The organism is Enterobacter sp. BIDMC 26 (genome assembly GCF_000534435.1).
GTDB lineage: Bacteria > Pseudomonadota > Gammaproteobacteria > Enterobacterales > Enterobacteriaceae > Enterobacter > Enterobacter ludwigii.
Genome location: NZ_KI973182.1, coordinates 2721436 through 2766173 on the forward strand (window position 1 = coordinate 2721436; position 44738 = coordinate 2766173).

At 53.5% G+C, this 44738-nt stretch carries 44 protein-coding genes, 1 tRNA gene, 3 rRNA genes, 1 other RNA gene and 1 other annotated feature (1 of these 50 running past the window's edge); of the genes, 18 read left to right on the forward strand and 31 right to left on the reverse strand.

Translation table 11 applies throughout. The annotated features are described in order from the left end of the window. Together pssA and L462_RS10690 are read left to right on the forward strand one after the other, a co-directional pair. On the forward strand, positions 1–912 hold the 3' portion of the coding sequence (gene pssA / locus L462_RS10695) for a CDP-diacylglycerol--serine O-phosphatidyltransferase (RefSeq protein WP_032678707.1). Its footprint begins 444 nt before the window's first position; only the last 912 of its 1356 coding nucleotides appear in the window; the start codon falls outside the window, past its left edge; it ends in the stop codon at positions 910–912. Positions 913–957: 45 nt separating this feature from the next. Beyond that, positions 958–1281, forward strand: coding sequence for a YfiM family lipoprotein (locus L462_RS10690; RefSeq protein ID WP_032678708.1), 324 nt, complete (start codon positions 958–960; stop codon positions 1279–1281). Here the strand turns inward: L462_RS10690 and L462_RS10685 are convergent. The 8 genes from L462_RS10685 to rluD all read right to left on the reverse strand — a co-directional run bounded on the left by L462_RS10685 (position 1278) and on the right by rluD (position 12646). Beyond that, positions 1278–2573: an MFS transporter gene (locus tag L462_RS10685; protein WP_032678709.1), complete on the reverse strand. Its 1296-nt coding sequence runs from the start codon at positions 2571–2573 to the stop codon at positions 1278–1280. The genes L462_RS10690 and L462_RS10685 overlap by 4 nt on opposite strands. Before the next feature lie 255 nt (positions 2574–2828). Next, a 5S ribosomal RNA gene (gene rrf, locus L462_RS10680) occupies positions 2829–2944 on the reverse strand. A 63-nt stretch (positions 2945–3007) separates the two neighbouring features. Then, a 23S ribosomal RNA gene (locus tag L462_RS10675) occupies positions 3008–5914 on the reverse strand. A 192-nt stretch (positions 5915–6106) separates the two neighbouring features. Then, a tRNA-Glu gene (locus L462_RS10670) sits at positions 6107–6182 on the reverse strand. An 85-nt stretch (positions 6183–6267) separates the two neighbouring features. Next, a 16S ribosomal RNA gene (locus tag L462_RS10665) occupies positions 6268–7807 on the reverse strand. Together the 16S, 23S and 5S rRNA genes with 1 tRNA gene alongside form the textbook arrangement of a ribosomal RNA operon. A 427-nt stretch (positions 7808–8234) precedes the next feature. Further along, positions 8235–10808, reverse strand: coding sequence for an ATP-dependent chaperone ClpB (clpB, locus tag L462_RS10660; RefSeq protein WP_020883924.1), 2574 nt, complete (start codon positions 10806–10808; stop codon positions 8235–8237). A gap of 129 nt (positions 10809–10937) precedes the next feature. After that, on the reverse strand, positions 10938–11669 hold the full coding sequence (yfiH, locus tag L462_RS10655) for a purine nucleoside phosphorylase YfiH (RefSeq protein WP_032678710.1): 732 nt from the start codon (positions 11667–11669) through the stop codon (positions 10938–10940). Continuing rightward, complete coding sequence (gene rluD, locus L462_RS10650) at positions 11666–12646, reverse strand: 23S rRNA pseudouridine(1911/1915/1917) synthase RluD (protein ID WP_014171235.1); 981 nt, start codon at positions 12644–12646, stop codon at positions 11666–11668. Before rluD ends, yfiH begins: the two co-directional genes overlap by 4 nt. Positions 12647–12777: 131 nt before the next feature. Between rluD and bamD the strand changes: the two genes are divergently transcribed. The 4 genes from bamD (at position 12778) to pheA (ending at position 15543) form a co-directional block, all read left to right on the forward strand. Continuing rightward, positions 12778–13515: an outer membrane protein assembly factor BamD gene (gene bamD / locus L462_RS10645; protein ID WP_013098339.1), complete on the forward strand. Its 738-nt coding sequence runs from the start codon at positions 12778–12780 to the stop codon at positions 13513–13515. 267 nt (positions 13516–13782) lie between these two features. Further along, a complete protein-coding gene (gene raiA / locus L462_RS10640; protein ID WP_003863162.1) occupies positions 13783–14124 on the forward strand; it encodes a ribosome-associated translation inhibitor RaiA in 342 nt (113 codons plus the stop codon). A gap of 103 nt (positions 14125–14227) precedes the next feature. After that, positions 14228–14353 (forward strand) — a sequence feature (Phe leader region). After that, positions 14229–14276, forward strand: a complete 48-nt coding sequence (pheL, locus tag L462_RS25150) for a pheA operon leader peptide PheL (RefSeq protein ID WP_001386991.1) — start codon at positions 14229–14231, stop codon at positions 14274–14276. Its footprint overlaps the feature before it by 48 nt. A gap of 29 nt (positions 14354–14382) precedes the next feature. Then, complete coding sequence (gene pheA / locus L462_RS10635; protein WP_020883922.1) at positions 14383–15543, forward strand: bifunctional chorismate mutase/prephenate dehydratase; 1161 nt, start codon at positions 14383–14385, stop codon at positions 15541–15543. Here the strand turns inward: pheA and L462_RS10630 are convergent. From L462_RS10630 to aroF, 3 genes are read right to left on the reverse strand one after another with little or no spacing between them, the layout of a single operon-like run. Continuing rightward, positions 15540–16412 (reverse strand): SMP-30/gluconolactonase/LRE family protein, encoded by an 873-nt coding sequence (locus L462_RS10630; protein WP_032678711.1) that lies wholly within the window; start codon positions 16410–16412, stop codon positions 15540–15542. The two genes, pheA and L462_RS10630, sit on opposite strands and share 4 nt — an antisense overlap. A 60-nt stretch (positions 16413–16472) precedes the next feature. Next, entirely contained in the window at positions 16473–17594 is a 1122-nt protein-coding gene (gene tyrA / locus L462_RS10625; RefSeq protein WP_032678713.1) for a bifunctional chorismate mutase/prephenate dehydrogenase, read from the reverse strand. Between the two features lie 10 nt (positions 17595–17604). After that, positions 17605–18675 (reverse strand): 3-deoxy-7-phosphoheptulonate synthase AroF, encoded by a 1071-nt coding sequence (gene aroF / locus L462_RS10620; RefSeq protein WP_025203434.1) that lies wholly within the window; start codon positions 18673–18675, stop codon positions 17605–17607. A gap of 215 nt (positions 18676–18890) precedes the next feature. On the opposite strand from aroF, the gene L462_RS10615 reads away from it, so the two are divergent. The 4 genes from L462_RS10615 (at position 18891) to L462_RS10600 (ending at position 21666) form a co-directional block, all read left to right on the forward strand. Further along, positions 18891–19265: a DUF2799 domain-containing protein gene (locus tag L462_RS10615; RefSeq protein ID WP_020883919.1), complete on the forward strand. Its 375-nt coding sequence runs from the start codon at positions 18891–18893 to the stop codon at positions 19263–19265. Between the two features lie 201 nt (positions 19266–19466). Continuing rightward, positions 19467–19955 carry a regulatory sequestration protein YfiR gene (locus L462_RS10610; RefSeq protein ID WP_020883918.1) on the forward strand — a complete coding sequence of 163 codons (489 nt, stop codon included), beginning with the start codon at positions 19467–19469 and terminating at the stop codon, positions 19953–19955. After that, positions 19948–21168, forward strand: coding sequence for a diguanylate cyclase DgcN/YfiN (gene dgcN / locus L462_RS10605; protein WP_032678714.1), 1221 nt, complete (start codon positions 19948–19950; stop codon positions 21166–21168). The genes L462_RS10610 and dgcN overlap by 8 nt, the downstream gene beginning before the upstream one ends. A 12-nt stretch (positions 21169–21180) precedes the next feature. Next, on the forward strand, positions 21181–21666 hold the full coding sequence (locus L462_RS10600) for an OmpA family protein (RefSeq protein ID WP_014171244.1): 486 nt from the start codon (positions 21181–21183) through the stop codon (positions 21664–21666). A gap of 2 nt (positions 21667–21668) precedes the next feature. Here the strand turns inward: L462_RS10600 and L462_RS10595 are convergent, their stop codons facing one another. From L462_RS10595 to ffh, 7 genes are all read right to left on the reverse strand, one after another. Continuing rightward, the gene (locus L462_RS10595) at positions 21669–23039 is read right to left on the reverse strand and encodes a PepSY-associated TM helix domain-containing protein (RefSeq protein ID WP_032678715.1); all 1371 of its coding nucleotides are present in this window, start codon (positions 23037–23039) and stop codon (positions 21669–21671) included. A 37-nt stretch (positions 23040–23076) separates the two neighbouring features. Continuing rightward, a complete protein-coding gene (locus L462_RS10590) occupies positions 23077–23481 on the reverse strand; it encodes a DUF2946 domain-containing protein (protein ID WP_014171246.1) in 405 nt (134 codons plus the stop codon). A 131-nt stretch (positions 23482–23612) separates the two neighbouring features. Then, positions 23613–23960, reverse strand: coding sequence for a 50S ribosomal protein L19 (gene rplS / locus L462_RS10585; protein ID WP_002914145.1), 348 nt, complete (start codon positions 23958–23960; stop codon positions 23613–23615). A gap of 43 nt (positions 23961–24003) precedes the next feature. Next, positions 24004–24771: a tRNA (guanosine(37)-N1)-methyltransferase TrmD gene (gene trmD, locus L462_RS10580; RefSeq protein ID WP_014171247.1), complete on the reverse strand. Its 768-nt coding sequence runs from the start codon at positions 24769–24771 to the stop codon at positions 24004–24006. Between the two features lie 31 nt (positions 24772–24802). Beyond that, entirely contained in the window at positions 24803–25342 is a 540-nt protein-coding gene (gene rimM / locus L462_RS10575) for a ribosome maturation factor RimM (RefSeq protein WP_032670210.1), read from the reverse strand. 15 nt (positions 25343–25357) lie between these two features. Continuing rightward, positions 25358–25606, reverse strand: coding sequence for a 30S ribosomal protein S16 (rpsP, locus tag L462_RS10570; protein WP_014171249.1), 249 nt, complete (start codon positions 25604–25606; stop codon positions 25358–25360). 190 nt (positions 25607–25796) lie between these two features. Further along, positions 25797–27158, reverse strand: coding sequence for a signal recognition particle protein (gene ffh, locus L462_RS10565; protein WP_014171250.1), 1362 nt, complete (start codon positions 27156–27158; stop codon positions 25797–25799). Between the two features lie 166 nt (positions 27159–27324). Here ffh and L462_RS10560 point away from each other — a divergent pair, with 166 nt between their 5' ends. Continuing rightward, a complete protein-coding gene (locus tag L462_RS10560) occupies positions 27325–28116 on the forward strand; it encodes a cytochrome C assembly family protein (RefSeq protein ID WP_003863130.1) in 792 nt (263 codons plus the stop codon). An 18-nt stretch (positions 28117–28134) separates the two neighbouring features. Further along, positions 28135–29421, forward strand: a complete 1287-nt coding sequence (locus L462_RS10555) for an HlyC/CorC family transporter (protein ID WP_032670206.1) — start codon at positions 28135–28137, stop codon at positions 29419–29421. 51 nt (positions 29422–29472) lie between these two features. Here the strand turns inward: L462_RS10555 and grpE are convergent, their stop codons facing one another. Continuing rightward, positions 29473–30066 carry a nucleotide exchange factor GrpE gene (gene grpE, locus L462_RS10550; RefSeq protein WP_020883911.1) on the reverse strand — a complete coding sequence of 198 codons (594 nt, stop codon included), beginning with the start codon at positions 30064–30066 and terminating at the stop codon, positions 29473–29475. Between the two features lie 122 nt (positions 30067–30188). Between grpE and nadK the strand changes: the two genes are divergently transcribed. The 3 genes from nadK to bamE all read left to right on the forward strand — a co-directional run bounded on the left by nadK (position 30189) and on the right by bamE (position 33291). After that, positions 30189–31067 carry an NAD(+) kinase gene (gene nadK, locus L462_RS10540; RefSeq protein WP_020883909.1) on the forward strand — a complete coding sequence of 293 codons (879 nt, stop codon included), beginning with the start codon at positions 30189–30191 and terminating at the stop codon, positions 31065–31067. 85 nt (positions 31068–31152) lie between these two features. Then, positions 31153–32814 carry a DNA repair protein RecN gene (gene recN, locus L462_RS10535; protein WP_032678716.1) on the forward strand — a complete coding sequence of 554 codons (1662 nt, stop codon included), beginning with the start codon at positions 31153–31155 and terminating at the stop codon, positions 32812–32814. Between the two features lie 138 nt (positions 32815–32952). Beyond that, entirely contained in the window at positions 32953–33291 is a 339-nt protein-coding gene (gene bamE, locus L462_RS10530) for an outer membrane protein assembly factor BamE (RefSeq protein WP_014171256.1), read from the forward strand. Between the two features lie 99 nt (positions 33292–33390). Here the strand turns inward: bamE and L462_RS10525 are convergent, their stop codons facing one another. Both L462_RS10525 and L462_RS10520 read right to left on the reverse strand, forming a co-directional pair. Beyond that, positions 33391–33678 carry an RnfH family protein gene (locus L462_RS10525; protein ID WP_032678718.1) on the reverse strand — a complete coding sequence of 96 codons (288 nt, stop codon included), beginning with the start codon at positions 33676–33678 and terminating at the stop codon, positions 33391–33393. Further along, positions 33668–34105 (reverse strand): type II toxin-antitoxin system RatA family toxin, encoded by a 438-nt coding sequence (locus L462_RS10520; protein ID WP_024908332.1) that lies wholly within the window; start codon positions 34103–34105, stop codon positions 33668–33670. The genes L462_RS10525 and L462_RS10520 overlap by 11 nt, the downstream gene beginning before the upstream one ends. Positions 34106–34261: 156 nt before the next feature. Between L462_RS10520 and smpB the strand changes: the two genes are divergently transcribed. Together smpB and ssrA are read left to right on the forward strand one after the other, a co-directional pair. Then, entirely contained in the window at positions 34262–34744 is a 483-nt protein-coding gene (smpB, locus tag L462_RS10515) for an SsrA-binding protein SmpB (protein ID WP_008502505.1), read from the forward strand. A gap of 89 nt (positions 34745–34833) precedes the next feature. After that, positions 34834–35197: a transfer-messenger RNA gene (gene ssrA, locus L462_RS24445) on the forward strand. Positions 35198–35312: 115 nt separating this feature from the next. Here the strand turns inward: ssrA and L462_RS24450 are convergent. The 10 genes from L462_RS24450 to L462_RS10470 all read right to left on the reverse strand — a co-directional run bounded on the left by L462_RS24450 (position 35313) and on the right by L462_RS10470 (position 44252). Then, complete coding sequence (locus tag L462_RS24450; protein ID WP_045334934.1) at positions 35313–35531, reverse strand: ogr/Delta-like zinc finger family protein; 219 nt, start codon at positions 35529–35531, stop codon at positions 35313–35315. A 68-nt stretch (positions 35532–35599) separates the two neighbouring features. Beyond that, a complete protein-coding gene (locus tag L462_RS10505) occupies positions 35600–36700 on the reverse strand; it encodes a phage late control D family protein (protein ID WP_032665801.1) in 1101 nt (366 codons plus the stop codon). Beyond that, complete coding sequence (locus tag L462_RS10500) at positions 36697–37182, reverse strand: phage tail protein (protein WP_032610580.1); 486 nt, start codon at positions 37180–37182, stop codon at positions 36697–36699. Before L462_RS10500 ends, L462_RS10505 begins: the two co-directional genes overlap by 4 nt. Continuing rightward, a complete protein-coding gene (locus L462_RS10495) occupies positions 37182–40592 on the reverse strand; it encodes a phage tail tape measure protein (protein ID WP_032678720.1) in 3411 nt (1136 codons plus the stop codon). Before L462_RS10495 ends, L462_RS10500 begins: the two co-directional genes overlap by 1 nt. Continuing rightward, the gene (locus L462_RS0123595) at positions 40585–40704 is read right to left on the reverse strand and encodes a GpE family phage tail protein (RefSeq protein WP_007848878.1); all 120 of its coding nucleotides are present in this window, start codon (positions 40702–40704) and stop codon (positions 40585–40587) included. The genes L462_RS10495 and L462_RS0123595 overlap by 8 nt, the downstream gene beginning before the upstream one ends. A gap of 14 nt (positions 40705–40718) precedes the next feature. Beyond that, a complete protein-coding gene (locus L462_RS10490; RefSeq protein WP_014884889.1) occupies positions 40719–41021 on the reverse strand; it encodes a phage tail assembly protein in 303 nt (100 codons plus the stop codon). A 54-nt stretch (positions 41022–41075) separates the two neighbouring features. Beyond that, entirely contained in the window at positions 41076–41591 is a 516-nt protein-coding gene (locus tag L462_RS10485) for a phage major tail tube protein (RefSeq protein ID WP_007848874.1), read from the reverse strand. Between the two features lie 9 nt (positions 41592–41600). Next, positions 41601–42773 (reverse strand): phage tail sheath protein, encoded by a 1173-nt coding sequence (locus tag L462_RS10480; protein WP_007848866.1) that lies wholly within the window; start codon positions 42771–42773, stop codon positions 41601–41603. Between the two features lie 80 nt (positions 42774–42853). After that, a complete protein-coding gene (locus L462_RS10475; protein ID WP_015386375.1) occupies positions 42854–43606 on the reverse strand; it encodes a DNA-methyltransferase in 753 nt (250 codons plus the stop codon). 58 nt (positions 43607–43664) lie between these two features. Beyond that, entirely contained in the window at positions 43665–44252 is a 588-nt protein-coding gene (locus tag L462_RS10470; protein WP_017384017.1) for a recombinase family protein, read from the reverse strand. A gap of 179 nt (positions 44253–44431) precedes the next feature. Between L462_RS10470 and L462_RS0123600 the strand changes: the two genes are divergently transcribed. Beyond that, positions 44432–44713, forward strand: a complete 282-nt coding sequence (locus L462_RS0123600) for a hypothetical protein (RefSeq protein ID WP_050595748.1) — start codon at positions 44432–44434, stop codon at positions 44711–44713. Positions 44714–44738 lie beyond the last annotated feature (25 nt).

Consider the following 44738-nt stretch of genomic DNA (forward strand, 5'->3'; position numbering starts at 1 on the left):
CTGTACAGCGGCGCGAGCCTGAATGATGTTTACCTTCATCAGCTCGATAAATATCGATATGACCGTTACCATCTGGTTCGTAATCCGCAGATGGCGGATATCATGTTTAACTGGGTTGATAAGAACTTAGTACAGGGTCGCGGCGTAAATCGTCTTGACGATCCACACCGTCCTAAAAGCCCGGAAATTAAAAATGATATCCGCGCGTTCCGCCAGGAACTGCGTGATGCGGTCTACCATTTCCAGGGCGATGCCAATAACGAAGAGCTATCCGTTACACCGCTGGTGGGGTTAGGCAAATCAAGCCTGCTGAACAAAACGATTTTCCACCTGATGCCGTGTGCGGAGCAGAAACTCATCATCTGCACCCCTTACTTCAACCTTCCCGCCGTGCTGGTGCGTAATATCATTCAACTGCTGCGTAATGGTAAAAAAGTTGAAATTATCGTCGGTGACAAAACGGCTAACGACTTCTTTATTCCTGAAGATCAACCGTTCAAGATTATCGGTGCCCTCCCTTATCTCTATGAGATTAACCTGCGCCGTTTCCTGAGCCGTTTACAGTATTACGTTAACACTGACCAGCTGGTCGTGCGTCTGTGGAAAGATGAAGACAACAGTTATCATCTGAAAGGGATGTGGGTCGACGATGAATGGATGCTGCTTACGGGCAATAACCTCAACCCTCGCGCCTGGCGTCTGGATCTCGAAAATGCCATCCTGATCCATGACCCGAAACATGAGTTAGCGACCAGTCGTGAACGTGAGCTTGAGCTTATTCGCACGCATACCACTGTGGTTCAGCATTACCGTGAACTGCAGAGCATTGCCGATTACCCGGTGAAAGTCCGCAAGCTTATTCGTCGCCTGCGTCGAATCCGTATTGACAGACTTATCAGCCGTATTCTGTGATGTCCAGGCCCTGTCAGCGACAGGGCTTTTTTTTGGAGTCCGCTAATGCGTATTCTTCTCTTGGTGAGTGCTCTCTTTCTCAGTGGCTGTAGCCACATGGCTAACGATAGCTGGTCCGGGCAGGATAAAGCGCAACACTTTCTCGCCTCCGCGATACTGTCCGCTGCCGGTAATGAGTATGCACAACATCAGGGGTACAGCCGCGATCGTAGTGCGGCAATCGGCCTGATGTTCTCTGTAAGCCTTGGGGCTTCAAAAGAACTGTGGGATAGCCGCCCCGCGGGGAGCGGCTGGAGCTGGAAAGACTTTGCCTGGGACGTAGCCGGTGCCACGACCGGCTATGCCGTGTGGCAGATGGCTCGCTATTAGAGACGAATACCTTTACCCTTTCGATGCAGCATCAGGGAGACAATAAAGGCCAGTGCCCCCATCACCGTCACGTACCAGAAGAAGGTTGTTTCCGTCCCCCATGATTTAAGCGACAGCGCGACGTACTCCGCAGAGCCACCGAACAGCGCATTGGCGACCGCATAAGAAAGCCCTACCCCCAAAGCGCGTACCTGTGCAGGGAACATCTCAGCCTTCAGGATCCCACTGATCGATGTGTAAAAACTGACAATGACCATCGCCAGCATGACCAGACCAAAGGCGGCATACGGTGAGGAAACGTGCTGAAGCGCAGTTAAAATAGGAACAGTACATAACGCGGACATGCCGCCAAAGATCAGCATTGATGTGCGACGCCCTATTTTATCGGAGAGCGCGCCAATAAGTGGCTGAATCAGCATAAAGACAAACAACGCGACGGTCATGATAGCGCTGGCGACGTTGGCGTGCATGCCCGTGGTGTTCACCAGATATTTTTGCATGTAGGTGGTGAAGGTGTAAAAGCTGAGAGAACCGCCCGCGGTGAACCCGAGAACCATCAGGAAAGCTTTGCGGTTACGCCACAGCCCTTTAAACGACCCCGCCTCCTTCAGCGCCCGGACCTCTTTTTGCGAAGTTTCATCCAACTGACGACGCAACCAGAGTGCGACGACCGCCAGTACAGCACCCATCGCGAAAGGAATTCGCCATCCCCACTCATGAAGCTGGCTGTCGGTAAGGACCTGCTGCAGAATAACCACCACCAGAATGGCCAGAAGCTGGCCACCAATAAGCGTGACGTACTGGAAAGAGGCGTAAAATCCTTTCCGGCCCTCAAGGGCAATTTCACTCATGTAAGTGGCGCTGGTACCGTATTCTCCTCCAACAGAAAGTCCCTGGAACAGACGAGCCAGTAGCAAAAGAGCCGGCGCCCATGTCCCGATAGCGTCATAACCGGGAAGACAGGCGATCACCAGCGAGCCAAAGCACATCATGCAGACCGAAATCAGCATGGATGCCTTACGTCCTCGACGGTCTGCGATCCGTCCAAACAACCATCCACCAATGGGGCGCATTAAGAAGCCCGCAGCAAATACGCCAGCCGTTTGCAGAAGCTGTGTGGTGGTGTTGCCGGACGGGAAGAAGATATGTGCGAAGTAAAGTGAACAGAATGAGTAGACGTAAAAGTCGAACCATTCCACCAGGTTCCCTGAAGAGGCAGTGACGATTGCCCATACCCTTCTACGGGAATCACTGGCAGCCAGCGTCCCGTTCGATGTTATGCTTTCTGTCATTGTGATTATGCTCCTGCCATAAAAACGGCATGCTGAGTCCTGAGAACTCACGATCTTGTAAAGCAAATGTTATTATTTTGTTATAAATAACATTGAGAGTAAGATCACATTTTCTGTTAGCAAGGTAAGTTATAGGATAAAGACTAAGGGTCGTTGGCTGGTGTGGCTGTGTACAGTCTGATGCCGTCTCCGGCTGCGGGAAAAACCCAAAGCAAAAAACCCCGCACCATACGGTACGGGGTTCTTTTAATTGATGCCTGGCAGTTCCCTACTCTCACATGGGGAGACCCCACACTACCATCGGCGCTACGGCGTTTCACTTCTGAGTTCGGCATGGGGTCAGGTGGGACCACCGCGCTAAAGCCGCCAGGCAAATTCTGTAATCTGTATCAGCTGAAAATCGTCTCTCATCGCCAAAACATCTTCGGCGTTGTAAGGTTAAGCCTCACGGTTCATTAGTATCGGTTAGCTCAACGCATCGCTGCGCTTACACACCCGACCTATCAACGTCGTAGTCTTCAACGTTCCTTCAGGAGACTTAAAGTCTCAGGGAGAACTCATCTCGGGGCAAGTTTCGTGCTTAGATGCTTTCAGCACTTATCTCTTCCGCATTTAGCTACCGGGCAGTGCCATTGGCATGACAACCCGAACACCAGTGATGCGTCCACTCCGGTCCTCTCGTACTAGGAGCAGCCCCCCTCAATTCTCCAGCGCCCACGGCAGATAGGGACCGAACTGTCTCACGACGTTCTAAACCCAGCTCGCGTACCACTTTAAATGGCGAACAGCCATACCCTTGGGACCTACTTCAGCCCCAGGATGTGATGAGCCGACATCGAGGTGCCAAACACCGCCGTCGATATGAACTCTTGGGCGGTATCAGCCTGTTATCCCCGGAGTACCTTTTATCCGTTGAGCGATGGCCCTTCCATTCAGAACCACCGGATCACTATGACCTGCTTTCGCACCTGCTCGAGCCGTCACTCTCGCAGTCAAGCTAGCTTATGCCATTGCACTAACCTCCTGATGTCCGACCAGGATTAGCTAACCTTCGTGCTCCTCCGTTACTCTTTGGGAGGAGACCGCCCCAGTCAAACTACCCACCAGACACTGTTCGCAACCCGGATCACGGGTCTACGTTAGAACACCAGCCATTAAAGGGTGGTATTTCAAGGTTGGCTCCACGCAGACTGGCGTCCACGCTTCAAAGCCTCCCACCTATCCTACACATCAAGGACCAGTGTTCAGTGTCAAGCTATAGTAAAGGTTCACGGGGTCTTTCCGTCTTGCCGCGGGTACACTGCATCTTCACAGCGAGTTCAATTTCACTGAGTCTCGGGTGGAGACAGCCTGGCCATCATTACGCCATTCGTGCAGGTCGGAACTTACCCGACAAGGAATTTCGCTACCTTAGGACCGTTATAGTTACGGCCGCCGTTTACCGGGGCTTCGATCAAGAGCTTCGCGTTACCGCTAACCCCATCAATTAACCTTCCGGCACCGGGCAGGCGTCACACCGTATACGTCCACTTTCGTGTTTGCACAGTGCTGTGTTTTTAATAAACAGTTGCAGCCAGCTGGTATCTTCGACTGATTTCAGCTCCACCCGCAGGGGCTTCACCTACATATCAGCGTGCCTTCTCCCGAAGTTACGGCACCATTTTGCCTAGTTCCTTCACCCGAGTTCTCTCAAGCGCCTTGGTATTCTCTACCTGACCACCTGTGTCGGTTTGGGGTACGATTTGATGTTACCTGATGCTTAGAGGCTTTTCCTGGAAGCAGGGCATTTGTTACTTCAGCACCGTAGTGCCTCGTCATCACACCTCAGCGTTAATAAACGACCGGATTTACCTAATCGTTCCGCCTACATGCTTAAACCGGGACAACCGTCGCCCGGCTAACATAGCCTTCTCCGTCCCCCCTTCGCAGTAACACCAAGTACAGGAATATTAACCTGTTTCCCATCGACTACGCCTTTCGGCCTCGCCTTAGGGGTCGACTCACCCTGCCCCGATTAACGTTGGACAGGAACCCTTGGTCTTCCGGCGAGCGGGCTTTTCACCCGCTTTATCGTTACTTATGTCAGCATTCGCACTTCTGATACCTCCAGCACCCCTCACAGGACACCTTCAACGGCTTACAGAACGCTCCCCTACCCAACAACGCATAAGCGTCGCTGCCGCAGCTTCGGTGCATGGTTTAGCCCCGTTACATCTTCCGCGCAGGCCGACTCGACCAGTGAGCTATTACGCTTTCTTTAAATGATGGCTGCTTCTAAGCCAACATCCTGGCTGTCTGTGCCTTCCCACATCGTTTCCCACTTAACCATGACTTTGGGACCTTAGCTGGCGGTCTGGGTTGTTTCCCTCTTCACGACGGACGTTAGCACCCGCCGTGTGTCTCCCGTGATAACATTCTTCGGTATTCGTAGTTTGCATCGGGTTGGTAAGCCGGGATGGCCCCCTAGCCGAAACAGTGCTCTACCCCCGAAGATGAATTCACGAGGCGCTACCTAAATAGCTTTCGGGGAGAACCAGCTATCTCCCGGTTTGATTGGCCTTTCACCCCCAGCCACAAGTCATCCGCTAATTTTTCAACATTAGTCGGTTCGGTCCTCCAGTTAGTGTTACCCAACCTTCAACCTGCCCATGGCTAGATCACCGGGTTTCGGGTCTATACCCTGCAACTTAACGCCCAGTTAAGACTCGGTTTCCCTTCGGCTCCCCTATACGGTTAACCTTGCTACAGAATATAAGTCGCTGACCCATTATACAAAAGGTACGCAGTCACCCCATAAAAGAGGCTCCCACTGCTTGTACGTACACGGTTTCAGGTTCTTTTTCACTCCCCTCGCCGGGGTTCTTTTCGCCTTTCCCTCACGGTACTGGTTCACTATCGGTCAGTCAGGAGTATTTAGCCTTGGAGGATGGTCCCCCCATATTCAGACAGGATACCACGTGTCCCGCCCTACTCTTCGAGTTCACAGCCTGTGTGCTTTCGTGTACGGGACTGTCACCCTGTACCGTGCGACTTTCCAGACGCTTCCACTAACACACAAGCTGATTCAGACTCTGGGCTGCTCCCCGTTCGCTCGCCGCTACTGGGGGAATCTCGGTTGATTTCTTTTCCTCGGGGTACTTAGATGTTTCAGTTCCCCCGGTTCGCCTCGTTAACCTATGTATTCAGTTAACGATAGTGTGACGGATCACACTGGGTTTCCCCATTCGGACATCGCCGGGTCAAAGGTTCATATCACCTCGCCGGCGCTTTTCGCAGATTAGCACGTCCTTCATCGCCTCTGACTGCCAGGGCATCCACCGTGTACGCTTAGTCGCTTAACCTCACAACCCGAAGATGTTTCTTTCGATTCATCATCGACTTGCGAAAATTTGAGAGACTCGAACACACATAACATGTGTGTCGTTTCAATTTTCAGCTTGATCCAGATTTTTAAAGAGCAAATATCTCAAACGTCACCCGAAGATGAGTTTTGAGATATGTCGGCAGGTGACTTTCACTCACGAACCAGCAAGTGGCGTCCCCTAGGGGATTCGAACCCCTGTTACCGCCGTGAAAGGGCGGTGTCCTGGGCCTCTAGACGAAGGGGACACTGAAGTCTCAATCGCAAGACGCCTTGCTATTTACTTTTCATCAGACAATCTGTGTGAGCACTACAAAGGCAGGTTCTTTAAGGTAAGGAGGTGATCCAACCGCAGGTTCCCCTACGGTTACCTTGTTACGACTTCACCCCAGTCATGAATCACAAAGTGGTAAGCGCCCTCCCGAAGGTTAAGCTACCTACTTCTTTTGCAACCCACTCCCATGGTGTGACGGGCGGTGTGTACAAGGCCCGGGAACGTATTCACCGTAGCATTCTGATCTACGATTACTAGCGATTCCGACTTCATGGAGTCGAGTTGCAGACTCCAATCCGGACTACGACGCACTTTATGAGGTCCGCTTGCTCTCGCGAGTTCGCTTCTCTTTGTATGCGCCATTGTAGCACGTGTGTAGCCCTACTCGTAAGGGCCATGATGACTTGACGTCATCCCCACCTTCCTCCAGTTTATCACTGGCAGTCTCCTTTGAGTTCCCGGCCGGACCGCTGGCAACAAAGGATAAGGGTTGCGCTCGTTGCGGGACTTAACCCAACATTTCACAACACGAGCTGACGACAGCCATGCAGCACCTGTCTCAGAGTTCCCGAAGGCACCAAAGCATCTCTGCTAAGTTCTCTGGATGTCAAGAGTAGGTAAGGTTCTTCGCGTTGCATCGAATTAAACCACATGCTCCACCGCTTGTGCGGGCCCCCGTCAATTCATTTGAGTTTTAACCTTGCGGCCGTACTCCCCAGGCGGTCGACTTAACGCGTTAGCTCCGGAAGCCACGCCTCAAGGGCACAACCTCCAAGTCGACATCGTTTACGGCGTGGACTACCAGGGTATCTAATCCTGTTTGCTCCCCACGCTTTCGCACCTGAGCGTCAGTCTTTGTCCAGGGGGCCGCCTTCGCCACCGGTATTCCTCCAGATCTCTACGCATTTCACCGCTACACCTGGAATTCTACCCCCCTCTACAAGACTCTAGCCTGCCAGTTTCGAATGCAGTTCCCAGGTTGAGCCCGGGGATTTCACATCCGACTTGACAGACCGCCTGCGTGCGCTTTACGCCCAGTAATTCCGATTAACGCTTGCACCCTCCGTATTACCGCGGCTGCTGGCACGGAGTTAGCCGGTGCTTCTTCTGCGGGTAACGTCAATTGCTGTGGTTATTAACCACAACACCTTCCTCCCCGCTGAAAGTACTTTACAACCCGAAGGCCTTCTTCATACACGCGGCATGGCTGCATCAGGCTTGCGCCCATTGTGCAATATTCCCCACTGCTGCCTCCCGTAGGAGTCTGGACCGTGTCTCAGTTCCAGTGTGGCTGGTCATCCTCTCAGACCAGCTAGGGATCGTCGCCTAGGTGAGCCATTACCCCACCTACTAGCTAATCCCATCTGGGCACATCTGATGGCAAGAGGCCCGAAGGTCCCCCTCTTTGGTCTTGCGACGTTATGCGGTATTAGCTACCGTTTCCAGTAGTTATCCCCCTCCATCAGGCAGTTTCCCAGACATTACTCACCCGTCCGCCACTCGTCACCCGAGAGCAAGCTCTCTGTGCTACCGTTCGACTTGCATGTGTTAGGCCTGCCGCCAGCGTTCAATCTGAGCCATGATCAAACTCTTCAATTTAAGTTTGATGCTCGTGAATTAAACTTCGTAATGAATTACGTATGTTCACTCAGAGACTTGGTATTCATTTTTCGTCCGAGGACGTTAAGAATCCATGTCACTTTGAGTGCCCACACAGATTGTCTGATAAATTGTTAAAGAGCAGTGCCGCTTCGTTTTCGCTGCGGCGCGGGGTGTGCATATTACGCTTTCCCGCTTCAGAGTCAAGCATTTATTTTCGCTTATCTCTGCTGACCCGGCGGCGTGTGTGCCGTTGTTCCGTGTCAGTGGAGGCGCATTATAGGGGGTAATTCTGAAGCTGCAAGGATAAAGTGAAAATTATTTACTGACTGCTCACTTTCCAGGCAATTTGCATCCCAGACCTCAATTCTGGCCTGGTTTTTAAACAAAAACGAGCCGCAAGCGGCCCGTTTTTGCGTTTTGTGACTTACTGCACTGCCACAATTTTGTCGTCGTTGGCTTCCAGACGGATAACTTTGCCCGGAATCAGCTCCCCGGAGAGTATCTGCTGCGCCAGTGGGTTTTCGATCTGTTGCTGGATTGCGCGTTTCAGCGGACGCGCCCCATAAACCGGATCGTACCCATTTGCGCTCAAGAGCCTCAGCGCATCATCGGAGATGTGAATTTCATATCCACGCTCTTCAAGACGTTTATACAGACGCTGCAGCTGAATCTGCGCAATCGACGCAATATGTTTCTCACCCAGAGGATGGAACACTACCACTTCATCAATACGGTTAATGAACTCTGGACGGAAGCTATGGCTTACCACGCCCATCACCAGATCCTTCATATGGCCGTAGTCCAGTTCACCGAAACGTTCCTGAATCAAATCGGAACCCAGGTTCGAGGTCATGATCACTACCGTGTTACGGAAGTCGACCGTTCTCCCCTGTCCGTCAGTCAGCCGTCCATCGTCAAGAACCTGCAGCAGAATGTTGAACACATCCGGATGCGCTTTTTCCACTTCATCCAGCAGGATGACGGAATAAGGACGACGGCGCACCGCTTCTGTCAGGTAGCCACCTTCTTCATAACCCACATATCCTGGAGGCGCACCAACCAGTCGCGAAACGGAGTGTTTCTCCATAAACTCGGACATATCGATACGCACCATCGCATCATCGCTGTCAAACATGAAGTTAGCCAGCGCCTTACACAGTTCGGTTTTACCGACCCCCGTAGGCCCCAGGAACAGGAACGAACCGATCGGACGATTAGGGTCAGACAACCCTGCACGGCTACGGCGAATGGCATTAGAGACCGCTTCAACCGCCTCGTTCTGACCAATCACGCGCTGATGCAGATCCTGCTCCATGCGCAGCAGTTTGTCACGTTCGCTTTCCATCATGCGCGCAACCGGAATACCGGTCCAGCGAGCCAGCACTTCAGCGATCTCCTCATCCGTTACTTTGTTTCGTAACAGACGCATCGTTTTGCCTTCCGACTGCGTGGCGATCTCAAGCTGTTTCTCAAGCTCAGGAATTTTGCCGTACTGCAGTTCAGACATTCGCGCCAGGTCACCCACACGACGCGCTTGCTCAATGGCAATTTTCGCCTGTTCCAGTTCAGCTTTAATTGTCTGAGTACCCGAGAGTGATGCTTTCTCCGCTTTCCACTCTTCTTCCAGCTCAGAGTACTGACGCTCTTTATCGTCCAGTTCTTCGTTGAGCATATCCAGCCGTTTCTTACTGGCTTCATCAGACTCTTTCTTCAGTGCCTGCTGTTCCAGTTTGAGCTGGATGATGCGACGGTCGAGCCTGTCCAGCTCTTCCGGTTTCGAGTCAATCTGCATACGAATGCTCGAGGCCGCTTCATCAATAAGGTCGATTGCTTTATCGGGCAACTGACGGTCAGCGATATAACGATGCGAAAGCGTGGCCGCTGCAACAATCGCCGGGTCAGTAATCTGCACATGGTGGTGCAGTTCATAACGTTCTTTCAGCCCACGCAAAATCGCGATGGTATCTTCAACGCTAGGCTCAGCAACAAACACTTTCTGGAAACGACGCTCCAGCGCAGCATCTTTTTCGATGTACTGACGGTACTCATCCAGCGTGGTAGCCCCTACACAGTGAAGTTCCCCACGTGCCAGGGCTGGTTTCAGCATATTACCGGCATCCATCGCGCCGTCCGCTTTACCTGCGCCGACCATGGTGTGCAGTTCGTCAATAAACAGAATGACGTTGCCTTCCTGTTTCGCCAGGTCGTTAAGCACGCCTTTCAGACGCTCTTCGAACTCACCGCGGTATTTCGCCCCGGCCACCAGCGCACCCATGTCGAGCGCCAGTACACGACGACCTTTCAGCCCTTCCGGCACTTCACCGTTCACAATGCGCTGCGCCAGACCTTCGACGATGGCGGTTTTACCGACCCCCGGCTCACCAATCAGCACCGGGTTGTTTTTGGTACGACGCTGCAGTACCTGGATAGTACGGCGAATCTCTTCATCACGGCCGATCACCGGGTCAAGCTTGCCCTGCTCGGCACGCTCGGTCAGGTCGACCGTAAATTTTTTCAAAGCCTGACGTTGGTCTTCGGCTCCCTGATCGTTCACGCTTTCACCTCCGCGCATTTTCTCAATCGCCTGAGTCACATTGGCGGTGGTTGCGCCGGCAGATTTCAGCAGGTCGGTCAAGGTACCGCGTGATTCAAGCGCCGCCAGAACGAAAAGTTCTGACGAAATAAAGTTGTCCCCACGTTTTTGCGCCAGCTTGTCGCAAAGATTCAGCACACGCACCAGATCCTGAGACGGCTGAACGTCGCCACCGGTACCTTCTACCTGGGGTAAACGGCTCAGAGCCTGATCGATGGCGGTGCGTAACTGGCCAGCATTAATGCCGGCAGACGTTAATAACGGACGTACCGATCCCCCTTCCTGATTCAGCAAGGCGCTCATTAAATGAAGAGGTTCGATGAATTGGTTGTCGTGCCCCAGTGCAAGGGACTGGGCATCGGCGAGAGCAAGCTGGAATTTATTAGTAAGACGATCCAGACGCATAACTCCTCCCATAACAGGTCAAATTTGCTACTGGAGATTAAATGAGGTCATCCCTCAATTATTCAAGGTTAATGACCTGAATTATGTGAAAAGAAAACGGCACGTTCCGGATCGTCTTGATTCTTTAGGTTATATCAGCCAAATAAAACTTGCCATACGACCTGTCGTCTTGTCGCGGCGATAAGAGAAAAAATCACCCTTTTCGGTGAAGGTACAGCGATCGCCGCCGAAGATCTGCGTCACGCCGACATTATTCAGGCGCTGGCGGGCCAACAGGTAAATATCGGCCAGATATTTTTCACCGGCAGGAAGGAAAGCATCCGCGGCCTGCAGATCTTTCTCCATAAAGGCTTCGCGGACCTCTGGCCCCACTTCAAACGCACGAGGACCAATGGCCGGGCCGAGCCAGGCCATGATATTCGCAGGGTCATCTTTAAAGCAGGCGACGGTCTCTTCGAGCACACCTTCACACAGACCACGCCAGCCCGCATGCGCTGCTGCCACCTCGGTACCGGCACGGTTACAGAACAGAACCGGCAGGCAATCGGCAGTCATTACCGCACATACCGTTCCCGGGGTATCACTGTAAGACGCATCGGCCCGTTTAGACGCATAGGGTTCGCCCGTTAACGTCAGTACCGTTTTACCGTGTACCTGTTCCAGCCAGACCGGCTTCGACGGTAAATTCCCGGCAGCAAACAGGCGTTTGCGGTTTTCTTCAACGTGCTCCAGGTTGTCACCACAGTGTGCGCCGAGATTCAAAGATTCCCACGCGCCCTGGCTCACACCGCCGATACGGGTTGAACTGCAGGCAGCCACGCCCTCAGGCAGTGGCCACTCCGGGACAATCAGTTTGGTCATAACCAGTCCACTTGATCTTTATGTTCTTCAAAATCAACGCGCATGGCGTCAATAAGGTCGACCATATCCTGTGGGATCGGCGCGTGCCATTCCATCTGAATACCGGTGATAGGATGGTAAAGACGCAGCATCGTTGCGTGCAGCGCCTGGCGATCAAACTTACGCAGTACGCTAATGAACTCATCCGATGCGCCTTTTGGCGGACGCGGACGACCACCGTAGACCTGATCGCCCACCAGCGGATGGGTAATGTGCGCCATATGAACACGGATCTGGTGAGTACGACCGGTTTCCAGACGCAGACGCAGACGCGTATGAATGCGGAAGTGTTCCATAATGCGGTAGTGCGTTACCGCAGGCTTACCCATCGGGTGCACCGACATATGGGTACGTTTGGTTGGGTGACGGCTGATAGGTTCTTCCACCGTACCGCCAGCGGTCATATGACCAATGGCCACCGCTTCATATTCGCGGGTGATTTCACGCAGCTGCAGAGATTCCACCAGACGTGTCTGAGCTGGAACGGTCTTTGCCACCACCATCAGACCCGTGGTGTCTTTATCCAGACGGTGAACGATGCCGGCGCGTGGAACATCCACGATAGGCGGGTAATAATGGAGAAGTGCGTTAAGCACTGTGCCATCAGGGTTCCCCGCGCCCGGATGAACAACCAGGTCACGTGGCTTGTTGATCACCAGGATGTCATCATCTTCATAGACGATGTTCAGCGGGATGTCCTGCGGCTCGAAGCGGATGTCCTCTTCGATTTCAGCATTGATGGCGACGGCTTCCCCACCTAACACTTTCTCTTTTGGTTTGTCCCAGATCTTGCCGTTTACCAGCACGCGCTGGTCAAGGATCCATTCTTTTATGCGTGAACGCGAATAATCAGGGAACAATTCGGCCAAAGCCTGATCTAAGCGTTGACCGAGCTGATTTTCGGAGACTGTTGCGGTGAGTTCTACTCGTTGTGCCATAAACTGCTTCTTCGTTTAACGTTGGGTTTTACGGCTTTGCCGTTTAATATAGTGTGCTATTGTAGCTGGTCTTAATCGGGAGCAGGAACAGAGTTTCTCCCGGACAAACATTTGAGGAAAGTCAAAACGTCATGACGCGCATGAAATATCTGGTGGCAGCGGCCACGTTGAGCCTGGCTTTGGTGGGCTGCTCCGGTTCAAATGAACAGGTCCCTGACAATCCGCCGAATGAAATCTATGCGACTGCACAACAAAAGTTGCAGGACGGTAACTGGAAACAGGCGATAACGCAACTGGAAGCGTTGGATAATCGCTATCCATTTGGTCCGTATTCGCAGCAGGTACAGTTAGATCTCATCTATGCCTACTATAAAAATGCCGATCTGCCGCTGGCTCAGGCAACCATCGATCGTTTCATGCGTCTGAACCCGACTCATCCTAACATCGATTACGTCATGTACATGCGCGGTCTTACCAACATGGCGCTGGACGACAGTGCCCTGCAAGGTTTCTTCGGTGTGGATCGTTCTGACCGTGACCCGCAGCATGCGCGTGATGCTTTCAACGACTTCTCTAAACTGGTGCGCGGCTACCCGAACAGCCAGTACGTCACTGACGCGACCAAACGTCTGGTGTTCCTGAAAGATCGTCTGGCGAAATACGAATACTCCGTTGCGGAATACTATACCCGCCGTGGCGCATGGGTTGCCGTGGTTAATCGTGTAGAAGGTATGTTGCGTGATTACCCGGATACACAGGCAACGCGTGATGGCCTGAAGCTGATGGAAAATGCTTACCGTCAGATGCAGATGACCGCACAGGCTGACAAAGTGGCGAAAATCATCGCCGCGAACAGCAGCAACACCTGATATTGCCTCAAAGCAAAACGGCAGCCTTCGGGCTGCCTTTTTTTTATGCGTTCAGAGATCAGCTGAAGCGGTTTAGCCTCAACACATCCTATCAACTATGACCGCAAATCGGGCCTTCCACAAGGTAAATATCACCTCTTCCTGCCCTGCCTCACAAAAAACATTCCCTGACAAAAACCGACAAAATAACGTGATATAAATCACACATTTTGACATTAGGACAGGTATGCTGGAATCACCAAGACGGAAAGACAAGAGGTAAAATTTATGACAATGAACATTACCAGTAAACAAATGGAAATTACTCCGGCAATCCGCCAACACGTCGCAGACCGTCTCGCCAAACTGGATAAATGGCAAACACATTTGATTAACCCACATATCATCCTGTCCAAGGAGCCGCAAGGTTTCATCGCTGACGCAACTATCAATACTCCAAACGGCCATCTGGTCGCCAGCGCAAAACATGAGGATATGTACACCGCTATTAACGATTTGATCAACAAGCTGGAACGGCAGCTCAATAAAGTGCAACACAAAGGTGAAGCCCGTCGCGCCGCAACGTCGGTGAAAGACGCCAGCTTCGCGGAAGAAGTTGAAGAAGAGTAATCCTTTAAATTGAGTTTACCGCCAACGCGCCTTCGGGCGCGTTTTTTATTGACAGCGTGAAAACAGTACGGGTACTTTAACGGTATCAACGACAGGATGATTTCATGAAACACACACCGTTTTTCTTCGCATTCTTTTTTACCTTCCCCTGATTGGGAGGCGTTTCGTCGTGTGATAAAGAATGCGAAGACGAACAACAAGGCCTCCCACACCGGGAGGCCTTTTTTATTAATAACGATAAACGAGACAGGCAACACTATGACACCGGAAAACCCGTTACTGGACCTGCGAGTGAAAATCAGCGCACTGGACGAAAAATTACTGGCCCTGCTGGCAGAACGTCGCACACTCGCCATCGAAGTGGGAAAAGCCAAGCTGGACTCCCATCGGCCGGTGCGTGATATTGATCGTGAACGCGACCTGCTGGAACGCCTGATTCAGCTTGGCAAAGCGCACCACCTCGACGCCCATTACATCACCCGTTTGTTCCAGCTCATCATCGAAGACTCCGTTCTGACCCAGCAAGCGCTACTCCAGCAGCATCTGAATAAAACGAACCCGCACTCTGCACGTGTCGCCTTCCTCGGCCCTAAAGGCTCTTACTCTCACCTTGCCGCGCGCCAGTACGCAGCACGTCATTTCGAAGAGTTTATTGAAAGCGGCTGCGCAAAATTTGCTGATATTTTCAATCAGGTCGAAACCGGACAGGCGGATTACGCCGTCGTACCGATTGAAAACACCAGCTCTGGTGCCATTAACGACGTGTACGATCTTCTGCAGCACACTACGCTGTCGCTGGTTGGCGAGATGACCATCCCTATCGATCACTGCGTACTGGTCTCTGGCTCAACCGACCTGAGCCAAATCGAGACAGTGTACAGTCACCCACAACCGTTCCAGCAGTGCAGTCAATTCCTCAACCGTTATCCGAACTGGAAAATTGAGTACACCGAAAGCACTTCTGCGGCGATGGAAAAAGTGATGCAGGCAAATTCCCCGACGGTGGCCGCGCTTGGCAGCGAGGCGGGCGGAGCGCTGTATGGGCTGCAGGTACTGGAACGCAACCTGGCGAACCAGACGCAAAATATCACCCGCTTCGTGGTACTGGCCCGTAAAGCCATCAATGTCTCTGAGCAGGTTCCGGCTAAAACGACGCTGCTGATGGCGACCGGGCAGCAGGCGGGTGCGCTGGTTGAGGCCCTGCTGGTACTGCGTAACCACAACCTGATCATGACGAAGCTGGAATCGCGCCCGATTCATGGTAATCCGTGGGAAGAGATGTTTTATCTGGATATCCAGGCCAACCTGGAATCTGCATCCATGCAGAAAGCCCTGCGTGAACTGGGTGAAATCACCCGCTCAATGAAAGTGCTGGGCTGCTATCCGAGCGAAAACGTCGTGCCGGTTGACCCCGCTTAACGTTCGATAAAGCGGCTTTTCTTCATCCCTGCCACGCTGACGGGCAGGGTGAAGATGGCGCCGGAGAGCGGATACTGCGCCACTTCATCCGCATCCATATTTTCCCGCGTGGTCGTGATAAACAGGGTCTTCATATCCTCGCCGCCAAAGCAGACCATCGTCGGACAACGAACCGGCATGCGATACTCTTCCAGTTGCTCCCCCTGCGGTGAAAAGCGCGCAATACGCCCGCCATCAAACATTGCGCTCCAGTAGCAGCCTTCTTCATCCATCGCAGCACCGTCGGGTATGCCCTCCCCCTCTTTAAAGCGGCGGAATATCTCGCGTTTCCCCGGCTCACCTTGCTCATCAAGCGGCGTGCGGTAGATAACGCCATTTGGCGTATCAGAGGTGAACATCCACTGTTTGTCGGGGCTGAATGCCAGACCGTTGTGTCCGTGAATATCACACTGGATCACTTTCGGCGTCAGATCATTATCGATACGCATTAGCATGGCGCCGTTGTAATCCCCCGGCCCCCAGAAGGTTCCCGCATAGAACCGTCCATGATGATCGGTACCTCCATCATTAAAACGCGCCAGTTGCGGGTTAGAGGGGTTATCACACACCTTGCGCTGAAGCAGGCCGTGTTTGTCAGCAAGCCAGATGCCATTGCGCATCGCGACGATAAAGCCGCCACGCTCACGCAGAGCGAAACAACCTACTTCTTCATGGAAAGAGAGTACCGTGTGTTCCGCGGTGGGCAGATGATAACGGTGGATCTCCCCCTCCAGAATATCTGCCCAGTAGAGCGCATGCTCTTCGGCACTCCACGTCGGACATTCGGGCAGATGCCCGGTGTAATTCAACAGCGGCTGCGGTTCGGCCATAACAGTTCCCCAAAATGAAAAAAGCCAGCATTGCTGGCTTTTAGTATATACATCATCGCATTACTGGCGACTGTCATTTGCCTGACGCAAAAGCGTGCGGCTCTCACTCTGAAAACGTTGCGCATAATCGCCAAACCAGTGCTCGACTTTACGGAAGCTGTCGATAAACGCCTGTTTATCGCCATGCTCCAGCAAGGTGATCGCTTCACCAAACCGCTGGTAATAACGTTTGATAAGCGCCAGGTTGTTCTCAGAGGACATAATAATGTCGGCGTAAAGCTGTGGATCCTGAGCGAACAAACGCCCGACCATCGCCAGCTCCAGGCGATAGATCGGCGAAGAGAGCGCCAGCAGCTGTTCAAGCTGCACATTCTCTTCCGCCAAATGCAAACCGTAGGCAAAGGTCGCAAAGTGGCGCAGCGCCTGAATGAACGCCATGTTCTGATCGTGCTCTACCGCGCTGATCCGGTGCAACCTGGCACCCCATACCTGAATTTGTTCCAGGAACCACTGATAGGCCTCCGGCTGACGACCATCACAGTACACCACAACCTGCTTCGCCAGGCTGCCACTGTCCGGACCAAACATCGGGTGCAGGCCAAGCACCGGGCCAGTATGCGCCGCCAGCATCGCCTGCAGGGGGCCATTTTTGACCGATGCAAGGTCAACCAGGATGCAATCTTTCGGCAACGGTGGAAGCTTGCCGATGATCTGCTCCGTCACGTGGATAGGCACGCTGACGATAACCATCCCCGCATCGGCCATCAGCGCTGGCGCGTGTTCCCAGTCCTCTTTTTCCAGAATGCGAACCTGATAACCAGAAAGCGTCAGCATTTTTTCAAACAGACGCCCCATCTGGCCCGCACCACCCACAATAACCACCGGGCGCAGGGACGGACAGAGGGTTTTGAAGCCCTTATCGTTTTCGTTGGAATAGGATTCCCGCATTACGCGACGCAAGACATCTTCAATCAGATCCGGCGAGACGCCCAGCGCCTGGGCCTCTTTGCGCCGCGAGGCCAGCATGGATGCCTCACGCTCCGGGACGTAAATCGGCAGGCCGTATTTGCTTTTTACCTCACCCACTTCGGCAACCAGAGCCATACGGCGCGCCAGCAGGTCCAGCAACGCCTTATCCACTTCATCAATTTGATCGCGTAACGCGGTCAATTCAGCAACCATAACTACCCTCTTAAGCCAGACGCGTCGCCAGCTGGCCGCTTAAATCTTTATGGATCTCACGCAGCAGCGCGTCGGTGGTTTCCCAGCTGATGCAGGCATCCGTGACGGATACGCCGTGCTTCATTGCGCTGCGCGGTTGTTCAGATGACTGATTGCCTTCATGAATATTGCTCTCAATCATCAGACCGATAATAGAACGGTTGCCGTCTTTTATCTGTGCCACCACAGATTCCGCAACCGCAGGCTGACGACGGTAATCTTTATTCGAATTACCATGACTGCAATCTACCATCAGTGCCGGGCGCAGTCCCGCCTGCTCCATCTCTTTTTCACACTGTGCCACATCTGCCGGGCTGTAGTTCGGTGCTTTACCACCGCGCAGGATCACGTGACCATCCGGGTTACCCTGCGTTTGCAGAAGGCAAACCTGCCCCGCCTGGTTAATGCCAACAAAACGGTGCGGCATTGCCGCGGCACGCATGGCGTTAATTGCGGTGGCCAGGCTGCCATCGGTACCGTTTTTAAAACCAACCGGCATCGACAGACCAGACGCCATCTCGCGGTGGGTTTGTGATTCTGTGGTGCGTGCCCCAATGGCAGACCAGCTAAACAGGTCGCCCAGGTACTGCGGGCTGTTCGGATCCAGCGCTTCAGTGGCCAGCGGCAGCCCCATGCTGACCAGCTCCACCAGCAGGCGACGCGCAATTTTCAGCCCTGCTTCCACATCAAACGAGCCATCCATGTGCGGATCGTTAATCAACCCTTTCCAGCCAACGGTGGTACGTGGCTTCTCAAAATAGACGCGCATTACCAGATAGAGGCTATCGCTGACCTCCTCCGCTAATGTTTTAAATCGACGAGCGTACTCAATGGCGGCTTCAGGATCGTGAATAGAACAAGGACCACATACCACCAGCAGGCGCGGATCGCGGCCAGCGATAATGTCTGAAATGGTCTGACGCGAGTGCTCAATTTGAGCCTCCTGCGCGACGCTCAGCGGGAATTCCGCTTTCAGTTGATCCGGAGTAATCAAAATCTGTTCGTCAGTGATGTGTACGTTGTTCAGCGCGTCTTTTTGCATGATTGCGATCCTGTAAAGCTCGTTTGCGATAGTTGTTTTTCCTCGAAGAGGTGAAACAACGATACCATAACAAGTAAAGATTTCAATCCAAAATACGTACACTTTTCTTTACGAATGCCAATTTATTGCAAAAATCAGCCGCCATATCCGTAAACTTTAAATTACACCCCTTCTTTCCGTTACCAGGCTATGCTGAAGAAAAAAGGAGAATGGCTATGCGTTCAATTGCTCTGGTGCTGTTGTCGCTCATTTTATCGGGTTGCCAAATCAATCCTTATACCTTCCACCCGGACTGGACCAGCCCCAGCTGGTTTGATGCAGGTAAAGAAGACGCTATGAATGGTCTGCCGGTTAAAGATAACCAGACGCTGGCCGATAATTTTAATGATCCGCATGTTGATCGTAGTGAATATCTCCGGGGATATGCAGACGGACAGAAGAAAGTGTGTGAAGAAGGTTTTCTCCACGCCTGGGGATTAGCGGGCAAATCTTTTCCTGCCAGCTGCGATACTGCTGAAAATGCAGCAAAACTGCACGAGTCATGGCAAAAAGGCATGGATGAAAGCATGCGCTCCAGCAGACTTAATTAAGCCTCTTTTTATTCACCGGAATATAACAAAGTGTAGGATTTAGCTTAGGTCGAGGCAGGGAAAATTCTGACATAATGACGGCTTTGGTAAACAATGGTATTCTGCCTACAACTCTTAAGGACATCTATTTCCGGAGCGAAGTGGCGGATTCTGGTGAGAAATTTATCCTTGATCTCTTTTTTCCGACTCACTCTGGTGCTAATGCTGTTCCTTATGGTGGGCGCAGCGGCGGCAGGCACGTTCACCGAAACCGATAAATCGGTACGTTCGATCGTTTCAGGTATTGTGAGCTACACCCGATGGCCGTCACTTTCCGGCCAGCCAAAACTCTGTGTTTATGCTTCTTCTCACTACACGCATGCACTCACCAGCAAGGACGGGCAAAGCGAATTACCTTATACCCCCGTTATTGTGCGTAACGATCAGGAAGCCCTGTCCGCGACGTGTGATGCTATTTATTTCGGGGCGGAATCCCCCGTAAAACAACGTGAATTAATAAGTCAGTATCAGGGCAGAGCATTGCTATTAATCTCAGAGCAAAATCCGGAATGTATTATTGGCAGCGCCTTTTGCCTGATAATTGATCGCAACCATGTCCGGTTTTCCGTCAATCTGGATGCGCTGACTCGCAGTGGCGTGAGAGTCAATCCGGATGTATTAATGCTCGCACGGAATAAGCAGCATGGATAAAGATTTCACTTCAGCGCCACGTCCGACGTTTAAAAGAACACTCAGACGAATCAGCATGATAAGCGTCATCATCACGATGACATTAATATGGCTGCTCCTCTGTTTTGCCTCCGTCGTGACATTAAAGCAATACGCACAAAAGAATCTCGAATTAACCGGCGCCACCATGAGCCACAGCCTTGAAGCCTCCCTGGTGTTCAACGATTCAGTGGCAGCCAATGAAACGCTTGCTGCCCTTGGCAAACAGGGCCAGTTTGCCGTGGCTGAAGTCCTCAACGTGCACAAAAAACGCTTTGCGTACTGGTCGTGGAACCCGGCGGATAACAACGACACTCTGGGCGCACTGGTCAGCCGCTGGCTTTTCCCCGAGCCGATTTCCCAGCCTGTATTCCATAACGGCTCAACGATTGGCGAAATACGCCTTACCGCGCGTGACAGCCTGATAAGCCACTTCATCTGGATGTCGTTTGCCGTTCTCACCGGCTGTATTTTGTTTGCGACGGTGGTCGCACTGACCATTACGCAATCCTTGCATCACGGCATGGTTACAGCGCTGCAAAACATTACTGACGTCGTTCATGACGTACGCACTAACCGTAACTTCTCCCGACGGGTGAAAGACGGGCGGATTGAAGAGTTTCACCAGTTTGGCGAGGACTTCAACAGCCTTCTGGATGAAATGGAGGAGTGGCAGCTTAAACTGCAGGCGAAAAACGCCCAGCTATTACGCACCGCCATGCACGACCCGCTGACGGGTCTTGCCAACCGTGCGGCATTTCGTAACAGCATCGCGGCATTAATGAATGACCCCGCAGCAAAAACAAACTCGGCCCTGCTCTTCCTCGACGGTGATAATTTTAAGTTTATTAATGACACCTGGGGACACGCGGCAGGAGACTGTGTGCTGATTGAAGTCGCCAGAAGAATGGTCGAGTTCGGTGATAAGCGCCATCAGTCATACCGCCTTGGCGGCGACGAGTTTGCCATGGTGCTGTACGGCGTCCATTCAGAGCCTGAGGTTCAATATCTTTGTGCTGCCTTATCGCAGCAGTTTATCCGCCCGTTCGAATTGCATAACGGGCAAAAAGCATCAATGTCACTCAGTATTGGCTTTGCTCTGGCGTGGGAAAATGGTTCTGTGGAAGCATTACTGGAGAAAGCCGACCGCAATATGTACCTGGTTAAAAACCAGCGTACAAAAACGATAAATTAGAAGGGAAACGATATGTTAAAGCGATACTTCGCGCCGTTGTTATTAGCCTCAGTCGTGCTGGCAGGTTGCCAGTCACCGCCGCAAGGCAAGTTCACTCCTGAGCAGATTGCGGCGATGAAGTCTTACGGTTTTAACGAACTGAACGGCGACTGGTCTCTTGGCCTGTCAGATACCATCCTGTTTGATAAAAATGACGCCAGGCTGCGTGCGGAAAGTGAAACGCAGATCAAGACCATGGCCTCTCGCCTCGCGGCAACCGGCCTGAACCACGCGCGTATGGACGGTCACACGGACAACTACGGCGAAGAGCGCTACAACGAAGCGCTGTCATTGAAACGTGCAAATGCGGTAGCCGACGCCTGGGCGAAGGGAGCCAATATCCCGCGCAGCAACCTCACCACGCAGGGGTTAGGCAAAAAATACCCTGTTGCGAGCAACAGTACTGCAAAAGGGCGCGCTGAAAACCGCCGGGTTGCGGTGGTGATCAGCACGCCATAAGGTTATTTAACCGATGATTCTGCGAGCGACACGCCTGTTGCCGCTCGCCAGCGCAGCCAGTCGACCAGCACAAACAGGGCCAGACTCACACCCATCACCGGCATCGCCAGCCCCAGCAGGACACTCACTATCGCCGTGACGGCTCTTCCCCATCCCGATAGCGCCAGCCAGCTCTGACAGAGCGTCTGAACCGGGTTCACGACCGATTGCGCCGGACGACGCATCCACCACATCCGGTATCCCCAGACGATCAGCACGCACAGGGCAATACCGAACGCGATCAGCAACAGCTGATTGGCCAGCCCAAACAAGATCCCCATGTGGAAATCCACGCCCCAGCGGGTCAGTTTTGCCATTAACGGGAAATCTTCAAACCGGGTTCTGTCCAGAATATGCATGGAGTGCGGATCGACCGCCACCGCATCGACCTGAGTCGGCCAGCTACGATCGATTTCCGTCACGGTCCAGGCCTGTTCAGCCGTTTTCGCCGGGCGGATTTCGAGCTTGCTGGCATCTATACCCGCCGTACGGGCGGCATGCAGGACGTCATCAAAAAGCGTCGGATCCATCACCATCCCGGGCATAATCATCCCGCTATGATGCCCCCGGTGCTCAGCGTGCTCGTCCATGATGGCAGGCACACCGGAGAGCGTAGTATTGACCTGCGGCGTAAGCCAGTTCATCCGGGCACGCAGTGTATCCACGTTACCGCCCGCCCACTGAGACCACGTCAGGCCTGTCGCTGAGAACAATAACATTCCCCCCAGCAACACCCAGCCCAGTGCCACATGCACACGACGGCGGTTCTGGAAACGGTTGTTCATCCGACGTTTTGGTCGGGTGTAAAACCACAGGGCGATTCCACCCAGCGCGGCAACCCACATCCAGGAGGCGGCCAGCTCGCTATAGAGACGCCCGACATCGCCAAGCATTAACGAGGTGTGCAGATAATCGATGGTCTGGCGCAACGGTAGAATGCCACTCGTGCCGTACACCGTCATCTCGCCCCGCACCTCAAGGCTCACGGGATCCACAAAGATAGCGCGGTTCTCCGACGGGCCAAGCGCAGGGTCAGCGAACATCACGCGGGTAGTATCACCGTCAACCAGCCCCGGACGAACGGCATGCAGGCGCAGATCTGAACCCACGGCGTTTTCCGCCACGGCAATCTGCTCGGCCAGAGGCCGTGCCTCTCCCATTGAATCCGTGTGCAACGCGTGCCAGTAGAGCGCGTTTTCCAGCTGCGGTGTCGCCACATACAGCGTACCGGTCAGCGCGGCGAAGAAGATAAACGGGCCAACAAACAGCCCGACATAGAAATGGAGTCGACGCAGCAGGTTTCCCCATGCCGCGCGCGGAGTGCAGGTAGTCATACTTTTCCTTTTTAAGGCAAAAAGTTATCGATTTTTTTTAAAGGGAAAAAGCAGACTGCCGCGGCGGCGCGCGGGTATCAGGAAAGAGCCAGGGGAAAAAGTGCCAGTGGCTGACCGGCGGTTGCGGCGGTGTAACGCGACTCCTTTGCAGTACCACACTGAGCAGTACAATCAGCGCCAGCATCATGCCCGGCACATGCGCTAACAGTACACAGTAGCCACACGCTTCCGCATGGTCGACGGGCATCGAGTGCGGCATATCGCCATGGTGTTCATCCATCGACATCATGCTCATGTCATGATGCATTCCCGGCATGGCGCTCATGGGATCTTTTTGCAGCGAGATGGAGATAAGCGGCGCAACCACGATCAGCAGGATCGCAAACAGCGCGGTCAAAGCCGCTGCGCGTTTCCAGTTATGCCGATGCAGTACGTTATCCACTTTCCCTCCCGTTAAGAGGCCAGCATTGTAAATGATTTATGACGAAAGGGTTAATGCGAGAGGTGCGATGGAATAAAAAAGGGCCAGCCTTTCGGCCAGCCCTTTTTAACAGGATGTCGCTTAAGCGAATCTTAGTTCAGACGCTCTTTAATACGAGCAGACTTACCAGTACGCTCACGCAGGTAGTACAGTTTAGCTTTACGTACAGCACCACGACGTTTAACAGCAATGCTGTCAACTACCGGAGAGTGAGTCTGGAAGACACGCTCAACGCCTTCGCCGTTGGAAATTTTACGAACAGTGAATGCAGAGTGCAGACCGCGGTTACGAATAGCGATAACCACGCCCTCGAATGCCTGCAGACGTTTTTTGGAACCTTCAACAACCCATACTTTCACTTCCACGGTGTCACCTGGACGGAAGGAAGGTACGTCCTGCTTCATCTGCTCTTGTTCAAGTTGCTTAATAATGTTGCTCATAATTTAATCTCTTATCCTGGGTAAACTGATATTCGGGAGCGTATTACGCATTCCCATCATGTTCATGCTGCTGTTGCGCGTGTTCTTTTTTGAACTCGGCCAGCAACTTTGCTTGCTCTTCAGTCAGAGCCAGGTTTTCCAGAAGTTCAGGTCTTCTAAGCCAGGTTCGGCCCAGCGACTGCTTCAAACGCCAGCGACGTATCTCAGCATGGTTTCCTGACAGTAACACCGCCGGTACTTCCATCCCTTCTAACACTTCAGGACGAGTATAGTGTGGACAGTCCAGCAACCCATCAGCAAAGGAATCTTCCGTTGCCGAAGCTTCATGGCCCAGTACACCCGGAATGAACCGGGCAACGGAGTCAATCAGCGTCATCGCTGGTAACTCACCACCGCTGAGTACGTAATCGCCGATAGACCATTCTTCGTCAATCTCGGTTTGAATTACGCGCTCATCTATCCCTTCGTAGCGACCACAGACCAGAATCAATTTTTGATTCGTCGCCAGTTCGCTGACGCCCGCTTGATCAAGCTTGCGTCCCTGAGGTGACAGATAAATCACCTTCGCGCCTTCACCTGCCGCGGCTTTTGCTGTGTGAATGGCGTCCCGTAAGGGTTGCACCATCATTAACATCCCCGGTCCGCCGCCGTAAGGACGATCGTCCACGGTACGGTGCCGGTCATGCGTAAAGTCACGAGGACTCCAGCTCTGGATGTTCAGCAGGCCATTCTTTACTGCCCGGCCAGTTACCCCGTAATCGGTAATCGCGCGGAACATTTCAGGAAACAGGCTAATTATGCCAATCCACATAGCGCCGTCTTTTACCGTTTATCCGGAGAATTTAAAAACCAGGATCCCAATCTACTTCAATCGTTTGAGTAGCGAGATCGACTTTCTTGATAACCTGTCCATCGAGGAACGGAACCAACCGCTCCTTGATGCCAAATGCATCTTTCAGGTTTGCCCTAATGACGAGAACGTCATTTGACCCGGTTTCCATCATGTCGATGACTTTCCCCAGGCTATAACCTTCAGTGGTGACCACCTGGCAACCCATAAGGTCTTTCCAGTAGTAGTCGCCCTCTTCCAGCTGCGGCAACTGCGACGAATCCACGATAATTTCACAATTAGTCAGTGCATTCGCGGCATCACGATCGTCAATGCCTTTCAGCTTGATGATGATGTCCTGATTGTGGTGACGCCAGCTTTCCAGCTCGACCTCTTCCCACTTACCGGCTTTCTGGATAAACCAGGGCTGGTAATTAAAAATGCTATCAGCGTCTTCAGTGGAGGAAAACACTCTGAGCCAACCACGAATACCGTAGCAAGAACCCATTTTGCCCAATACAATCGGTTCAACAGGTGCTTTATTGCTCATCATGACCACCGTGACAGATTAAGCTGCTTTGTTTGCTGCTTTGATCAGCGTAGCAACGCGATCGGAAACAGTAGCGCCCTGGCCAACCCAGTGAGCGATACGATCCAGATCCAGACGGGTTTCTTCTTCAGAACCAGAAGCGATCGGGTTGAAGAAACCAACGCGCTCAATGAAGCGACCGTTGCGTGCATTACGGCTGTCAGTAACAACAACCTGGTAGAACGGACGCTTTTTAGCGCCGTGACGTGCTAAACGAATAGTTACCATAACATCCTCTTGTGTGAATAAAACAACCGGGCCCCATCGAGGAACGGAGCCCGGGTGTCATATTAAAAGCCCGAAAATTTTACTGATTTCTGGGGAAAATGCAATCAGCAGTTAAAACTCTGCTGCAAAACACGGCCAGGGTGCGCTTTTCGGGCACACCCCGGCATCAAAATAGCCAACAGCCAGGCGATTAACGGCCAGGGAATCCTGGCGGCATCATGCCCTTCATGCCACGCATCATCTTCGCCATGCCGCCTTTCTTCATTTTCTTCATCATGCGCTGCATGTCGTCGAACTGTTTCAGAAGGCGGTTTACGTCCTGCACCTGCATGCCGCAACCGGCTGCGATACGGCGTTTGCGGGACCCTTTGATGATGTCCGGGTTAGCACGTTCCTTGAGGGTCATCGAGTTGATGATCGCCTCCATACGCACCAGCACCTTGTCATCCATCTGCGCTTTTACGTTGTCAGGGATCTGGCCCATGCCAGGCAGTTTGCCCATCAGGCTTGCCATGCCGCCCATGTTTTTCATCTGACGCAGCTGCTCAAGGAAATCGGTCAGGTCAAAACCGTCGCCTTTTTTCAGCTTGCTGGCCAGCTTCTCAGCCTGGGCGCGGTCAACCTTGCTCTCGATATCTTCGATAAGCGACAGCACGTCGCCCATGCCGAGGATACGGGAGGCGATACGGTCCGGGTGGAACGGCTCCAGCGCTTCGGTTTTCTCACCCACACCGAGGAATTTAATCGGCTTGCCGGTGATATGACGAATCGAAAGCGCCGCACCACCGCGGGCGTCACCGTCCACTTTGGTCAGCACTACGCCGGTTAACGGCAGCGCTTCGTTAAACGCTTTCGCGGTGTTCGCCGCATCCTGACCGGTCATGGCGTCAACAACAAACAGGGTCTCTACCGGATTGATAGCGGCATGCACCTGTTTGATCTCATCCATCATCGCTTCGTCAACGTGCAGACGACCGGCGGTATCCACCAGCAGCACGTCGTAGAATTTCAGCTTCGCCTCTTTCAGCGCCGCGTTAACGATGTCGACAGGCTTCTGGGCAACGTCAGACGGGAAGAAATCCACGCTGACCTGCTGCGCCAGGGTTTCCAGCTGCTTAATCGCCGCCGGGCGATAGACGTCCGCAGAAACGACCAGCACTTTTTTCTTGTGCTTTTCTCGCAGGAATTTACCCAGCTTACCCACGCTGGTGGTTTTACCCGCACCCTGCAGGCCCGCCATCAGCACGACGGCCGGTGGCTGTGCCGCCAGGTTAAGCACCTGGTTCTCTTCGCCCATCGCCGAAACCAGTTCGTTACGGACGATTTTGACGAACTCCTGACCCGGGGTCAGGCTCTTGTTAACTTCATGACCAACCGCCTTCTCTTTAACGCGGTTGATAAAATCACGAACAACCGGCAACGCGACGTCTGCTTCCAGCAGCGCCATGCGCACTTCGCGCAGCGTTTCCTTGATGTTGTCTTCGGTAAGGCGTCCGCGGCCGCTGATGTTGCGCAGCGTGCGCGACAAACGATCGGTTAAATTATCAAACATTGTCTCTCGCCTGAGTAGAAACGTTGGGTCGCTGGCAGCGACACATACACAGAATTTTGCCGGAGTATAACATGAAGGCGGCTTTGTTGTTATGCAACGGTTGGAGCAGGCGTCACGTAACGTTATACTGCTTCTCTTTCTTATTAAGACAACTGTCGATGCCTATATGCCTGTTTTCGCACTGATCGCCCTTGTTGCCTACTCTGTCAGCCTCGCGCTGATCATTCCTGGACTGCTGCAAAAAAACAGCGGCTGGCGACGCATGGCTATTCTTTCGGCGGTGATCGCACTGATAAGCCATGCGTTCGCGCTGGAATCGCGCATTATCCCCGGCGATGGCAGCGTACAGAACCTGAGCGTGCTCAACGTCGGCTCGCTGGTCAGCCTGATGATCTGTACGGTGATGACCATTGTCGCCTCTAAAAACCGTGGCTGGCTGCTACTGCCGATTGTGTATGCCTTCGCGCTGATCAACCTGGCCCTGGCCACGTTTATGCCCAATGAGTTTATTACGCATCTGGAAGCGACGCCGGGAATGCTGGTGCATATCGGCCTGTCACTCTTCGCTTATGCAACGCTCATTATCGCCGCGCTCTATGCCATGCAGCTCGCCTGGATTGACTACCAGCTGAAAAACAAAAAGCTGGCCTTTAACCATGAGATGCCGCCGCTGATGGTGATTGAGCGTAAGATGTTCCACATCACGCAGGTCGGTGTCGTGCTGCTGACGTTAACGCTGTGCACAGGCTTGTTTTATATGAAGAACCTGTTCAGCGTAGAGAATATCGATAAAGCGGTCCTCTCCATCATCGCGTGGTTTGTCTATATTGTCCTGTTATGGGGCCATTATCATGAAGGCTGGCGCGGTCGTCGCGTGGTCTGGTTCAACGTCGCGGGCGCGGGCATTCTCACCCTTGCCTATTTTGGCAGCCGCTTCATACAGCAATTTGCTGGCTAAGTAACAAAGGAGTTCCCCCTGGAACACATCTCTACCACCACGCTGATCATTACGCTGATCGTCATGGTGGTCATCTCCGCCTATTTCTCCGGCTCGGAAACCGGCATGATGACCTTAAACCGCTACCGGTTACGTCATCGTGCTAAACAGGGTAACCGTGCCGCCCGTCGCGTCGAAAAACTGCTGCGTCAACCGGATCGTCTGATCAGTCTGGTGCTTATCGGTAACAACCTCGTCAACATTCTTGCCTCTGCGCTCGGTACTATCGTTGGGATGCGCCTGTACGGCAACGCCGGCGTCGCCATTGCCACCGGTGTGCTGACGTTTGTGGTGCTGGTGTTTGCAGAAGTGTTGCCTAAAACCATCGCCGCGCTCTACCCGGAAAAAGTGGCCTACCCCAGCAGCTTCCTGCTGGCACCGCTGCTGATCCTGATGATGCCGCTGGTCTGGTTACTGAACATGGTGACGCGTGTTCTGATGCGGATGATCGGTATCAAAGCAGACGTCACCATCAGCAGCGCGCTCAGCAAAGAAGAGCTGCGCACCATCGTGCATGAATCGCGCTCGCAGATCTCCCGGCGTAATCAGGACATGCTGCTGTCGGTACTGGATCTGGAAAAAGTCAGCGTTAACGACATCATGGTGCCGCGTAACGAGATCGTCGGCATTGATATCAATGACGACTGGAAAGCCATCGTCCGCCAGCTGACCCACTCCCCGCACGGCCGTATCGTGCTGTACCGCGACTCTCTGGACGATGCCATCAGCATGCTGCGCGTGCGCGAAGCTTATCGTCTGATGACCGAGAAAAAAGAGTTCACCAAAGAGGTGATGCTCCGCGCCGCCGACGAAATTTATTACGTGCCGGAAGGAACGCCGCTCAGCACCCAGCTGGTGAAGTTCCAGCGTAACAAGAAGAAGGTCGGCCTGGTGGTCAATGAGTACGGGGATATTCAGGGGCTGGTGACGGTTGAAGATATTCTGGAAGAGATTGTCGGGGACTTTACCACCTCAATGTCCCCTTCCCTTGCGGAAGAAGTCACCCCGCAAAACGACGGCTCGGTGCTGATCGACGGTAGCGCGAACATTCGAGAGCTCAATAAAGCCTTTAACTGGCATTTACCGGAAGATGAAGCACGCACCATAAACGGGATGATTCTGGAAGCACTGGAAGAGATCCCGGCGGCGGGCACGCGGGTGCGCATTGAGCAATACGATATTGATATCCTGGACGTGCAGGACAATATGATTAAGCAGGTGAAAGTCCTGCCGGTAAAACCGATTCGGGAAAGTATTGCTGAGTAGAGAGTAGGCCGGGTAAGGCGCAAGCCGCCACCCGGCACTACAGATGGCAAATTACGCTTTCGCTTTCGCCACGGTAACCATTGCAGCACGAATGGTACGACCGTTCAGGGTATAACCTTTCTGCATCACGCCAAGCACTTTACCGGCTTCAACGTCTTCTGATTCCACCATCGCAATCGCCTGGTGCACGTTTGGATCCAGCGGAACGTTGGTATCGCCAACCACTTCCACGCCAAACTTACGTACCACATCCAGCATGGATTTCAGCGTCAGTTCGATACCTTCGATCATCGCAGTGTTGTCCGGGTTAGCTTTATCAGCCACTTCCAGTGCGCGATCCAGGCTATCAATAACCGGCAGCAGTTCGTTGATAAATTTCTCCAGCGCAAATTTATGCGCCTTCTCAACGTCCTGCTCGGTACGACGGCGCAGGTTTTCCATTTCCGCCTTGATGCGCAGAACACTGTCGCGTTCGCGATTCTGTGCTTCTACCAGCTGAGCTTCCAGATTCGCAATTTTTTCATCGCGCGGGTCCACCTGCTCAGCAGATGCGTCCGGCTCTACAGCCTCAACATCATCGTGCTGTTCCGTGATAATTTCTTCAGGGGCTTGCCCCTCAGGCGTTTTCTGTTCTTTACTACTCATGAATTTCTCCGCGTTTTTCTGCATTCATATCGCTAACTTCGCTTATTATGGGGATCAGTTTCCGGGATTCAAGGGAACAAGACAGATTGTCATCATTCATCAGGCACAAGGACCTCCAGAAAATGAATAATCATTTCAGGTGTATTGGGATCGTCGGGCATCCGCGTCACCCTACCGCATTGACGACACATGAAATGTTGTATCGCTGGCTGTGTAGCAAAGGCTATGAAGTGATGGTCGAGCAGCAGATTGCCCAGGAGCTGCAGCTGAAGAGCGTCAAAACCGGCACGCTGGCGGAAATTGGCCAGCAGGCGGATCTCGCTGTGGTGGTCGGTGGCGACGGCAATATGCTCGGCGCGGCCCGAACGCTCGCGCGTTATGACATCAAGGTCATCGGTATCAACCGCGGCAATCTCGGCTTTCTGACCGACCTCGATCCGGACAACGCCCAGCAGCAGCTGGCCGACGTGCTGGAAGGTCATTATATCAGCGAAAAACGCTTTTTGCTGGAAGCGCAGGTGTGTCAGCAGGACTGCCAGAAGCGCATTAGCACCGCGATTAACGAAGTGGTGCTCCACCCCGGCAAAGTGGCGCACATGATTGAGTTCGAAGTCTATATCGACGAAATCTTCGCCTTCTCGCAGCGTTCTGACGGGCTGATTATCTCCACGCCGACAGGGTCGACTGCCTACTCGCTCTCTGCGGGTGGTCCGATCCTCACCCCTTCACTGGATGCCATCACCCTGGTACCGATGTTCCCGCACACGCTCTCGGCGCGTCCGCTGGTGATCAACAGCAGCAGCACCATTCGTCTGCGTTTCTCACACCGCCGTAACGATCTGGAGATCAGCTGCGACAGCCAGATTGCGCTGCCTATTCAGGAAGGTGAAGATGTTCTCATTCGTCGGTGTGATTACCACCTGAATCTTATTCACCCGAAAGATTACAGCTATTTCAATACATTAAGCTCGAAGCTTGGCTGGTCAAAAAAATTGTTCTGATTTTGCATCCAGTACTTTACTGTATATAAAACCAGTTTATACTGTATGAAAACACAGTCATGGTTTTTCATACAGGAAAACAATTATGCTGGCACAACTGACCATCAGCAACTTTGCCATAGTTCGTGAGCTTGAGATCGATTTCCACAGCGGCATGACGGCGATCACCGGGGAAACCGGTGCGGGTAAATCCATTGCCATAGATGCCCTCGGCTTGTGCCTCGGCGGCCGTGCAGAAGGTGACATGGTGCGCAGGGGCGCAAACCGTGCCGATCTCTGCGCTCGCTTCTCCCTGAAAGATACCCCTGCCGCCCTGCGCTGGCTCGAAGAGAACCAGCTGGAAGACGGACGTGAGTGTTTACTTCGTCGCGTTATCAGCAGCGATGGTCGTTCCCGCGGCTTTATCAACGGCACTGCAGTCCCGCTTTCCCAGCTTCGCGAGCTCGGCCAGTTACTCATTCAGATCCACGGCCAGCACGCGCACCAGCAACTCATTAAACCGGAGCAGCAGAAAGCGCTGCTTGATGGCTATGCAGGTGAGTACGCACTTACTCAGCTCATGGCGGAGCACTATCGCCAGTGGCATCAAAGCTGCCGTGAGCTTGCCCAGCACCAGCAGCAAAGCCAGGAACGTGCAGCCCGTGCTGAGCTTCTGGAATACCAGCTTAAAGAACTCAACGAATTTAGCCCGCAGGCGGGTGAATTTGAGCTTATCGACGAAGAGTACAAGCGCCTGGCTAACAGCGGTCACCTGCTCTCAACCAGCCAGAATGCCCTTAACATGCTGGCTGACGGTGAAGACGTGAACCTGCAGAGCCAGCTGTATAATGTTCGTCAGCTCATCATCGAGCTGGCCGGCATGGACAGCAAACTCTCTGGCGTACTGGATATGCTGGAAGAGGCCGCGATTCAGATTTCAGAAGCCAGTGACGAACTGCGCCACTACTGTGAACGTCTGGATCTCGATCCGAACCGTCTGTTTGAACTGGAGCAACGCATCTCCCGTCAGATCTCGCTGGCGCGTAAGCACCACGTTACGCCAGAAGAGCTGCCTGGCTACTATCAGTCCCTGCTTGATGAACAACAGCAGCTTGACGATCAGGCTGACTCGCTGGAAACCCTGTCACTGGCGGTGAACCTGCACCATGAACAGGCGCTGACGACGGCGAAACAGCTGCATGAGATCCGTCAACATTACGCCCAGGAACTGAGCCAGCACATCACTGACAGCATGCACACGCTGGCGATGCCGCACGGCGTGTTCACCATCGATGTCTGTTTCGAAGAGAACCATCTGACGGCGGAAGGTGCGGACCGTATTGAATTCCGCGTCACCACCAACCCGGGGCAGCCGTTGCAGCCCATCTCTAAAGTGGCTTCCGGCGGTGAACTGTCGCGTATCGCGCTGGCGATTCAGGTGATTACCGCACGTAAAATGGAAACCCCGGCGCTGATTTTCGATGAAGTAGACGTGGGGATCAGCGGCCCTACGGCGGCGGTCGTCGGCAAACTGTTGCGCCAGTTGGGTGAATCAACGCAGGTCATGTGTGTTACCCACCTGCCGCAGGTGGCCGGGTGTGGTCATCATCACTTTATCGTCAGCAAAGAAACTGACGGTGAAATGACGGAAACGCACATGAAGCCACTGGATAAACGCGCACGTCTGCAGGAGCTGGCACGCCTGCTGGGCGGCAGTGAAGTCACGCGAAATACGCTCGCGAACGCGAAAGAACTGCTGGCGGCATAAACTTTTTCGGGATCTCAGGGTCATAGAGAACAACAAAAACGCCGCCAGACCGGTTTCAAAGTGGGGCAAGGTCTATTATCATCGGCATATAACATATGAGCCGCGTTCTGCTCGGGCCCGAAAAGGAATCAAATCACTATGCGTTGTAAAATGCTGACCGCTGCCGCAGCGGTTCTTCTGATGTTGACCGCAGGCTGTTCCACTCTGGAGAAAGTGGTTTACCGTCCTGACATCAACCAGGGGAACTACCTTACCCCTAACGATGTGTCCAAAATCCGTGTGGGGATGACACAACAGCAGGTCGCTTATGCACTTGGAACCCCAATGATGTCCGATCCGTTCGGCACAAACACCTGGTTCTATGTATTCCGTCAGCAGCCGGGCCATGAAGACGCGTCCCAGCAGACCCTGACGCTGACCTTCAGCAGCGCCGGTGTGTTGACCAACATCGACAACAAGCCTGCCCTGACCAAATAATCAGGTGTCAGAGATGCAAAAAGGTGCTCAATGAGCACCTTTTTTGTTTTCCTTCATCCCCCTCGCCCCTTTGAGAACAGGCTTAAGGTGAGGAGCGAACTACTTACCCGATTTCTCCGCACGCTGGCGACGCAGCTCTTTCGGGTCGGCAATCAGCGGGCGATAAATTTCGACCCTGTCACCCTCATTCACCACATCAGCCAGTTTGACCGGACGGCTGTAAATGCCGACTTTATTTTTCGCCAGGTCGATGTCACGACGAAGCTCAAGGATGCCAGAAGCGCGAATAGCCGACTCAACGGTCGCACCTTCTTCCAGCATCACACGCTGCAGATATTGCTTCTCCGGCAGCGCATACACCACCTCGACAGCTATCTTATGCGACACTGTAAACCTCTTTGGCGCGGGTCGTGAACGCCTGAACCATATTCGAGGCCAGCTCTTTAAAGATGCGGCCAAACGCCAGCTCAATCAGTTTATTGGTAAACTCAAAGTCCAGCTGGAACTCGATGCGACAGGCATCAGCGCTGAGGGGGGTAAACTTCCAGCCACCCATCAGGGTTTTAAACGGACCATCTACCAGATGCATCAAAATACTCTGATTGCTCGTCAGCGTATTGCGGGTGGTGAACGTCTTGCTGATCCCCGCTTTGGAGACATCGACCGCCGCCGTCATCTGCGTCGGGCCAGACTCCAGCACGCGGCTCCCGGTACATCCCGGAATAAACTCTGGATAAGACTGAACGTCGTTCACTAACTGATACATTTGTTCCGCGCTGTATGGAACAAGCGCAGTACGGCTAATCTGAGGCATAGCATTTCCCATGGTCACACAACCGACAAATAATAACATTTATCACCTGTTAAAAAAACGCTAAGCCTCATCTCGTGCTAATATAGCGCGTTAGACCTCACAGGACGCAATGAGGTGACTTTTTGAAATCAGATTACCGATGGCTTTACGATACTTATGACGAAGAAAAAAGCACATAAACCAGGCTCGGCGACCATTGCGCTCAACAAGCGTGCTCGCCACGAGTATTTTATTGAAGAAGAATTCGAAGCTGGCCTTGCATTGCAGGGCTGGGAAGTAAAATCGCTGCGCGCCGGGAAAGCCAATATCGGTGATAGCTATGTGATCCTGAAAGATGGCGAAGCCTTCCTGTTCGGTGCCAACTTCACGCCGCTGACCGTCGCCTCGTCACACTACGTGTGTGACCCAACGCGTACCCGTAAGCTGCTGCTGAACAAGCGTGAACTGGAGTCCCTTTATGGGCGCATTAACCGTGAAGGCTTCACCGTGGTTGCCCTGTCGCTGTACTGGAAAAATGCCTGGTGCAAAGTGAAAGTTGGCGTCGCGAAGGGTAAAAAACAGCACGACAAACGTACCGATCTGAAAGAGCGCGAATGGCAGCTCGACAAAGCACGTATTATGAAAAACGCAGGACGTTGATTCTGCGCACTTATTGTACTATTCAATAAGTTAGCGTTCCGGGCTGGTTTCCAGGATGTAAAATCTGGTATACTCAGTTCAACACTATTGGGGCTGATTCTGGATTCGACGGGATTTGCGAAACCCAAGGTGCATGCCGAGGGGCGGTTTGCCTCGTAAAAAGCCGCAAAAAAATAGTCGCAAACGACGAAAACTACGCTTTAGCAGCTTAATAACCTGCTCTGAGCCCTCTCTCCCTAGCTTCCGCTCTTAAGACGGGGATTTAAGAGAGGTCAAACCCAAAAGAGATCGCGTGGAAGCCCTGCCTGGGGTTGAAGCGTTAAAACTAATCAGGCTAGTACGTTAGTGGCGTGTTTGTTCGCAGCTGGCGTGCGAATGTAAAGACAAACTAAGCATGTAGTACCGAGGATGTAGAAATTTCGGACGCGGGTTCAACTCCCGCCAGCTCCACCAAATAAAACAAGGGGTTACGTGAAAGCGTAGCCCCTTTTTCTATTCCAATGGCGGCAAAATGGCGACAGGCTTTTGGACTGGCGACAAAAAAACCCGCTTTGAAAGCGGGTTCTTTTTAAAAATTCATGTGCCCTTGCCCATCTTTTCCCGGATGTGGGGGCGCAGAAGAAATCACATTAGGCTTTATGATATGCCTAACAAATGTTTCGTGCGTGACAAAAGTACAACCGCAGTTGATATTTTGGCACTGGTTGTAACGTTCTTTGGTTGTTGCTGATACCTGAAAACTGCTTCTTGTATGGGCTGCCTGGCCGCACTCTGGACAATTCATCATTCCGGTTATCCCACCACTTTTGCCAAAATCACAATAATGATACATCATTATTCAATTTTGAGAACCCATTACTCCATTTCAAGATCATCAATCTTAACTTCAAGCTCCAGAGTCGTAGTGAAACCATTATCTGCACTGACACTATGCGTCAGGGTGGTAATGGTCCATTCGGCATCATCAATGGGCTGTTTAAAGCCGCTCACCTTCACCGGCATTTCGGTATACAGATCAGCCCTTCCCTCTGCGAGCTGCAGGGAGAATGTTGCTACCCCGCGCTGCAGGCGCTCCCACTGCATCTTTGCCGCTCGCTCTGCATTGCTGCGGTTTGCATAAGTTCTGTTGAGTACCAGCACGTTTTCATCCGTCCCAACCAGGTAATCTCCCTGTTTTGCTTCCGGCTCCTTTGCCGCGGTGGTTTTCTTTCGACGGCGCTTAACCTTTGCTGTCTCTTTTTTCTTTGGCTCACGGGTATGGAGCCAGCTGGCAATTACCCCCGTATAGGCATCGCGATCGGCCAGGGTAAAACGATGACCGTCACCAGCCTGGCGGGTGATGGTGATAACCGGCAGCGGCTTACCGCTTGCCGTTCTGCCCTGCCCTTGGCGGATAAACAACAAATTTCCGTCCTTAACTGAGGCTATCGCCCCATACTGCCGCGCCAGCTTCATCAGGAAACTCGCATCGCTCTCGTTGGTCTGGTCAAGATGTTCCACAGGCTTGTCCATCAGGTCCTTTCCCAGCGCCATCTTTAATTTATGCCTGCCCGCGATTTCCTTCACAACATCGCCCACCGTTGTCTGGTGCCAGGACTTTTCACGCCGCGTATTCAGGGTTTCACGGAAATCTGCACTACGCGCGCGGATTGTGAGACGGTCAGGCGCGCCGCTGTGCTCAATCTCATCGACAGTAAACCCCCCTTTCGGAAAAAGCGGCTGACCTTTCCATCCCAGCGCAAACTGAATAATGGCCCCCCGACGCGGCAGAACGATTTGCCCGTCCGAGTCGTCCAGTTCCAGATCAAGCTGGTCCGCTTCAAAGCCCCGGTTATCCGTCAGCGTCAGACTCATCAGGCGCGCATCCAGCACGGTAGTCACATCTTTACCTTCAATGGTGATGCTGAAACCGGGGGTTTTGCTGTTCAGGTTCAGGAGATCAGAGCTGAAATTCACTGCAGTAACCCCCCAACCGTATTTTTCATATTGCCTATCGCAGAGGTGGCGGAGTCCTGCAAATTACTGAGCTGATCGCTGAGGCTGCCAAACATATCAGACAGCGATTCATCCACCCTTTTCAGGCTCAGCGAAAATTCGATGCGCCGGGGCATACCGCTCTCAAAGAATTCTGTTTTTGTCTGGCTCAGACTCTCGATCACAAACATGCCGTAAATCGTCCCGCTCCCCTCAATCAAGGGCCAGGCTTTCCCCAGCTCCGCCATCTGCTCCAGCGCCAGCAAAGACAACCTGCCGCCGGTAATCTCAGGCAGCAGGACGCCGGACAGCGTAAGCGAATCGTTATCCGGCCCAAGAAACTGTGTTGTCGGGCGCCGGTTTACCCGGCTGTTGGCTGCGTGCCGCCAGCTGCGCTGATACTGCAGCTCCTGATAGGGTACGGTTCGCAGCATGAATACGTACAACCCCAGCACCATCATCATTATTCGTAACCCCCTCGATCACTGAAATTACTGCGTGTTTTTGCCCTGGCCCTGCGCTCTCGCTCATCAAGCTGCCGGGCCACCTCTCGGGCGATATCCTGCGCGCTTTGCCCTGTCTGGGCGACAATATGAATTGGCGCGCTTATCTCGTACTTAATTACCTGCGGCGGTCTTTCTGCCTTCGCCGACGGCGCCGGTTGCGTCCTGACAGGTACACTGTACGGATGAATTGGCGCGGCTTCTGCCGGGGCTGCCGCCAGGCCCATTACGCCAGCGACCACGGAAGCGAACACCTTCTGGCGCATAGCCATCGGGTCAGCCCTGTTATCCGTGATTTCCGTAATGGCCGGTGCTGGCATGACAGCCGCAGCGATATCAGCCAGCTCCGCAGCACGATCCCGACCAGGACGATTTACCGGGGCGTTAACAATCTCAGGCGGCAGCATCAACCTGCTTTCAAGCCGTTGCTCCGGGCTGGCTGTTACATCACGAACCGGGCTTACCGTTGCCGCCAGTTTCACCAGCTCAGTAGTACGATTGATTACCGGAAGATTTGCCGGACCGTTCACACTATCAGGCGGCAGAACTATCGCGCGTTCAGGATATTGTTTAGCGCTGGCCGGTTCCGTCCGGGAAGGATTGAGCGTTGCCGCCACCCTCGCCAGATCAGCAGTCCGTTTCCTGCCGGTGACATTGGCGGGCCCGTTTACGATCTCTGGGCCATTCTCACCCACGATGCCGAACTGGCCGCGCGGAATGGTACCGCCGCTGTCGTACATGCCAGCGAAACCCATCGGCGGGAATCCGCCAGGCGGCAGCACCACTTTACCGTCTGTGTTTACCGTGGCTGGTTGCTGCCGCGTGACCTGCTCAGGAAGCTTCGCTTTGGCCGCTTCCTTGCTGACAATGCCAAGTTTTTCAAGCAGCCAGGACACGCCCGATTTAAGCGAATCCAGCGGGTGCATGACCATGTTCAGCCCTGCCGCCAGCGCCTCCCCAAACTGCCGCCCCATCGACGCCGCGCTTTGCAGCTCTGCAGAGGTGGATTTAACCGGCGTCAGCAGATCAGTAAACCAGCCCCACAATGCCTGGACCTTGTCACCTATCCACTGGAAAACAGGCTGCAGTGGCTCAAACGCCGCACTGATAGGCGCAGCTGCAGCTTTGAATCCTTCAACCACTCCGCCTAAAAATGCGCTTATCGGCTGCCAGTATTTCCAGACAACCAGCGCCACGCCAGCCAGCGCCGCCACAACGAGCCCTATCGGACTAAGCAGGGCGCTCAGCAATCCAGAAATCCCGTACAGCGCAACGCGAAGGAGGGCCAGCGGGCCGGACGCCAGAAAACGCAGCACGCCACCCGCTGCGGATAATCCCCCGCGCAACGCGGCCAGCGGATTCATTACCATGCCGATAATGTTGCGAATACCAGACATTCCGCCGCGAAGGACAGCAAGCGGCGCACCGGCCAGCGCTTTCAGCGCATTGCCAGCCAGCCCGGCAGAACGGCGCAGGGAGTTAAGGGGAGACGCCAGCAATCCGGCGCTGCTGCCGGATGCAGCCAGGCCACGGCGCAACAGGGAAAGCGGCGCATTTGCCAGCCAGGACAGCGCGCTGCCGGTGCGGGTCACTGCAGACATAACGGAGGGGAGTGTTTTTACACCCAGCACGGACAGGCCAAAACGGATCACTGCCAGCGTGCCGAGCACAACGGTGATCGCAGCTGTAGCTGCAGCCACTTTCATCAGCGTGCCCGCCAGCTGCGGGTTAGCCTCAACCCATCGACGCAGTGCCCCGGTAACGCTTTTGACGTACCCCATGATATCCATCAGCGGCTGGCGCAGGGTTTCACCCAGGCTACTGAAAGCGTTCTGCGCGCCCGTTTTAACAAGCAACCACTGTGCGGAAAGTGAATCCTTATTGATATCGGATTCTTTCTGCATGGAGCCGTTAGCCTCAGTGCCTGAGGTGAGTTTCAGTTGTCGCTGCAGCTCCGGCAGGTTGTTTGCAAGCTTCGCCGCATCGTCGCCAAACTCCTTACCAAATATCATCGTCATGGCGGACAGGCGTTTATCCTGCGGCAGCTTGTTGACCTTCTCCAGCACGCGCTGAATGGTCCCCATTGCGTCCTTTGTCATCTGCTTTTCAATCTCTTCTGGATTGAGTTTCAGCAGATCCATACCTTCCATGAACCGCTTGCTCTGCATGGTCGCAATCGACAGTTCGCGCACCATCGCATTTGATGCGCTGGCGGCAATTTCAGGCGCGGCACCCAGAGACAGGAAGGTGGAACCCAGCGCGGCCGCCTTGCGGAAATCAAGCCGGTCGGCCACACCCCCCATGCGCTGCAGCACATTGATGATATCGCCGCCCTTAGACATGGCGTTATCGTCCAGGTAGTTCAGGGCATCGCCCAGCTGTTCAATATTACGGGTCGGCACTTTATACAGCTGTGCGATTTTCCCCAGCCCCTCCGCCAGCTCATCAGCGGGCAGCTCGAATGCCGTTGCGGCCTTTGCTGCAGTGGATGCAAAGGCCAGCAGGTCACGCTTCTGGTCTTCGTAAGAATCGTTCTGGTTTGTCACGCCCATGCGTGCGCCGCCTTCAACCAGCGCGGCATAGTCGATGGCGCCATTCTCCATCGGCAGCTGTTCACTGGCGGCCTTGATGGCATCCTGCATGTCGTAAAACTGTTTTGTTCGGTTGCCGTTGTCGTCCCGCAGCCCGTTAACCTGCTTTGCCACACCTTTCATCGCATCTTCCATGCTGGCATAGCTTTTAACCGCTGCCATCACCGGCGCGCCCATCGCCAGCCCGGCGGCAGTAGTTGTTGCTCCGGCGCCCGCGATACGATCCCGCACCTCAAGGCGCCGCGAATACTGATCGCGTACGGCGTTCATACGGGCCTGCTGCTCGCCCAGGCGCTTAAGGGATTTCTGCTGTCGGTCCAGCGCCTGCCGGGTTTCGTCGGCATTCTGCCGCAGCTCCCGCTGCGCACTGCTCAGCTTTTTGGTGTCCAGCCCGGCCTCATTAAGCGCAAGACGCTGACGCTGCACCGACTGACGCAGGCCGTTGTATTTGCTCTGCAGCTCGTTAACGCGGTTTTTTGCCTGCTCCAGCAGACGCGCCTGCGCCGCCGTCGGCCGGTTTGTGGCCGAGAACTGCGTGGCAAGTTTCGCCGCTTCTTCGCGTGCGGCTTTAAGACTGTTGCCGGTGACGGCCAGCTGCGCGCTTGCCTTGCGGAAACCGTCAATACGGCCCGCCTGGGCGTCCAGTTCTTTTAATCTTGCGCGGCTTTGCTGAATGGCGGTAGCCAGCTCTTTAGAACTGGCCTGCGCTGATCGGAATGGGCGGGTGAGCTTATCAACCGCATTTAGAATTACCTGCAAACGCAGGTTAGTGTCACTCATCGCTGGCCCCGCTTCTCTGAATCGCTTTATGCCGCCACTCCAGCACTTCGGTCAGCGGCATAACGTCAGTGACGGACGGCGGCCAGTGAAAAATGGTGGCGATATCAGCCACCAGGTCTTCTACCGTCAGGCTGTCGGCAAACCGGCAAGCACCGATTTCTTCAACAAAAAAGTTACCACCTCAACCGACAGCGCGGTGAGATCGGCGGGGTCCATTTCAGCCATTTCCTGAGCGGTCAGCGCGGGCGTGGAGATGCGGGGAATAATCGTCATCATCGCGCCGACGTCCATATCCATAATCGCCTGCAGACGGGTGCCACGCAGCGCGCCGGACTGCGGCTTGCGCAGCACAATTTCGGCAATTTCGGTTTTACCGCGTTTGATTGGGGTGTCCAGCTGTACGGTTTTTTCAGTCTGTTGTTCGCTCATTGTCATTTCCTGTTAATAAGGTACTGGCGCGGCTGCCCGCGCCTTTAAAGTAGATCAGAGGCCCAGGGCGTTGCGGTGTTCTTCCATCAGGTCCACGCCATCAACGATTTCAATCATGTTGATCACATCAACCTCATAGAGCACCTCGCCGTTAATGGTCAGCTTCGCGTAGCTGTTGGTGCTGCTGACTTTTGTGGTGTTGCTCTCGCCGGTTTTCCATTCGCCGGAATCGACTTCTTTATGTCGCCCGCGCACAACCAGCTCAACGGCCTGCACTTCGCCGGTATCATCACGCTGAATGGAGCCGGTGAAACGCAGCTGGATGCCGTCAACGGTGGCTTTACCCATCTGCTTGAATAACAGCAGTTCGGTGCCACCGATTGAAAATTCCGTATCCAGCGCGCCATCATCAAGCCCCAGATCAACATCAGCCGAACCGGGCATACCACCGCCGCGATACTTTTCAAACTTGCGGCCGAATTTAGGCAGGGTCAGGGACTCAACAATCCCCTGATAGTTATTCCCGTCGTTAAATAGGTTCAGGTGTTTTAACTTGCGTGGTAAAGCCATATTGTCCCCTTACGCGCTGACCTGGCTGGAGAAATCCAGCAGATACTGATCGGTGATGCGCTGGCGCAGCATCAGGTTTTCCAGAGGCGGTACCGGCGTATAGTCGTAATCGATAGTGAGCTTCCCGGCTTTCAGGGAATCTTTATCGTTTACGGACTCATCCAGCCAGCAGTCGGCGCCGATGATGTAGCCCTGAGTTTTCAGGTTGCGCAGTTTGGCGCGAATACCTTCGATAATGTCGCGGGCCAGTGACGGGTTAAGCACGCCATCCACCGCCCACATATGCGCTTCGGCGATGGTGTCAGCCAGTACCTGCGCGGTGCGGGTGTAGTTTTCAAAGGCAAACAGTGGATCGTCACTGAGGCAACGGGAACCCCAGAAGCGGAAGCCGTCTTTGCGGATCAGCGTGGTGACATCGTTCTGGTTCAGCAGCCCCGCATCGGTTGCCGGGTCCTGCAAATCCCAGAACACATCAGCAGAAATGCCGGTGACGCCATTCACGCCCACGTTGGACAGGGATTTGTGCCAGCCGGTCTGTTCGTCAATTTTGGCACGCAGGCCAAGCGCACGGGCTGAGGCATAAGCCGTTGCGTCAGCATTCAGCACGGTGTCAAAACTGATGAAATCAGGCCAGATCAGCATTCCCTCGCGCTGGCTGAAATTAGCGCGGTAGGCAATGGCCTCCTCTACCGTTTTGCAGCCGTAGGCTGACAGATAGGCGAACCCGCGCAGACTCTGCGCCACGCTCAGCAGCTCAGTGGCAACCGCCTGCGTGTCATGCCCCGGCACGCCCAGAATGCGCGGCTTAACGCCGAGCTGAGACTGCGCAGATAACAGCGCTTTCATGCCCGTTTTTTTACCGTCAGCTGTCACGCCGCCGATAATGTTGGAGGTTGTCTCCGCTTCGGTTTCACCCTGAGCCACGCGCACAACTACGGTCACGGGTTTAGCCTGGTCGGCAATTGCATCCAGCGAGCGGGCCAGCGTGCCGGACTCGCCTGCTTTACCGCTGGCGGTCAGCACGTCGGTGAGCAGGACCGGTTTATTGAGGGGGAACACGGACGCATCTGCATCATCGCCGGTACAGACCATACCGACAATTGCCGTGCTTACTGTTGAAATGGGGCGGGTGCCATCGTTGACCTCAACGACGCGCACACCGTGGTGATAATCCTGAGCCATACGGCGAACCCTCCGGTGTTTAGGTTTCGCCCTATGGTGAATTGAATGGGCCGCGCAGACAGCTACGCGGCATTGTTCCCTTAATCACACAATACGCCCGCGCGGATATCTGCGTTTTCTTTTTCCAGGCGTTCGCATGAGATATCAAAATACTGCTGGCTCATTTCAATCCCGGTAAATTTATATCCCTTCCTCAGCGCGGCAACGCCAGTTGATGCACTCCCCATAAATGGATCAAGAATATGGCCGCCAGGAGGAACGGGAGCAACCAGACTCTCCATAAGCTCAATCGGTTTGCCGGTCATATGGAGTTTTTGAGACGGAATAACCCGACGAGTCACCATACCCGGCCAGGGTCCACCATGCAGACTTTTAGGCAATGGTCCGTTACTTCCCCAAACCACGTATTCGCACTGATGACGAAAATAACCGGTATGAGGCGCACGGGTTGAAAGCGTTTTATCCCACGGAATCAGCCCCCGCCACACAAAACCGCCAGCCTGGAAAACGTCAGTAAGCGTTGGAAGCTGCCGCCAGTCAGTGAAAACCATGGCATAGCCGCCTGACTTAACCAGGCGGTTAACCTGACTCATCCACTGCGTCATCCAGAACGCCCAGGAGCGCACGTCTCTGTTATCGCCGAAAAACTCATGGTAGTTGTTATTGCCTACATACTTCCCGGAGGGTTTGGCCTGCCGATCACTGCGTGTCATGCCACCGCTGGAATAAGGCGGATCAGTAATTACTGCATCAAATTCGCCAGTGAGTTCGCGCAAAATTTCCAGGCTGTCACCACAGTAAATAGTTGCCGCCCCAATAACCGCTTTTTGCATAGCCTTGCCTCTCTTATGTGCCTGATTTCAGGTTACATAAATGAGAAAGCATGTTCATTTATACAGGAGTGTCTGAGCGTTCAGACAATGGCGCCACGGCAGACGCGGGAAATTTACGATACAGCGTTGATATACCCACATCAAAAATCAGAGCAACGCGTTTCCTGCTTTCCCCTGCATCAAGCAATCGCCCCGCCTGCGCCCATTGCTGCTCTGTCAGTTTTGGCCTCCTGCCACCGATACGCCCTTGCTGCCTTGCAGCTGCCAGTCCGGCGCGGGTACGCTCAACGATTAGCTCACGTTCCATTTCAGCCAGGGCACCCATAACATGGAAAAAGAAACGCCCCATTGGAGTTGATGTGTCAATGCTGTCTGTCAGGCTGCGGAAATTTACCCCTCTCCCGCGTAGGTCTTCAATCAGAGTAACAAGATGTCGCATGCTCCTGCCTAATCTGTCCAGCTTCCAGACTACCAGCGTGTCACCTTCTGAGAGTGTGCGCAGGACCTTTTTTAGCCCTGGCCGATCTGAGGTTTTTCCGCTCATTTTGTCCTCAAATATCAGCTCACATCCTGCGCACTCAAGCGCATTTCGTTGTAAAGCCGTGTTTTGGTCATTTGTTGACACCCTCACGTAACCGATTTGCATGATTTTTCGCCCTTAAAAAAGTGGTGAATGATGCCACCGTTTTATCGAGCATGGTCATTTCTGACTGTACTGCAGAGAATGGCCAACACGGACAATCATGACCGTGGCGGATAAAAAACCTTCGTTTGGGGGAAGCGGCTAAAAGGACTGTTGGAACCGGTGCAAATCAGATACCGGATATGACTGCATTCACATCTGATCTGCGATGGTTCAAATTACCTAGCGGCCATATTGTGCAGGTTTTTTCGGTTGATGTTTACAGCTCGGATGTAGAGGGAACGCCTGCGGTTTATCCAATAGCTTTCCCTTATTCGTTACTGGCTATATCCGCCATATGGGTAGACCCAACGCAGACAGAAGCACCGACGTACAAAATCATCGGTGGTGATCGAACGCTCGCAAAAATTAAAACATCAAAGGCAGGAAAGTACGGGACCATGATTATAGCCATCGGTAAATAACGTTCGTTTGGGAGAAGCGGCAAAA

Bases quoted from the DNA above. Each gene is read 5' to 3' on its own strand.
- L462_RS10690 (WP_032678708.1), top strand. From the start codon at position 958: ATGCGTATTCTTCTCTTGGTGAGTGCTCTCTTTCTCAGTGGCTGTAGC.
- L462_RS10685 (WP_032678709.1), bottom strand. From the start codon at position 2,573: ATGACAGAAAGCATAACATCGAACGGGACGCTGGCTGCCAGTGATTCC.
- clpB (WP_020883924.1), bottom strand. From the start codon at position 10,808: ATGCGTCTGGATCGTCTTACTAATAAATTCCAGCTTGCTCTCGCCGAT.
- yfiH (WP_032678710.1), bottom strand. From the start codon at position 11,669: ATGACCAAACTGATTGTCCCGGAGTGGCCACTGCCTGAGGGCGTGGCT.
- rluD (WP_014171235.1), bottom strand. From the start codon at position 12,646: ATGGCACAACGAGTAGAACTCACCGCAACAGTCTCCGAAAATCAGCTC.
- bamD (WP_013098339.1), top strand. From the start codon at position 12,778: ATGACGCGCATGAAATATCTGGTGGCAGCGGCCACGTTGAGCCTGGCT.
- raiA (WP_003863162.1), top strand. From the start codon at position 13,783: ATGACAATGAACATTACCAGTAAACAAATGGAAATTACTCCGGCAATC.
- pheA (WP_020883922.1), top strand. From the start codon at position 14,383: ATGACACCGGAAAACCCGTTACTGGACCTGCGAGTGAAAATCAGCGCA.
- L462_RS10630 (WP_032678711.1), bottom strand. From the start codon at position 16,412: ATGGCCGAACCGCAGCCGCTGTTGAATTACACCGGGCATCTGCCCGAA.
- tyrA (WP_032678713.1), bottom strand. From the start codon at position 17,594: ATGGTTGCTGAATTGACCGCGTTACGCGATCAAATTGATGAAGTGGAT.
- aroF (WP_025203434.1), bottom strand. From the start codon at position 18,675: ATGCAAAAAGACGCGCTGAACAACGTACACATCACTGACGAACAGATT.
- L462_RS10615 (WP_020883919.1), top strand. From the start codon at position 18,891: ATGCGTTCAATTGCTCTGGTGCTGTTGTCGCTCATTTTATCGGGTTGC.
- L462_RS10610 (WP_020883918.1), top strand. From the start codon at position 19,467: ATGCTGTTCCTTATGGTGGGCGCAGCGGCGGCAGGCACGTTCACCGAA.
- dgcN (WP_032678714.1), top strand. From the start codon at position 19,948: ATGGATAAAGATTTCACTTCAGCGCCACGTCCGACGTTTAAAAGAACA.
- L462_RS10600 (WP_014171244.1), top strand. From the start codon at position 21,181: ATGTTAAAGCGATACTTCGCGCCGTTGTTATTAGCCTCAGTCGTGCTG.
- L462_RS10595 (WP_032678715.1), bottom strand. From the start codon at position 23,039: ATGACTACCTGCACTCCGCGCGCGGCATGGGGAAACCTGCTGCGTCGA.
- rplS (WP_002914145.1), bottom strand. From the start codon at position 23,960: ATGAGCAACATTATTAAGCAACTTGAACAAGAGCAGATGAAGCAGGAC.
- trmD (WP_014171247.1), bottom strand. From the start codon at position 24,771: ATGTGGATTGGCATAATTAGCCTGTTTCCTGAAATGTTCCGCGCGATT.
- rimM (WP_032670210.1), bottom strand. From the start codon at position 25,342: ATGATGAGCAATAAAGCACCTGTTGAACCGATTGTATTGGGCAAAATG.
- rpsP (WP_014171249.1), bottom strand. From the start codon at position 25,606: ATGGTAACTATTCGTTTAGCACGTCACGGCGCTAAAAAGCGTCCGTTC.
- ffh (WP_014171250.1), bottom strand. From the start codon at position 27,158: ATGTTTGATAATTTAACCGATCGTTTGTCGCGCACGCTGCGCAACATC.
- L462_RS10560 (WP_003863130.1), top strand. From the start codon at position 27,325: ATGCCTGTTTTCGCACTGATCGCCCTTGTTGCCTACTCTGTCAGCCTC.
- grpE (WP_020883911.1), bottom strand. From the start codon at position 30,066: ATGAGTAGTAAAGAACAGAAAACGCCTGAGGGGCAAGCCCCTGAAGAA.
- nadK (WP_020883909.1), top strand. From the start codon at position 30,189: ATGAATAATCATTTCAGGTGTATTGGGATCGTCGGGCATCCGCGTCAC.
- recN (WP_032678716.1), top strand. From the start codon at position 31,153: ATGCTGGCACAACTGACCATCAGCAACTTTGCCATAGTTCGTGAGCTT.
- bamE (WP_014171256.1), top strand. From the start codon at position 32,953: ATGCGTTGTAAAATGCTGACCGCTGCCGCAGCGGTTCTTCTGATGTTG.
- L462_RS10520 (WP_024908332.1), bottom strand. From the start codon at position 34,105: ATGCCTCAGATTAGCCGTACTGCGCTTGTTCCATACAGCGCGGAACAA.
- smpB (WP_008502505.1), top strand. From the start codon at position 34,262: ATGACGAAGAAAAAAGCACATAAACCAGGCTCGGCGACCATTGCGCTC.
- L462_RS24450 (WP_045334934.1), bottom strand. From the start codon at position 35,531: ATGATGAATTGTCCAGAGTGCGGCCAGGCAGCCCATACAAGAAGCAGT.
- L462_RS10500 (WP_032610580.1), bottom strand. From the start codon at position 37,182: ATGATGATGGTGCTGGGGTTGTACGTATTCATGCTGCGAACCGTACCC.
- L462_RS10495 (WP_032678720.1), bottom strand. From the start codon at position 40,592: ATGAGTGACACTAACCTGCGTTTGCAGGTAATTCTAAATGCGGTTGAT.
- L462_RS10490 (WP_014884889.1), bottom strand. From the start codon at position 41,021: ATGAGCGAACAACAGACTGAAAAAACCGTACAGCTGGACACCCCAATC.
- L462_RS10485 (WP_007848874.1), bottom strand. From the start codon at position 41,591: ATGGCTTTACCACGCAAGTTAAAACACCTGAACCTATTTAACGACGGG.
- L462_RS10480 (WP_007848866.1), bottom strand. From the start codon at position 42,773: ATGGCTCAGGATTATCACCACGGTGTGCGCGTCGTTGAGGTCAACGAT.
- L462_RS10475 (WP_015386375.1), bottom strand. From the start codon at position 43,606: ATGCAAAAAGCGGTTATTGGGGCGGCAACTATTTACTGTGGTGACAGC.
- L462_RS10470 (WP_017384017.1), bottom strand. From the start codon at position 44,252: ATGCAAATCGGTTACGTGAGGGTGTCAACAAATGACCAAAACACGGCT.
- L462_RS0123600 (WP_050595748.1), top strand. From the start codon at position 44,432: ATGACTGCATTCACATCTGATCTGCGATGGTTCAAATTACCTAGCGGC.